Here is a 42,741-nt window from a genome sequence, read left to right as displayed (position 1 = left end):
TACTGGAAACACTAACACGTTCTGTAATGTTTAAAAGCAGGTCACGCACAAAAACATCAGAAACACCATTAGTATCTCCTGTAACTAAATTAGTAGCATAGGATGTAAAAGCCACATAACGTCCATCAGCACTAATAGAAGGCTGACTACTATCACCATTACCCTGTTCACCCGTACTGGAAACACTAACCAGTGTTGTAGTGTTTAAAAGCCTGTCACGGACAAACACATCTTTATGACCATTAATATCACCCGCCACAAGATTACTTGCATAAGAGCTAAAAGCTATATAACGACCATCAATGCTAATAGAAGGTTCATAGCTATAACCATTAGACTCACTTCCATTAATAGCCACTAACACAGATCGTGGTGTTATTGGCCGCTGCAACACTTCCACAAAAAGCCAATAAAAAAATAAATGCAAATGATAGTAATATGACTTTTTTCAAGATTTCCACACCCTTATACAAAATATCAGTGAAATTTTAAATTTATTTTCACATAGTTAGGAAATTATGATTATTATAGAAATTTTAAACATTTATTTACACTCTAATTTACTATACATGATTTTATTATATTACTATAATACAAAAGTCTAATTATCAATCTATATAAACATTACTATTTTAACCTAACAATCTAAAATCATGTAAACAATGTCGTTTTTCCAGTGATTTAATGAATACATATTCTCCAAAGTTTAAAAACTTTAGGGTATTTCTGGCTGTACTTTTAAACAGAATCAGGTTTTAAGAGTTAATCATTTGCCTAAATGGTACTGCATCGGTGATGGATCTGGTGTTTCCACATGGAAAATTATATTCCAACTTAGCAAAAGATTAAAAAAGACTCTGAAAAACAATAAAATCACTGAAATTAATAGACAGTCCCAAAAAATAAGTATCTTATTTCACAATATATCTGATTAGGGACAGCATCATTTATATAATTTATACAAATAATTCCGGGAGTTAGTACATATGAATGTCTTAATTATCGATATGACTCATGGAGGCGTGGCAATTGCCTCTGAATTTTCAAAAATAGATGGTTATAAAGTCTATGCACTGGATATCTATAAAACATTAACTCCTGGAAGAAAATCACTTCTCAGTGCAAAAGGCATTGAATTTGTTGAGGAAGAATTTTTAGATAATAAAATAGACTTAAATGATGAATTCCTGGTGGTGGCTCCAGTACACTGCAGCATCAAGTCTAAAGTTGATATGACTCACCATGAAGCAGTGAAAACGTTATTAGAAAACAGAATTAACATTCCTGTAATTGAAGTAACTGGAGTTAAAGGAAAAACAAGTGTTGTATGGATGTTGAAAGAAATATTTAAAGATTTAAATCCGCTTATTTTAAGTAGTTTAGGTGTAGAGATTATAGAAAATGGAAAAAACACAGTTTTTAATCGAAATATAAGTATAACTCCTGCAAGCATCCTGGAAGCATGGAATCTTGCAGATGGCCATGATACAGGGATATGCATATTTGAAACATCCCTTGGTGGAACTGGACTTGCTGATGTGGGCGTGATTACTAATATTGCCGAAGATTATTCCATAGCGCGTGGAGAAAAATCTGCAAGCAAGGCCAAGGCACAGATGTTTAAAAGTGGCCTGGGAGTATGTGATTTTGATGATTATAATAAATATTATTCCCATATTAAAGCCTGTGTAAATACCTTTGGAATTAACTCCGGTGCAGCAGTCAGTGCTTTTGATATCAATTACAAACTGGATAAAACAACTTTTAAGATAAATGTAAATGATCTTAAAACCAGAAACGGTAATGTTTTAAATACTTCATTTGAAGTTGAAACATTTGCTCCAGCAGAGCATCACCTGATGAATGCACTTTGTGCAATATGCGCATCATTATCACTTAATACTCCAGTAGAACAAATCATAGAAGGATTAAAACGTTTTAAGGGTGTTGAAGGCCGTACTTCTATTAAAAATTATGAAGATATAAAGATCATAGAAGAAATAAATCCTGGAATCAATGTAACTGCAATTAAAAAATCAGTAAAGATGATTGAAAACAAAGGGTCTCCTGCAGTAATTTTTGGAGGTAAATACGGAGTAACATGTGAAGAAATAGATGAAGAAGCTGCAGCAGAATTTTTAAATTCAATGGATGAAAAAATTAAACTTCTATTAATTGATGAACTTGGTAAAAATATCAGTACACTCCTAAAACGAAAATATAAATATACTGACTTTAATAATGCTATTACAGAGGCCATAAAAATGAATTCTAAAATGATTCTTTTAATTTACAGATCCAACTTTTCTGATATTTCCAGAAGATGAATATTTAGATGCTGTCATAAAATTCAAAATCTGAACGTAAAAAGCCCTTATATGGCATTCAAAAATATTGGGTTATGGGACAGCCTCATTTAATCTAAAAAACCAATACATATACACATCTTTTAAAGATAGATGTTTTGACTGAAAAATCAGTGTTTAGCTACCTGGAGAGGATTCTTTGAAAGTAGGTACCCGTGGAAGCAATTTAGCAATGACTCAGACGAAAAATATAATCGATCAGCTGTCTAAAATAATAAATAAAAAAATTGATCTGAAAGTAATAAAAACTACAGGAGATAAAATCACCGATTCCCAGCTTTACACCATCGATGTTAAAGGCATATTCACAAAAGAACTTGATAAAGCTGTTTTAGATGAAGAGGTTGATTTTGCAGTTCACAGTCTAAAAGACCTTCCAACAGAGCTTGCAGATGATTTAAAGATAATAGCTGTCCCTTTCAGGGAATCTCCTAATGAAGTACTCGTATCATCATACATGTGGGAAGAACTTCCAGAAGGAGCATCCATGGGGACAAGCAGCCTTAGAAGGGAAGCTTTCTGTAATTATCATAAAAAAAACTTAAATATAAAACCAATAAGAGGAAATATAGATACAAGAATTAAGAAAGTAAGCGACAGGCAATATGATGCCACTATAATGGCTGAAGCAGGTATAAACAGGCTTGGCCTTACAAGGTTTATTAAACAGGTTTTTCCTGTAGAATACTTTACTCCTCCTGCAGGGCAGGGTGCACTGGCAGTGGTTGCAAGAAGTGACAGTAAAGTACGAGAAGATTTGGAAAAGTTGAATCATTTCAAATCGTCACAGGAAGTAATTGCCGAAAAAACAGTGCTTAGAGAACTGGGAGTGGGTTGTCAATGGCCCCTTGGTGTTTCTGCAAGGGCGGGAAAGAATGAACTAAAACTTTACAGTATTTTACTGGATAAAAGCGGCAGAGTACTTTCTAAAGCTGAAGTAAGTGGAACAATTAATAATGCAGAAAATGTAGGCATGGAAGCTGCAAAAATCATGGAGGATTATTTGTGAATAAAATAAATGTAGGTGTAATTGGTGTTGGGGCAATGGGCTATAACCATGCCAGGGTATATTCTGAACTTGAAAATGCTAACCTTATGGCAGTATCAGATTTATTAAGGGAGAAATCAGAAGAAGTTTCAAAAAAATATAATACTGAAGGATATGTAGATTACAATGATATACTTAAGATACCAGAAATAGAGGCTGTAAGTGTATGCGTTCCAACTACACACCATTTTAATGTGGTTATGGATGCAATAGAACATGGTAAACATGTGCTTGTAGAAAAACCCATAGCTTTTACTTTAAGAGAAGCAAAAACAATGGTAAAGGCTGCAAAGGATGAAGGAGTTAAGCTTGCAACAGGCCATGTTGAAAGATTTAATCCTGCAGTTGAAAAATCAAAAGAACTTATCAAAAAAGGGGTTATTGGAGAAGTTGTTTCTGCATCAGCAAAAAGAGTAGGGCCATTTCCACCAAGAATAAAGGATGTGGGGGTGACCATAGATCTGGCCATACATGAAGTGGACGTCATGTTCTACCTCTTTGAAAGCCCTGTATCCAGAATATATGCAAATATGGGGAGCAGACTTGAAAAATGTGAATATGAAGACCATGCAGAGATAATGAGCAAGTTTAAAAACGGTATAATTGGCATGCTTGAAGTAAACTGGCTTACACCCTACAAAAAGAGGAAGCTTGAAATTACTGGCGTAGATGGGATTATTTCAATTGATTACATTGACCAGACCGTTAATGTTTACGGTAAATCCACGCAAAACGTAGATATACCTTACCGAGAACCATTAAAGGAAGAATTAAGTTCTTTTTTATATGCAGTTAAAAATGATGAGGACCCCAAGATTACAGGTGAAGACGGGATATATGCCCTTAAAATTGTTACTGCAGCTATAAAATCCGCTGAAAATAATTTTCCTGTGGATATAAATGGTTATTAACTTTTTAAGTTATAATATCTTAATTAAGGATGTGTGTTTATGAATGAAGAGCTTATACAGAAGGCTTATGAGTTAAGAAGTAGAGGTTTTACCACCGGAGAAATAGCAGACGAACTTAATGTCTCCAAAGACACTGCAAGGTGGCTTATTCTCCAGGTGAGCGGTAAAAAAATAGAAACTGAAGTTCAAAAAGCACCTGTTGACTTTGCAATAGACTGGAAAAATCTTGGAAGCAGTTCAGCAAGAATGATGTATGTGTCTGCAGCAATGGCAGATTTAGCCCTTGAATACGGCAGTGTTGAAGTTGTAGTAGGTATAAGTGTAAGTGGAGTACCATTTGCAACCATGATGGCAGAAACAATTGGGGCAGACATTGCTGTATTCCACCCAATCAAGCATAGAAAAGAGAAAGATGCTGGAGGAGCAATAAGCAGCAATTTTGCATCTGTTGAAGGTAAAAAAGTTGTTATTGTAGATGACGTTATTACAAGCGGAAGAACAATCACCGATGCAATCAATGTTTTAAATAACCTTGGAGCAGATCCATCAGGTGTTGTAGTTCTTATTGACAAAAAAGGAATTTCAGAAATTGGAAATGTTCCGGTGAAATCTCTGGTCTGTGTGAGTAGGTTAGGGTAGTCAGGGATTTGTTAGGCGTCAGTCCACTTCATTTTACACGATACCTTAAAATAGCAGCAATACCACCAAACGCCCGCAATAGCTGCATTCCCTCTTCAGTTTCAGCTGAAATAATTTCCACTTCAGAACCTACTTCTTCAGCTATATCTACAAAGTCATCAATTATATCTCTGGCCTCAGATAAAAGAAGCACCTCCACAGCACCCATTTCAAGGTTTTTCCTGACTTCAGCCTCACCATAGGATGCAAGTCCATCCTCATTTATCAATTCCCTTAAAAATCTTTGAACAAGCTTTTTTTCTCTCATTATGTCTATTTCAGTTAAAACATCCATGGACTTATCAATTACTTCCCTTATACCAAATTCACCAGTATATGAAGTATCAACAGTAGTGATTACTTTATTTTTGAGTTCATAATGTAAATAATCTCCTTTATAGAAATCTTCCTTTGTATGTCCCGGGCCACCAAGTATTATGCCTTTTAAATCTTCTATCTGTAAAAAAGCATCGTTCATGTGCTCTCCTATCCTTTTTAAAAATTCATGAGCTGCAAGCTCTATTAAACGGTCAAACCTTCGCTGAGATTGTCCACCTGCCTTGTGCTTACCTGGAACACCACTGGTTAATGTTTTTACAATATCTATACGCTTACCACGCAAAGTTGCAATGGTAGCTTCCTTCCTGTCTAAAACTGCAAGTCCATATGTTTCTTTTACTTCAATCATGTCCTGAAGAGGTTCCAGATAAAATTCTGAATTACAGTGGTAAGTGTAGGTTTGTATTGGTTCTGGAGGTTCAAAAACAAATGTTTCCATTTTTTCTGTTCCCGGACCTCCTTTTGGGATCATCCCTACAAAAAGTAGAAGTCCATTTTCTGGAGGTTTTGGGAAAAGCTTTAACCTCTGCATGATTACCTCAATAGCTGATTGAACGTTCTTTTTTGTCTGTTTACTCTTAATATTTGCACTCTGACTTAATTCTTCCCGCATGTGTTTTACAACATCACTTATCTGTTTATCTGGCGGGATGTACACAGATACAAGTTCTGTTCCTCTTCCTTTTTTATCTGCGAGTTCTTCGATAGTTTTTTTAAACTCGTATAACTCTTTTGATGATACTTCAGCCAAAAAAATCACTCCTTAAGTATATTAATATTTAATCAATAATAATTCAAAATTGTGAGATTAACCAAATTTTAAAAGACATTTAAAAGACAGTTATTTATTTATCTCTAATATATAATTAGATTAAGTTAATTCATGTTTTTATATTTATTCAAGAAATTATATTTATCTGTAAAACTGAAATAATGGAAATGGATAAAATTAGAATAAATTTAATTCAGATTTAGATAATTAATCTCTGAATTTCTTTATCGGTGATAAAATGAAAATTGTGATTACAGTAGGTGGATCTATAATAATAAAAGATGGGGAACCTAAAATATTTAAAGATTATGCAGACGTTTTAATTGAAATGAAAAATAAAAACGAACTATTTTTAGTAGTTGGAGGCGGAAAGCCTGCTCGCCAATATATAGGAATTGCAAGAGGTCTTGGTGCCTCTGAAGCAGCCTGTGATGATATGGGGATTGAAGTCACGCGTTTAAATGCAAAGCTTTTGATCATGGCACTTGGAGATGTTGCTTATCCTGAGGTTGCAAAGAACTTCCATGAAGCAATGGAATTTGCAACATCAGGCAGAATCGTTATTATGGGAGGGACAGAACCTGCACACAGTACAGATGCTGTTGGAAGTATCCTTGCCGAGTTTATAGGTGCTGATCTTTTAATTAATGCCACATCTGTTGATGGATTATATAATAAAGACCCTAACAAGTTTGAAGATGCAAAAATGTATGAAAAAATTACTCCTACAGAAATGATGTCCATTTTAAGCAGTAAAGAAATGAAAGCAGGGACTTATGAATTCTTTGATATGACTGCAGTTCAAATAATCAAGCGTTCTAATATAAAAACAAGAATTGTTAATGGTGAAAATCCTGAAAACATCTTGAAGGCTTTAAATAGCAAAATAGGAACAACAATAGTTCCTGATGATTAGAAAAATTTAACTATATTTCAATTAAAGTCAAAAAGAGGTGTAAAATATGACAAAACCACATAAGCACTGTCCAACCTGCGGAACACCAATTCCAATGGATGAAAGATTCTGTTCTCCTAAATGTGAACAGGCGATTGCAGAAAGACAGCGAAAAATAATGCGTACAAGAAAAATAATGTATGTAGCATTTGCATTGCTAATTATAATTTACCTTGTGTATGTTTTAAGGGGAAAGTTGATTTAAACATAAAATGTTTAATGTCGTGGGTTTTCTAAACCCCTGATCATAAATTAATCAGACTGGAATTTTCTAAAAAATTCATCGAATTCTTCTATATCCATTGGCTTAGGAACAGCAAAATCTTCATTGGAGTATACTGCTTTTGCAAGTTTTCTGTATAAATCTGCCTGTTTTGATTCCCCAAACTTTTCAATAACAGTTTTTGCATCTATTTCACTTTTTTGAACCATCCCACTTCGAGGTATAACTCCAATAACCTTACTTCCAACCATACTTGCAAATTCACTTACAATTTGAAGTTCATTTTCAATTCCTCTGCAGTTGCAGATAATTCCACCAAGGTTTCCTTTAAGCTTTTTAATACCTTTACAAATATTATTAGCAGCATATAATGCCATGTATTCCCCAGAAGTCACAATATAAACTTCATCAGCGAAATCTTCCCTAAGTGGAACTGCAAATCCTCCGCAAACAACATCTCCAAGTACATCATAAATAATAATGTTTATATCATCAGAAAATGTCCCGAGCTTATCTAAAAGACCCATTGCAACAATGACACCTCTTCCAGCGCATCCCACACCTGGTTCAGGGCCTCCGCTTTCTACACATTGAACTTCTCCATATCCTTCAAAAAGAACATCTTCAACAGACACGTCTTTTTTTTCTTTTAGAATATCAAGAATTGTGGGAATTCTTCTTCCTACAAGAGTTCGTGTTGTGTCTGATTTAGGGTCACAACCAATAACAAGAACGTTATAATCTTCAGAATATGCTGCAGCTATGTTGGAGACAATGGTGGATTTTCCAATTCCTCCCTTACCATATATGGCGATTCGTTTGGTTTTACTCATTCCTTTTTCACCAGAGCACCTATAATATCTCCCCTTGTTACTATACCTACTAATTTATTGTTTTCATCAACCACAGGGAGTCTGTTTATCTTATGTGAATCCATTAATGTTGCTGCATCATTAATTGAGACTTCTTTTTCCACTGTTATTACGTTCTTTGTCATTATTTCACCTACTAAAACAGATGCAGCTTTTCTTACGTCATTTGCAATTTGCTCATAGCTGTATTCCATTCTAACAGGAAGTTCAATTAAATCAAATGGAGCAGGTAAAAGCAGGTTAAGATTAGGAGAATGAATCTCAATAAGTTTCATTATGTCGTCTTCGCTAATGATTCCAATTACTTTGCTGTCAGCATCAACTATTGGAGCTCCACTTATCTTTTTTTCCCTTAAAACTTCTGCAACATAAGCTATCGTGTCTACATCTTTAAATTTAATTACATTTTTTTCCATAGCATCTTCTACGGTTATCATATTAATCACTCCGAAGTAACATGAAATTTTAAATATTTTATATTCTATTATTTTGTTTTATTTACTATATAATCAATATAATCTCTATTTTACCTATAACACTAAAACATATAAAATTTAAGAAAATTTTATCATTTACTGATAAAAGCTTAAAATTAGGAACATATCATTATAATTCCATTAAAAATAAATCTAATACATATCCCTCTTTTTAATTCATCTTTTATTTAAAAGATACTGTTTATTTATATTGATTTGAATTATATATCCAAAAATACAACTATATCTCATCTCAGGTGGTTCCATGAGCAAAGAAAATAAATATAAATATAGAGTTTTTATTAGCTATTCAAGAAAGGATAGAGAAAAAGTCGACGTTCTTGCAAACATCTTGAAGGAAGAAGGATTAAAACCAATGTATGATAAGCATTTTTCCGGCGGTTTTGGCTTTCATAAACAAATTAAAAACTTTATAGCTCATTCACATGTATTTTTACCATTTATTACAAGTTCATCAAGTAAAATGGGCTGGGTACACCATGAAAAAAGGCTGTAGTTGATAATAAGTCTTTATCTGGAAGTAATTTAAGATAAAAATTCCACCGTGTCCGGATATTATAAAATCGGTAGTATTTTTTATCTTTTCAACACTTTCCATGCCTGCCTCTTTACTAAAGAAGTCCTGATTATAATCCCGGATTCTTATTCTATAATCATATTCTGTATAGAATAAATAAATTTCCAGAGAATAAAGCTGATTTAAAGGGATAATAACCAACAATTTTAAAAAATAGAAAAAATTAAATCTCTCTAACTTCTCCAGATTCGAGAATTATTCTATCTTTGGTTAGGATTCCAGATCTTTTAAATCTGGAGGGTATGAATCAATTAAATATCCTCCGTTTCCCTGAACAGCTCTTTTTTGGCCTTTTCAATCATTTCATCGCTGATATCTTCTCCTTTAACACTACCAAAAAGTGAAGCTTTCTTTGCACTCTTCTCTTCTATATGTATCAAATCCCTTTTCATATACTCAAGTTCTCTTTGTATTTCCCCAAGTTTTTTTAGAAAGTTCTTGAAATCAGAATCCATTCAATCACCTTCTTAAATACATCATGATTACTTCTCATACTTATATCAATTATTACCGAATAATAAACATTTATCTTATGTTCGATCATGAACCCCACAAAAGAGGATAAAAACATTAATAGGATATCATACGAAATATTTATATTGAATTTTGGAAAAATTTGAAAAATTACATATTGTTTATTCAAAATAGTGATACATAAAGTACAATCTCATTTTAAAGCAACGATCAAAGTCTGTGCAATGCCCTCATATTCAGGAAATAACTCCTATGGCTTAATTTTTATATCTAATGGTTATTTTCTTAATTTTAGTATTTCCTTTAATTCATCGTTGTTCATTTCTGTTATGAAGTTTTCTCCAGCTCCAACTGTGATGTCTGCTAATTCTTTTTTGCTTTCTATCATTTTGTTTATTTTTTCTTCGAATGTTCCTGTTGTTATTAGTCTGTAGACCATCACATTTTCTTTTTGTCCGATTCTATAAGCTCTATCTGTTGCCTGGTTTTCAACTGCAGGGTTCCACCATAAGTCATAATGTATAACGTTTTGTGCTGCTGTTAAATTTAAACCGGTTCCTCCTGCCTTCAATGAGATAATGAATATTTTATGCTGGGATCTTTCTTGAAAATCATTGATCATTTTATCTCTTTTTCCTCTTGTAAGTGATCCATGCAGGAATAATGATTCTGTATTGAATTTTTCATCCACCAGTTTTTTCATTATATTTCCCATTTGAACATACTGAGTAAAAATTAAAACGTTTTCCCCATTTTCAGTTATATTTTCTAAAATATTCATCAAAACTTCCATCTTACCAGAATCATGGATATTTATCGATTTTGTCCTGGAAAACTGGGCTGGATGATTACAGATCTGTTTTAAACCATTGATCAATTTAAAAATTAGTCCTTTTCTATCTATACCTTCACTTTCATCAATTTCTTCCAGTAATGAGTCTACCATTTCCTTGTATAGTGCAGTTTGTTCAATACTTAGTTTGCAGTAGACATCATTTACTATTTTAAGAGGGAGGTCTTTTATTATTTCTTTATCTGTTTTTAGCCTTCTCAGGATAAAAGGATCAGTGATCTTTCGGAAAGTTTTAAGAACTTTTTCATTCCTTTCTTTTTCAATGGGTATGATAAATTTTTCTGTAAATTTCCTTATGGATCCTAAATAATGCTTGTTTGTAAGGTCAAATATACTCCAGTAATCTGCAAGTCTATTTTCTACCGGCGTTCCAGTTAATGCAATTTTATTATCTGATTTAATGGCTTTTATTGCTTTTGTTTGTTTTGTAGTGGGGTTTTTAATGTTTTGAGCTTCATCAACAACCAGTAGATACCATTTAATCCTTTTAAATTTTTTCACGTCACGTCTTATGGTTCCATAAGAGCTTATAACCACATCAAAATCATCTTTTTTTGGAAATTTCCTGTTAGTTCCATGATATATGAAAGGTTTAAGTGTTGGGGTGAATTTTTTCATCTCATTTTGCCAGTTAAATAGTAAGCCTGTTGGGGCGATTACTAAAACCTTTTTTTCATCTAAACATCCTTTATTTTTCAGGTGTAAAATTGAACTTAGAACCTGTAATGTCTTTCCAAGTCCCATATCATCAGCAAGAACACTACCAAAACCAAGATTAATGTTTTGAAGTAGCCATGAGAATCCTATTTCTTGATAGGGTCTAAGTTCAGCATTTAAATTACCTGGAACCTCTATATTTTCATATTTTTTAATCCTTTCAAAAAGAGACTTAATATCATAATCAATATTAACTTCACTTTCCTCAAATTCCCCACTAATTATGGCCTGTATTAAATCCGTTTGACTTAAAGTTTCTGGTAGTTTATCTAACCTTTTTATGAAGGATTTTATTTCCTTTTTATCTAAAATAACATAATTATCCCTTATTTTAACAATTTTTTCAGATTTTTCTAAAAGCATTTTAAATTCTTCTTTACTGATATCATTTTCGCCGATTGCAATTTTCCAATCGAATTTCACAAGTTCCTCCAGTGAAAGATAAGTTTTTCTCTCCAGACTAAGCTCTTTAGTGCTTTTTAAATCAAGTACAAGTTTAGGTTTTACTATTTTCTCTAAACTTTTTGGAAGGATTACTGAAATTCCCATTACTTCCAGTAAGGGAAGTATATCCATAAAAAATCCAGAAAATTCATTCATATCCAGTATAATTGGCTTTTTAAGATCAACCGTTTCTCTAATTTCAGGGAAATACTCCTGTATTAAGTAGAGATCTGATAATAACTGCAGTTTCCTATTGTTTTCTATGTAATCTTTTTTACCGGAAATAAATTCATAAACGGCTTCTGGAGGAGTATTCTCATCTCCTACTTTTAAATGAATACTAAAACTTTCATCAATCACGGTTTCTTCTACAATTAAATAGAGATTATAATCTCTTTTCCTTAAATATAAGTTTGAAAGCCATTGATCAATTAAAAATTCATATCCCTTTGTCTTAAATTCATCAAATTTTAATCTTTCATTAAAGAAAAATAATCTAAAAATAGGGTTATGACTTTGTCTTTCTAACATTTTAGGCATGCCCAATCTGGTGTAATGTTCCATGATTCCAGAAATTATAAGGCTTATTCCTGTTATTACCTGTTGTTTTCTGTTTATTTGGGAATTTTTATAACAGATCAGATTATCAGGACACATAGAATATAATTTTTCACATATTGCATCGATTTTTTTATCAAAAAGACATGGCACCCACCTTATATGATAGGTACTATCCTTTAATTCTATAATTTCAGGAATGATTCCCTGTTTTTCTATGAGTTTTAATGAAAATTGCAGTAGTAAATGTAGAAATTGTATATTATAATTGTATTGCAGTGTATTTGTATGGGATATCTCCACCAGGAACCCCAATAAAATATTTTCTAGATCCTTATTATTTTCGAGAACAAATGGGTTATTATCCTTTGAATTTGTTTTTTCTTTATCTGGAATAATTGTATTTTCATCTTTTATGGATATTTTTGAAATTCTATAATTATCATCTATAACTAATCGGAATTCTTCCCATAATTTAGGATTATTCCATTTAAAGGATAAATATCTCTCTTTCCATTCTTTTAAAGTTTCATCTTCTCTTTTAGATAACTTTGAAATTTCTTTTAACCCTGTTTTTAAGATTATAAAGTCGTTATTATATTCATTGTTATAATGATTGTAATCATAATACTTTTTACAATATCTTGCCATTGATTTGTATACGCTTTCAACAACATTTTTAAAGTCTTTATCATAGAAAAGAGGGAATGATTTTAGGATGGTTAATGTATATTCAGACAAAATAGGAATATCAGAAAAATCAATATCTTCTGTGATTTTTCTATCATATTTTAGTCTTGTTTTGTCTATTTTTTTATCATAAAATAAAATATCACTAACACTGGTGATTTTTCGAACCGTTAAATCTTCAACATTATCTAAATGGTCAATTATACCTAATAAATCACAGTTATGAATTTCAAAGATTTTGAAGGGATTTTTATCAATTTCTATACTTATCATATAAATTAAACTGGCAATATGTTTACATGGAAGTGCATAGTCTGGACAATTACATTCAGCACTAATATCTTCCCACGATTTAGGAAATAACTCAATTCCAGTCTCAGCCAATTTGTAGTACAGTTCTTCTGGAAGTTTTTTATTTAAAAGTCCTGCAAGAATTGATGGATGATTATTTATAACACGAGCAACAAGTTCTTTTTCACTTTGAGTAAATGAGTTTAGCTTCAAAGTAACTTCATAGTATTTTCTGTAGTTACCTTTAACTTTTCCAGTAATTGTATTTCCATTAATGTTAATATCATAGACTTTACCTGTGTTTGCATAAGTTTTTCCTCGGGGCAATCTATTTGTAAAATCAATATTTTTAAGGGCATCAAGCCATTTTTGTCCCCACCATGTTTTTCCATATTGAACTGCCATGAAAATCTTCATGAAATTTAATGGTTATTTATTCTATTCACTGCTTACTTTAAAATCCTTTTATAAACAATATCATTTGGCCTTACTTTATTTTTAACCAGTAAACCTACATTCTGACCTTTTCCAGCAGCTTCAATATCTTTACCATTAATTTGCATTGAATCAACTTTTTGAATTAAAGATCCAGTTTCATTACCCTGAATTATAATTTCATCGCCTATTTTCAGGTTATCCCACAGCCTGATTTCTGCTGCAGAAACGTTTTTATAGTAATTAATCACTGATCCAATATCTTTTTTAATATGGGTGGCCTCATTATAGTGGCTGGTTTTATATGGAGTTTTAAAGTAAAATCCTGTGTCAAAGCCCCTATTAAAGACTTTTTTAAGTTCATCAACCCATTTCTCATTAAATTCCCAATTTCCACTCTCATAACTGTCGACAGCTTCTCTGTAAACCCGGGTCACTGCTGCAACATAATCTGCAGGCCTGGCCCTTCCTTCAATCTTAAATGCGTCAATCCCTGATTCAATAAGCTCAGGTACGTGTTTTATCATGCAAAGGTCTTTGGGACTTAAAATCTGACTTCCATTTTCATTTTGAATTAATTCAAACATTTCACTATCTTCAGATATCAATTTCCAGCTTTTTCTACACGGCTGCAAACATTCACCGCAGTTTGCACTTTTCCCGTAAAGTGAAGAGCTTAAAAAACATCTTCCAGAAACTGCAACACACATTGCTCCATGAACAAATGCTTCTATCTCTAAATCAGTGTTTTCTGCAATCTCTTTAATTTCATTAAGCGATAATTCTCTTGAAAGAACAGCACGCTTAACTCCAAGCTCTTCAAACAAATTCAACGCACTAAAGTTTGAAATATTGGCCTGAATGCTCATATGAATGTCGATGCCTTGGTCTCTTGCAAGTTTAAGAGCGCCAGGGTCTGAAATAATCAATGCATCCACATCGTAAGAATAGATAACCGGTAAAATCTCTTTAAAATAGTTAATATCCTTATTTCTCATTATGGTGTTGGTGCAGACATAAATCTTCTTATCAAAGTCATGGCAATACCTTACAGCATCTTTAAGGGTTCGAAGAGTAAAATTGGAAACATTTGCCCTCATGTTGCATCCAACAATACCCAGATAAACAGAATCTGCACCATTTTTAATTGCAGCACTTAATGCCGCAAAATCACGTGCTGGGGCAAGTAATTCAACCAATTCTTAATCACCAGTTTTGATTTTAGGGACATGTACAGCGCTCTGCTTCATATTCTTCAATATTTTCAGGTAAATCTGTTGGATATTCCCCTGTAAGGCATCCTATGCAAAGTTCATCCTTTGGTATACCTATGCATTTAACAAGTGATTCAACACTCAAATATCCAAGTGAATCAACACCTAAATATTCTCTGATTTCTTCTATTTCTTTATTAGATGCTATAAGTTCTTTTTTTGTTGCCATTGCTATTCCATAGTAGCATGGGGAAATTATAGGAGGGCACCCTATCCTTAAATGGATTTCTTTAACTCCAGCTTCCTTAAGAACATCAACTGTAGCCTTGGAGGTTGTTCCACGCACAATACTATCATCTATTAAAACTATTTTTTTAGATTCAAGTTCTGATTTAACAGGATTCATTTTAAGCCGGACTGAGTTTTCACGTTCTTCCTGGGTGGGCATGATAAATGTTCTACCCACATAACGATTTTTTATAAGTCCTTCTCCATAAGGAAGTCCTGATTCTCTTGAATAGCCTATTGAAGCAGTTATCGCCGAGTCAGGCACAGGCATTACCACTTCTGCATCTGCAGAATATTCCCTTGAAAGCGATCTTCCAATATTTAAACGCACCTCATAAACACTTCTATCATCCAGTATGCTGTCTGGACGTGCAAAATAAACATATTCAAAAATACAATGAGCTCTTTTAGTTTTTACATTATTTTCCATCTTAAAGCTCTTTATTTCATCATTTATAATTAATATTTCCCCCGGTTCTACAGAACGAATGTATTCGCCACCTAAAACATCGAAAGCAACGCTTTCAGAACCAATAAGTGTAATATCGTCTTTTTTACCCAGAGAAAGTGGCTTTATTCCCATAGGATCCCTGACTGCAATCAAATCATTATTTATTAAAATAACCAGTGCATAAGAACCAGTAAGCCTTTTTGAAACTTTCTGAATTGTTTTTACAATATCTCCTGTCCTGATGTATTCCTTTGTAATTAAACGACAGATAACCTCAGAATCAGTTGATGATTTAAATTCATAGCCCTGCTGCTCTAATTCTTCCCTTAATTCCATGGAATTTATTATATCTCCATTGTGAGCAACAGCAATTGTTCCATGATCAAATTCTTCAAAAAATGGTTGTGAATTTTCTATTTTTGATTTTCCTGTAGTTGAGTACCTCACGTGACCTATTCCCACGTAGCCATCAAGCCCTTTAATATTCCCATTGTTAAATACGTCGCAAACAAGGCCCATACCTCGATATGTGCTCATTTCGTTTCCATCGTGAACTGATATACCTGCAGATTCCTGTCCTCTATGCTGCAAGGCGTAAAGCCCATAATATATGGCTCTTGAAACTTTATTAGACTTGTTATGAGAGTATGCACCTGCAATTCCACACTTATCCTGCAATTTGAATTCTCCTTTCTCTAATGCTTATTGAATAAAAATGAATTATATAGGGTGTTAAGTTTAATATGCAGTGAATTTTATGTTATTTATAATTATCATCTTTTAGAGTGCTCTAAATATAAATTTTCAAGCAGAGATGGTCTTTAAGTTTTTCGAATATTAAATTGAGCATGTTACCTGCTGCACTTAATTAAATATTTTCTCTGTCAAACTCTTCCTTTAAATCATCAATTTTAGAATCATAAAAAATTAATACTGTTCTTATTATTTTAAGCCAGTCTACAGCATCTTTTCTGGAGGATGCCGCAATTTTGTCCTGGCCAACCACAATATTTTCTGGTTTAAACTCATTGCTTATAAAATAAATCTGTTCTTTATCTTTTAATTTTTCATCAAAAGATTCTTCCCATAGTTCATCAACATGAAACACTTCAAAAAAGTTTTTATTTTGAATTTCTTCATATTTAGATTTTATTGAACTAAATTCGCCTTTTAAGGATTTATAGTTACTATTTACAGCTTCTAATTGCTCTTTGCAGTTATCATTTGATCTTTTAACTTCTTCATTTTCAAATTTAAGAGCTTCGTTCAAATTTTCTAAATCCTTATTTTTCCGGGTTAAATCTTTGATATCATCATTACATTCTTTTATATTTACTTCAAGTTCTCTAAAACGCTTTATATTAGCTATAGATATTAACCCTGACCTTATTATGGCATTTTTAATTTCATTCTGTATTAAATAAGGATCTATGTATTCTACATCATGACCGAACGGCAGTTTCATTCGCTCTATGTGACCAACTTTGTCTTTTAACACCTTGCGGAACTTTTCTGCAAGTTCACGCCCCGGAGCATCAACATCAGTTGCAATTAAAACAATATCTGCGCCACTTACAGCCCTTTTTGCTATTTCAGAGCTTGTGGTGGGAATTATAGAGGATATGGTAATGTGGTATTCAGCGCCTAAAGCCATATTGCGCATAGCCTTAGAAATGCTTTCCACATCTGATGCACCTTCTACAATTATTCGTACATCAATTGGATTTTTAACATCCATCTATTTCAACCTGTATCCATTAAGTTTTTTGTTTTGCCAGCTATAGGTCCTGATCTTAGCTGATCTACCAAACCCACATGCTGCACAGTACTTTTTCCTTGCATGATAGGAATTTTTACCACATCTCCTACATCTAATATGGGTCTTTTTATTACGCTTACCAAATGATGGTGTTCCCTTCATCTATTAATCCTCCTTAAAATTTTGGCCATATTTAATCAAAATTGGTTTTATAAAGAACATCAAAATTAACTTATCAGGTTTAATTTATCCTGGAGATATATAAACAATGTTATCTCCTCTTATAAGTACAATACCCAATCTTCGGGATGATTCCCCTTCTTCAAGCTCTTCAGCATCATTCAATACTAAATTCATGTGCATGTCAAAACTTTTTAGAACTCCTCTAAATTCTCTTCCGCCTTTAAGCTTAATTAGTACCTGAGAGTTTAATGATTTACCTAATGCGTCCAGTGGTCTTGAAACATTCACATTCTTCTGTTGAGTCACATTATCACCTGTCCTTAATATCATTTTGGTGGATTTATATTTAAATGTATCCTTCATTTAAAATATACCATGTCTTATGTTAATTAAATCATTTAAATCATTGTAATTTAATTGAAATAGTTCAATTTTTTAGAGATTTCCATATTTATTCTTTTCATATTTAAAAGTTTAGTAAAGTACTTCCGGCCATGTAAAATTATAATTATAAGTAAAATTTAGATTATTAGTCAAGAAGTTTCAATCAGGTGTGACATTGAAAATAAAAAAAAGGTATTACCTTCAAAAAAAGAAATTAAAAGAGCTCAAAGCCCATTTGGGGAATTATTCAAGCTTAATCAGCCCTAAAAGCAGGGTTGAAACACTGGAAATTGATCCTTATGACACATTCGAAAACTCTGTTTTCGATGCCCCAAAATCAGGGATTTTGAGGATAATACTTATAGATGGACAACCAGTGGTCATGAACATTGAAGGTACCTATTTTCCAACAGTAAAGGGTGCTCTGGAGCTCGATATTACAGAAAAATATGTTGTGGTTGATAGAGGTGCTGTAAAATTTGTGGTCAAGGGTGCAGATATAATGAGTCCCGGGATAATAGAAGCAGATTCAAAGATTCAGGAAGGAGATCTGGTTATAATTATTGAAGAAACCCATAGAAAACCTCTTGCAACTGGAAGAGCACTTATTTCAGGGCCTGAAATGGTAGAAAACAGGGAAGGAAAAGCTGTAAAAACCGTTCATCATATTGGAGATAAAGTATGGAATTTGGAAATATAAAACTAAAAGTTGTGGGTTCATGAAACTTAACTACCCCTCAGGAAATGTTATTTCCCCAAAAGTGCATGAAATTGGGATACTTGCAGTTGGATCTCACCTTGAAAATCACGGTGCTGCACTACCCATAGATACAGATTCTAAAATTGCCTCACACATCGCACTTCAAGCAGCTTTAAGAAGTGGTGCAAAATTCTTAGGAATATTATATGCAGCAACTGAATACGATTACATATCTCATGGCATTCATATAGGTGCTGAAGAATTAGCCAAAAAAAGACTGTTTCCAGCAGTAGAGAGTGCAAAAGAATGCTTAAAGATTAAGAAAGTTGTTCTTGTAAACGGTCATGGAGGCAATTTACCCCTTGTTAACTACATTAAAGAAATTGGAAACGAATTGGACATTACAATAATTTTTAACAATCGAATTGTAGAAATAGAAGGTCCGCATGCGGGAACAGGCGAACTTTCAATTGGAAGTATTTTAGGAATTTTAGATAAATCAAAACTTAGAGATCACTGTAATTTTCAAAAATATCCTGAAGTGGGAATGGTAGGTTTCGGTGAAGCCCGAGCTATTGATGAAGGAATAAATCAGGGTGCAAAAAGTGTTGAAAATGAAGGTGTTTGCATAGACGAAGAATCAGGTAAATCGCTAATTGAAGCTGCTGTCGAAAGTGTAATTGAAGATGTAAAGCGGCTTCTGGATTAATTTAGATTTTTTTAATTATTAAAAAATTTTTAATTTTCTATAGCTCTTATGAGTCTTATACACTCCTTAGCTATTTTCCGTTCTTTAAATGCATTGGCTATTCTTTTAATTGCTTCAACAGTCCTTATTAATGCATCAAGCCATGAAAATATGTCGCCGGCATAAACATGAATCTGGTAATCTCTTAAAAGCTTTTTACTGATATCAACAGGATCCTTTTTCAGCATACGCATTTTTAATATTTTTCTTGAAAGTTCCATCTGGAAGCATTTACAGAAGGGCCGATCCTTGCATTTACATGAAAAAAAATCAATCTGCATGTTAATTAAGGGCTCTTTAAGGTTTTCTTCAAGCTTGGAAATAGTATCAGAAGATGATAATATATCCAGAGTTGAATCAGCGAATAAACGAGAAGACAAATTGATTTTAAGTATCTTACTTAACCTTCTATTAACTCTATTTGACATATAGGCACTTTCAAATGGTTCCAGAGACAATGCAATGTCTACTGGTTTTCGGGACTTTAAATTTTTCCTTATATATTCAGCATCACTGTAATTAAGAAATGAAACAGAAACTGCTTTTCCAAAAGGTGTTACAGATAAATCTCCATTTTTATCAATTATGAATCCATAATCCGTCAAAATATTAAATATTTCATTGAAAGTAAGTGCCAGATCCCTATTTTTATAAGCTTCTTTAAGATCCTGTCCACTACAAATTCTTCTGGAAAAAATATCTGCTAAAAACTGCTCAACAGCATCTTCTTCACGGTATTCCACATGAACTGGTTCTACATCACTTTCAAGCAGGTTTACGGCCATAAAATCTTCCGTATCATCGTCAAATTTCCTTCCAACTTCAACTATGAGGTAAATTTTCCCAATATCATGATAAGCAGGTCTTCCAGCCCTGCCAACCATCTGTGAAAATTCATTAGGCCTGAGCCATTTATTACCCATAGTAAGAGACTCAAAAATCACCTGGGATGCAGGAAAATCAACTCCTGCTGCAAGAGCTGCTGTTGTTACCACTGTAGAAATTTTTTGATTACCAAAATCACGCTCTATTCTATTTTTCCGGGCATAAGAAAGGCCTGCGTGGTAAGCTGCGGCATTAACATTTCTTTTAGTTAAATAATCAGCTATGGAATGTGTTTTTCTTCTTGAATTGGTGAATATTATTGTCTGACCATGATATCCTTTTTTTGATATATTTTTATGCTCTGAATGTGATAATCGGGCCATAATGTCTTCTTTATCGTATTCTGACCTTGAAAATATTAGATGGCGCTCTAATGGTACTGGACGTTTATCATACTTCACTAATTTCATTCCAAACTCTTTTGCTATCACTTCCGGGTTTTTCACTGTTGCAGAAAGCCCTAAAATTTGAATATCTTTAAAAAGAGATTTTAATCTATCTAAAAGTCCATTTAACCTTGGACCGCGCTCTTCATCATCGAGCATGTGTATTTCGTCAATAACAACTGTGCCCAATTCTCCCAATTCTCCTGCTTTCCCTGAACGCAGTAAGAAATCAAGGCCTTCATAGGTTCCAACCACAATATCTGCAGTCTTTACATCCCCTTCAGGTAATAAAAGCTCATTTTTAGCATTTATTCTGCTCATCCCCACTCTGATTGCAACTTTTAAACCTAATTTACTGTACCTCTTTTTAAAATCCCTGTATTTCTGGTTTGCAAGCGCCACAAGAGGTGTTAAAAACACGAATTTCTTTCCTTTAAGTGTGTTTGGTATCCCTGAAAGTTCTCCAATCATGGTTTTTCCACTTGCAGTTGCAGAAACAACAAGGAGATTTTCACCTTTAAGAAGCCCATTAGAGATGGCAAGTGCCTGAACAGGAAGCAGGTATTTACCCTGCTTTTTTAATATATTTTTAAGTTCTTCTGGAATTTCCAGTTCGTCCATTTTAATTTTAGATAACTCTTTGTCGTCTCTGATAGTTATCTTATCATACAATGTTAAATCAGGGTTTTTAACAGGGTTAAAATTAGGATTAAAGACACTTAGGACTTTATTCAGGTCACCAGTTTTATCAAGCATCTTTTTGAAGTTTTTAAATGTGCTTAAATCATATGAATGTGATTTTAATTCCCTTTTTATTTCTTCTTCAGCGCATTTTCTGCATATATAATGTTTATGGTATAAATAAGATACATCTGGATTAATAATAGTGATATAACCGCCTATTGTGCAGTGTTTACAAATTCGGGTTCTTTTATAATTAATGTTTAGAGAATCAAGCATTTCCTCTATTTCATCGTCTTTACCGGTTGTATAAACATTCTGCTTCTTTAAAATCTTTAAAGCTTCGCCTGGTGGAAAAAGAGATTCTTTATCCCCTTTTTTTACTGTAAACTTGTATGGCCTTATCTGATTTTTAATTCTTTTAAGTTTTAGATTTCCCTGAAAAATAGGCGTTCTTCTTGAATTTAGTGCCCCTTTAGAACTACCTATTGGAAAAAGCTCTATATTCTTTTTATTTCGCCGTAAAATTATCATGATAACCTACCAGATATCAAAAAATAGTATTATAATTAGAATAAATCATGGAAATACTGGTCATTAATTTAGAAAGCCGTCGAAAATCCCACAAAATCAGAGATTTTGAAAGCTTCAGTTATCTTCCCTTTCTCTCTTAATTGTTCTTGTAGGGTTATTTTCATTTCCTTGTCTATAATTAACTATGGTGTTGTCTTCTGGATTGACTGCTCCTGTAGTATCATTAATGCTGTTGTTTGTAATTGGGGTAGAATTGGTTGAATTTGTTGTATTATTGTAGAAATGTCTCATCACATGAACAGGTTCAAATGAAGGGTTGCCTATAACAGAAATTTGTTCCTGATTATTCCACTCAATATTTGAAGGTATTATGTCCTCTGTAATATTACCTGGATTTAAAGCATTTGCAGATGAACCACAACCAAAAGCGATGAGTGAAATCATTAAAACAGTGAATATTTTGCCTTTTTTTCCTGCATTCATCTATAAAACCTTTGTTTATTTATCATTACAAAGAATATTAACCCTTTAAAATTTAAAGCTTCTAAAAATATTTCTGTCTTCAAACCATTTAAGGTTAACTATACAGCGAGAAATACATTTTTATTTACGAATCATGTAATAAACTCCCACCACCATAAAGGGCATTACTATTAAGAGTACTGTGGCCGGTATGGTTGAATACGAGCTAAAATAAGTTATGCCGACACTTAAAGGAATTATTCCATCTCTCATACTGCTTGTGTACAAAAACCCTATCCCATAATCTTTTTGGGCTCCAAAAAACCTTTTCAAGAAATATCCATAAATAAAGCCTGCTGAAAGAAGGGTTGTTACAATTAAAACAATTATAATAATAGTATATAATTCATTTGCAAGAATTTTGGATGCCATATGTGCTATTGCAACCACTATTATCAGTAGACCTATAAAAGAGGATAGAAGAGTGATTGTATTCCTGGCAGGAATGTGTTTTTCCTCTTCTAACCTTAAAAAAAGCGCAATGACTGCTGGAGCAAATATGGACAATGCAAGAAGCTTGAATATTGCTATTGAAAGATCGTGAGATGCTATTCCCATAAAAAATAGTATAACTGGATATACGATTATGCTGAGAATCATGGAAAATAGTGCAGTGCTTATGGATATGGTACCATTCCCACCTGAAAGTTCAGTCCATAATGCTGCAACCACAGGAGATGGAGCAAAACACAATAAAACCAGTCCTATCATAATATCTGGCTGTAAATGAAGCCAGTGTCCCAGTAAAATCCCTATAAAAGGGTATAATATTAAATTAGAAATGATCAATGCCATTACAATTTCAGGATGTTTTACCACCCCTGTAAAATCGCTGATTCTGTGTTCAATTACCATGGAAAATACAAGAACTGCAAGTAAAAAAGGAATATAAGGAGATAAAATAGAAAATTGTGGGAACATAAAACCAGTAATGACACAGATTAGCGTTAATAATCCATAATATTTTTTTAAATTTCTATGAATATCACTTAATGACATTTTTTTACCTTTTCAATCCAGTTTAACAGGTAAGTGCCTTAACCATCCTATATCACTCTTATATAACATTCGGATATCCTTAATATCCAATCGCATCATGGCCAATCTTTCAATTCCAAGACCAAAAGCTGCAACTGGAGTTTCAACTCCCAGAGGCTCTAAAACTTCGGGCCTGAACATCCCGGCACCGCCCAGTTCTATCCATGCCTCCTTGTCTGGAAGGTAAACTTCACATTCCAGTGATAGATATGTGTAAGGGAAGTATGCAGGTCTGAACCTCACTTCAAAGCCTAATTTATGGTAAAATTCCTTTAAAATACCTAATAAGTTTTTGAATGTGATGTTTTCATCTGCAACGATTCCTTCAACCTGGTGAAACTCAGGAAGATGTTTATAAGTTATTGTTTCCCTTCTAAATACTCTTCCAACAGAAAACATCTTAAGAGGAGGTTTATTTTCAGCCAGATATCTTGCAGAAACACATGTTGTGTGAGTTCTAAGCACAGACTGCTTTGCAACATCAATGTCCCACGAATAACCCCATCCTTCAGAACCTGTTAAACCCCCGGTTTCATGAACTTCTGAAACTTTATTAACAAGCTCTAATGATGGTAAATTAACTTTCTCAGGCTCTTTAATATAAAATGTGTCCTGCATTTCCCGTGCTGCATGATCTTGAGGCTGGAAAAGACAGTCAAAATTCCAGAAAGCTGATTCAAGAATTGAGCCACGTGACTCTGTAAAGCCCATTAAAAGAAATATCTGCCTTATATCATTAATTGTCCTTTGTAAAGGATGTATTTTTCCAGAAAATGTTTCTGGATGTTCTGCATGGATATCATAACTCCTGAATTTTAATTTTTTCCATGATCCTGTCTTTAAATGCTCATGAGTTAGCTGGGTGGCCTCTTCTTTTATGTCTATCCCCATATCCAGAAGTTCCTTACCTTTTCTACAAACCTTTAATTTGAAACTGGGTTCTTTTTTAAGCTCTATTAATCCCTTTCTTTTCTTTAAAAGGTTAAAACCTTCCTTAAGTGATGGAGAAATATGAGAAAGATATAATCTATCTGTTTCAATGAGATTATTTAACAATAACTCGTCTTTATATTTTTCAGTAACTGCAGATCTTCCTTCTTCAGTTATTTTAACGTTACCTTTATCAATAGACGCCCATTTTTTTTTAAGCAGCCAGCCTATAGCTATTTTTACTTCTGAAGGATTCAATCCTGCTTTAAAATCTATATCCTTCATTAAAATGGATTTTTCTTCATTTAAAACTTTTAGTATCCTTCTTTCTGGCAATCCTTCCTCTGCATATTTCTTTCCAGTTTCACTTAAACTGATAAGTTCATCAACATCCTTTTGAACACAGATAATGCCTTTAGATTCTAAAGATCCAGAAGCACTCATTACAGATTTAATATCCATTTCCTGAGATTCAGCAATTTCTTCAGGAGTTGATTCATAGCCTGCTAATTCTAATCCCTTTAAAACCTTTTTTTCGTAAACATGTAATTCATCGATGATATTTTGAAGCATTATATATCCTCCAAATGAATAATTAATTTGATATTAATTTATTTTAAATTGACTGCCCACATTCATCCAGATATGCTACCATTATTGAAGCAGCTGTTATATCTGCAGTTGTCCCGGGATTGAATCTGTTTTTTAGAAGCTGTTTATCAAATTGTCGGATCAAAAGCTCCCCTTGAGAATTTAATATTCCTCCATTTTGTAATATGGAATCAGCATCAGCAGAAATAATCCTTGCTGTATCCATACCATATTTTCTTGAAATCAGAGTATCTGGATTCTGTGCTAAAATTGTGAGAAATGTCTGGACTGTTGCCTTGTTTAATCCATAAGTAGCCTTTGTTTCTTTAAATGTTGGAAAACCAGTTTTGAAAGTTACAGGCATTCCAGTAGTAAGTTCTAAAGACAGTAAATCCCATTTAGCAGACATCTCAAACACTTTAAACATACTTATATCTTCTTTTATGATTCTTCCCCTTGCTTCTGCATCTGCAACATCCAGTTCTTCCTGTTTGCCCATTCCACCAGCATCAGCAATACTGATAGCATCATAAAGGTTAATCGCATCTTTGGATGTAGTTGCTTTCATTATTCTTTTCACATTTTTCCTTAATTCATAAATATCACTGCTCATACCAGCTGCAGCTGATAACGGAGTTAGAAGAATTATAATACCTAAATTAGTGTTATTTCCAATCCATCTGCTGGTTTCAATGACGGCCTCCTTTACCAGCTCTCCAAGTCTTATTTTATGGAGAGAATAATCGTCTTTGTATTTTTTCCCCCTTTGAGCAGCTTTTTTCATAACATCCCCTATAACTATTCCGCTTATAAGGAAATCTTCAAAAATCATATCGTTGAAGTCCTGCGTACGGTGGACATTACCTGGTTTTGGATGACCGCTTACTTCAAGAACTGAGGCAATTTGTGCTATTTTGGCGATTAACTCCGGATCCATGTCCTTTTCTCCAATCATTATTAACCCTATCTCTTAGCTTTTAAATTAGCTTTTAAAAATTCCGGTGCAAAATGAGAAATAATAAGATCTGCACCTGCACGTTTTATTGAAGTCAATGATTCTAATATAACATCTTCAGTAAGATAACCCGCTTCTATGCCTGCAATAATCATAGAATACTCACCACTTACCTGGTAGGCTGCTGTAGGCATGCTGAAAGCATCTTTAATCCTTTTTATAATATCCAGATAGGCAATTGCTGGTTTAACCATTATAATATCTGCCCCTTCAAGTACATCAAGTTCAGCTTCTCTTAATGCTTCTTTTGCATTTGCAGGATTCATCTGGTATGATTTTCTATCACCAGAACAGGGTGCAGAACAGACTGCTTCTCTAAATGGTGCATAATATGCTGACGCAAATTTAGCAGCGTAAGACATTATAAGAGTGTCTTCAAAGTTATTAATGTCAAGTGTTTCTCTTATAGTTCCCACTCTACCATCCATCATGTCAGAAGGAGCTACAATATCAGCACCTGCTTCTGCATGAGACAGGGCAATTTTAGAGAGATGATCAAGGGTTTCATCGTTAAGGATTTTATCTCCTTTAATTATTCCACAGTGCCCATGAGAAGTATACTGGCACATACAAACGTCAGTTATTACAACCAAATCAGTTTCTTCCTTTATTCCATAAACAGTCCTTTGAACAATACCTTCATCATCATAAGCTGATGATCCTGTTTCATCCTTTTTTTCAGGCATTCCAAATAATAGAACAGAAGATAATCCCCTCTTTTCAAGGTTCTTTGCTTCATCTATAGCATCATTGAGAGAATATCTATACTGACCAGGCATGGTATCAATATGTTCCCTCTGGCCATCTTTTAGAGTTTCTTTAATGAACATCGGATAAATGAAATCTTCTGGATTGAGCCTTGTTTCACCTAAAATCCTTCTTATTTGGGAGGTTTTCCTTAATCTTCGCATTCTTGTAATTGGAAACTGCATTTTATCTCCTTATGTAATTATAAAAATGTTTAATAAATATTTTTTATTTATTTACAGATTAGACTTAAAGGAATATAAGAATAATCATTGAATATTTAAAAAATGCATACATCTACAGGTAAAATTCATGATATATCCAGACCATATTAATATAACTTAACATGTGTTTGAAAACTTAAATTTGTCCAGGAGATTTCAGAATGAATGCTGATTCAGTAGATTTTTATTATTTTTCTGGAACAGGAAATACTCTACTAATCGTTGAAAAAATGAGTGAAACATTTGAAAAATGCGGTATGTGCGTTAAACTTTGTCCAGTTGACAATATAAGGATGGAAAAGGGTAAATATCCTGAAAATTTAATGCACTGTCAGTATTGTTTAAGGTGCACATCCTTCTGTCCTAAACAAGCCATACCATGCAAAATAAACTATAAAGGTAAAACGTATCGGGCAGTTAAAGCAAAAGTATTCTGAATTATTCTCAAAAAGAAATGTTGAGCTTATCAAAAATGAAGTTTTTGATCGCCCAAAAAAATATTTTACCCTTTAAAAGGGATTCTTCTATTTTATTACGGTTACTCCCGGTTTACTTTTTGTTGCGTAGTATCTTTTTGCATATCCATTTGCCTTGTAGTTGTAGTCAACCCATGCACCATTTTGATACACCTGAACAGAACGATGTCTGGGTGATAGGCTGGTTCCATACTGGATAATTCTCGCTTTAGTTCCTGAACCTGTAAGCTGGCTGTAAAGGTGTTCACTGTTATCCCAGCAGTCTCCTATTCCTCTTCCCCTATTGAAACTTACTCTGGAGTATGCTCTGGTACTTGTATAAGTTCTTGGACTGGATCTAACTGATCTATTTGATTTAGAAGTAACTTTTTTAGATGGTCTTGAACTGGATTTAACTGATCTATCTGACCCTGTGGAGGTTAATGTCTGGGAGGAATTACCTGTTGTATTTTTAGCTGTAATTTCTTGAGCGTTGTTTTCCCATTTTTTCATGGTTTGAAGTGTTTGAATTCCGATTTCACCATCTTCTGTTATCTGTGCAGCTTTCTGAAATAATTTAACTGCTTCAATGGTGTAGTTACCCATCTCGCCGTCAATTTCTCCAATGTAAAAATTGTGTTCATTGAGCCATTTTTGAAGCTGTGCAATATTTTCACTGGTGGATGTTATGGTCAAATTTCCACTGTCAGTGCTGGCATTGATGTTCTTTTCTTTAAGCCAGTTTTGTAAAATAGTTATTTGTTCTGCACTTAGTTCATTAAGACTTTGATTGGTAATTGTATCCTTACTAATCAAAGATTTGAGCTTTTCTTCGTCTATACTGTTGTTTATTAAACCCGTATTCTCTGCGGCTGCTGCAACTGGCATAAGGCCGAATACCACGCAAAGAGCAATGACTTTCAAAAACAAAGTTTTTGATCGCCCGAACACCTTGTGTTCAACGGCTATTGCTCCTGTTTTTTTATGTATTTTCTCCGTAATTTTACCGCCTCCGTGTCCATTACCCTTAATTCACCTACTAAATCAGGGCTTTTCAGGACAAAGTTACTATTTCCATAGGTACTATATAAATATTTCGATTTATTTATGTAAACTAAACTTAATTAGAGCTTATTTTAGGAAAAACGACCCTTTAAAAAGGTTTTATTTCAACTGATCTATAATTTACTATATTTATGCTTATTTTAGCCTAAGGCTTTCTAATTAAAACTTAATTTGAAAAATTAAATTAGATTAAGTCTATTTTAAAAGATAATGATTACCCCCATATAAAATTAGAGATTACTCCAACATTTATCCATTAAGTGGATATAAAAACGCCTTTTATATTTAAACTCACTAAAATAACATGGTTTGAATTATAAATCATAAAATGTATATTTTTTTAAAATCAATATAGAAAGAAAAACTGGTTTTATCAGTTATTTTAAACACTGAAAAATTATTTAGATTTATTTTAGATAATGGATTGAGTAAATCTATGAAAAAAGGAATATATGCCGGAAAAATCTAAACATCCTTCAAAAAGATAATTTAAATGGAATCAATGATGAAGAGCTTAAAGCAGAGCACAAAGTGTTCGGGGCATTCAAACATGAAATGTTTGATGTTTGCGAAACTGAAAGTTTCGTAAAGCGAAAAATGAAATTTTTCGCATGCATTGAAGATCTTTAATTGCTTTCCTGAGACCTTTTTTCACGAACTTTTCACTGGTTTATAAGCTTAAGTCCTGTTATCGCTACAGTATCAGTGTCCAGAGCCCTTAAGTCCTCTGCTGAGAATTTTCTTATATCATTATGTCCTGCAAGCTGCGCAAGCATCTTTGTTTCTTCAGTCATGGATTTAATATAATTACCAACCCTTTCAGTAGCTAAATCAACATCTAATCGATTTCTTAGTACTGGATCTTGAGTTGCAACTCCAACAGGACATTTCCCAGTGTAACACATATGACATGCACGACATCCTGCAGCTATCATTGCTCCAGTTCCTATGTATGCAGCATCAGCCCCCATGGCCATTGCTTTAGCTACATCCGCACCGCTCCTTATTCCTCCAGTAATTATAATGTCTATTTCATCTTTCATCCCTATTTCCTCAAGTCCATTAACTGCCTGGACAAGTGAAGCAAGTGTTGGAATTCCAGTGTGTTCAATAACCACTTCAGGAGCTGCTCCAGTCCCCCCTTCCATTCCATCAACTGAAATTATATCTGCTCCTGCTTCAGCAACTATTTTAACATCTTCATTTACTCTACCGGGCCCTAATTTAACTATTATTGGAACGCGCCAGTCTGTTACTTCTCTTAGTAGTTCAATGTGTTTTGCCAGATCCTCCTCTTTTGTGGCATCTAAAAACCTTGCAGGACTTAAAGCATCTGTTCCAACAGGTATTCCTCTTATATGGGCAACTTCAGGACTCACTTTCTCTGCAAGGAGATGCCCTCCCATTCCAGGTTTTGCTCCTTGCCCTATTTTTACTTCTATAGCATCTGAAACATTTAAATAATCAACTGATACTCCAAATCTGCCGGATGAGTATTGAACAATTAGTTTATCTGCATATTCCCTTTCTTCTGGAAGCATTCCTCCTTCTCCAGTGTTTGCACATGATCCCACAAGTGATGTACCTCTAGCAAGAGCTATTTTACATTCCTTACTTAATGCCCCGAATGACATTCCTGCAATTAACACAGGAGTATCTAATTTCAGAGGTTCTTCTGCATATCGAGTTCCAAGAACAACTCCAGTGTTGCAGGATTCCCTATATTTATCTACTGGAGAAACCGATGCCTGTGCCGGTAGAATAACAATGCTATCAAAGTTAGGCAGACGTCTTTCAGTTCCAAAACCTCTAAGGACATATTTTCCTGCTTTTGAGGTGTATCTTATATTTGCAATAGTTCTTGGATCCCAGATACTCCCAGCTCCGCTTGGTATTAAAACAGGGCAAGCTGCAAAGCAGGATCCACACATTATACACCGGGATTTATCTATTTCTGCATGATTATCCACTATTTCAATTGCATCTGTTGGACAGACTATTTCACATGTTCCGCAGAAAACACAAAGTCCCTGCGTTGCATTTGCAAGATCTGAAGATGCATGGGGAGCTGAAGATCGTCCAGAAAATGCCCCATTCATCTTAATTCCTTGCTGCAGTCCTGCGGCTACATCTTTAACATCTATCTCCTTTAAACATTTAGATTCACATGCATCAATACATGCTGGTCTTCCGCCATTGGAATCAGTGCACTGCCGCTCGCATTTAAGCATTTTATCTTCAGTATAGGTTATACTTCCAATAGGACACATCAATACGCATAATCTGCACCCGATACAGATGTCATGATTAATTTTCACAATTCCGTTTTCTCGATAAATTGCATTTCTGAAGCATCCTTTAATACATGAAGGATTAATACACTGCTGGCAGACAATTACCTGGTATCCTTTGGTCATTTCATGCAAAAATAATCCATTTCCACCATTTATTTTGCTGCAAGCTTCTACACAATCATTACATCCGTCACAGTCTTCAGGATTTGTTAAAAGAATCTGTTTCATCTAATCACCCATAAAATGGCCTTATTTTTTTAGGTTCTATTTTGATAAATTTTTCAATATCTGCATCTATTTTATAGATACCAAAAATTTCCTGGAGTTTCTGCTTATCTTCAGCATCTAATTGATGAACTTTTGCATTTGTCCCTGTTTTAAAGGTTCCTCCAATATAAATAGTGCCTCCAATCATCCAGTCTCCAGTATCAATACCGGCATTACCGGTTACTATGATATCTCCACTTAACATGTAAAGACCTGCTAAATTTCCAATATTTCCATTAATAAGGATTAATCCGCCTTTATTAAGCTGCCCTATTCCATTTCCTGCATTTCCATGTACAACGATGGTACCTTCGTAAGTTCCAAAACCAACACCATCTTCTGCTGAGCCTTTAACAATTATTTCCCCACTGGTCATGTTGTTACCCACGTAACGTCCAGCATTACCTTCAATTTCTATATTTGCACCATTGTTCAAAGCTCCGACAAAATCCCCCACATCCCCTTTTAAAGTAATGTTTATGCCATTTCCAAGTCCTACAGCTATAGAATCCAGCTTTTGTGTGACTTCCACATTTAGATAATTATTTTCACTGGTTTTATTTTTTATATCAATATTTACCTGACGTGTAGATAGCTCTTCCTTTGATTTTATTCCATCAGCCATTCCATATCCTCCGCTTCTAAATTTCTACTTTTAGATAAAATGAAGCATATAAATAAATTTTGTTCTCTGTCCAATATTTATAGTTGGACCATCAACAGTTAAGTGAGACTCAAAAATTATTTATTACATATTTAGGTGATAGGATGAGAACCCTGATTACAAACCTGAAGGGACAGTGCTTATTTAATGCTTCAATGAAAACACAGGCTGAAGGATTAATTATTTTACATGGTAAAAGCCATAGAAAAACAGAATTAGATAAATTCATAAAGGGTGGAGAAATTAGTATAGAAACTGAAGATCCAATAGAAATCTGTGTAAGGATATCAGAAATTATAAATGGTGCAAAAAAACATGGAGAAGTCTTTATTGCATTTGGTGGTGAAGATTTAGGTCCTTTACTTAATTTTGTAGCCAATAAATATGGTGTAGATGCTATTTTCAGCTGTTATAATGATAAAATTATAAGAATTCCAGTGATGAATCTGAATTTGTCAGAAAAAAAGTTAGAAATACTGGAATTTTTAGCTGCTTCTGATTTAAGTGCTGCTGAAATTGGGAAAAAAGCAAATATATCTCGGTCAATGGTTTATAAACATTTAGCAGGACTCATAGATTGTGGACTGGTTGAAAAATCCAGATTTTTTGAAAAATATACCATAACTGATGCTGGAAGAATTACAATAATATAAAGATTTAAAATAGAATTATGAGGATATAAATGAAGTTATTTGAATTTATAAAATTTATCATTCCACAGGGTATTCGATACGTAATTTATACCCTGCATTTTCACTTAATAAAACAGTTCCCGGTATAAATTGATTTTCATATTCTTCAACGATCTTTGACATGCTCTTACAGGTTCTATATTTATTTTCCACAAGTCCCTTTCTTACAAGGATCCTATATCTCATTTTTATTATTTCATATTTTAGTTTTTCCATCATATAACCCCTACTGTATGTCCTTGAACTACCATGACCTGAAGAGGTCAATGGATTCCTAATCCACCAACTGATTGTTGGTTTTACCAAAGGCAAGCCCCGTGGTTCCCACGGTTAGAAAAAACCTTGAATGACGTTGTTTGTCATTCAAGGTTTTCATATTGCGTGCAGCGTTTATGTCCCTATCATGTTCTATATTGCATTTGGGGCATATCCATCTGCGAATATTCAAATCCAAAACTTCTGTAACATATCCACAATTACTGCAAGTTTTAGAAGTGTATTTTTCATTAACAACTCTAAAATGTTTATCATACCAATCAGACTTATATTGTAGTTGTCGCTTGAACTCAAACCAATGCTGATCTGCTGTAGCTCTTGCTAAATGTTTATTTTTCAGTCCCAACTGGTTATTTACATTTCCAATATAGATTTTATCAAATTCTTGTACTATTTGTGTTGTTGTTTTATGTAAAAAATCATTTATAATATTTTTTTTCTTCTGGTATAACTGGTTAAGCTTGGTTTTCGCCTTTAACCAATTACACCCATCTTTAACCTTTTTACTTATGATTTGATTATATCTCCTTATTTTGTTGTCAACCTCTTTTAAATGTATTTTACCTGTTTTAAAGCCGTTACTAAATGTTGCCAGATTTTTTAATCCAAGATCAATACCTACTTTTTGATTAGTTTTTTTCAAAGCCTTAACAGGACTGTTTTTAACATTGAAACTTACGAAGTACTGGTTAGAGTTGTTCCTGCTGATAGTTGCAGTTAATATATCTCCACGAACTTTTCGACTGTACTTCATAGATATTAGGCTCTTAATTTTGGGTAATTTCAATTTCCCCTCCACTATTTTAGCGTTTAAAGTTCTGAACGATTGCACAGGATTTTTACGGGATTTAAATTTCACCCACCCATGATTAGCTTTACCCACCATTTTATAAGCAGAAATAAGGTCATCATATGCTTTTTGAAGAACTGTGCTGTTAACTTCTTTTAAAAATGGATGATGCTTCTTTAAATCATTTAATATGTTATTAAACAGTTTCCTGTTTGCATATACTGGTTTTAAACCATATTCTATGGCCTGTTTTCTATATAGTTCATACATGACTTTAACATGGTTGAAAACAAAGCGTGCACTACCCATATTAAATTCTAATATATCCTGTTGCTCTTTATTTGGATATATTCTATATTTATATGATTTAGTCACGGTTTTCATAGTTTTTGATGCTTTTCAAAAACCTACGGTTTTTGAATGCCGTAGGAAATTATATTTCCCGGCCACAAATCAAAGATTTGTAGGCCCGAAAAATCAAAGCCCTCGAAAACAAAGTTTTCGGGGCATCAAAATTCGAAGAATTTTGAGGGATTTTTCGACGGCTTTTCAATCTAATTCTGGTTTCATTATTTAATAAATATTACACTATATTCTAATCATATTATGATTACTGGTATATAAATGTTTTCAATATATACGATAAAAATACATTGATTGTTGTATTAAAATTCAAATTATTTAAACATTGTTTAAAAAAAAGATTCATTTACGATATTTTGTAAATATTTACGAAAATTTAAGAAAAATTTGAATAATGTACATAAAATAACTTCTTTATTATAAATAATCATATATAATTGTAACATATATGTAAATAATAGGGTAATATCCAAATATTTATATACAATGTTTATTAATATAATTTATAGGAAACTTTAATTCAAAGTTTGAATTTGCTTAAGGGATTTTTATGTGTATCAAAAATAATTGTATGAAAACTAAAATTCAAGAAAATCTGACCACCTCCATCGTTAAAACATTGAAAAAAAACGGTTATTATGTAGAAAAGGATCTTAAATATCCGGGTAGCATTTATAGAGGAACCAGAACAAAATATAATAAGTATGTTCTGGATATATTTGCATACAGGGGAAGCAATGACATCGTTGTAATTGAATTTGAAAACTGTGAAAGTATATTATCCCACGATAACAAAAATAAATGGAAATACCTGATTTCTAAACCAGGTATAGATCTCCACATAATAGTCCCCTTAGGCTGTAGGGAAAAGGTATACTTAACACGTAAAATAAAAAATATTCCTGTTAGAATTCATGATTACAGTAACTGGAGAAATATATTTGATTTGAAACTTGAAACATTATCAAAATAATCTTTTGCTTAAAAAAATAATATTCAAAAAAAATTGTAAAAATTTTTTTTAACTATTTATTAAGCTGTATCTCAATTGCTGAAACGTTACTATTGGATCCTTCCATGCTGGATACTTCTTCGGTGCTGATATCTATAGATCCAAGTTCTGCTTCTGGAATGAATCTATTTCTGACTATCTCGGCAACGTCAACAGCCCTACTAATGGCCCTTCCACGTGCCTTTAAAATTACTTCAGATGTTCCACCATTCATCTGGGTTACGACAGCTAATACATAGTTCATTACTGGTTTATTTCCAATGTATACAACATTATCCTGTGACATCAATTTAACCTCCGAGAAATACATCAGATCTAATTTTGGATGACATATTATATACATTTTTGTATTATGTGGGACTGTAAAGTTAATGTGTGCTGGTCGTGCTTTACAACCCCTTTTAATTACCTCTTTTTTTGGTTTATTATTTCATGCCAGACCTCTAAGTGACATATAAACATTTAACAATGATTCTTTTATGATCCCGATGAAAAATTTGATTTCCCCGGTTCTAATTCCTTTAAGAAGCCATAAAACTAAAATATATAAACCAAGCGAGACTGACCCTGTCACAATGATATTTAAAGCCCCAAATGGATATATAATGTAGAGAAATACTGCCATTACTGCTGCTGCAATTATAACTTTAGTTAAGAATCCAAAATAGAAATTACATCTTATATACATGAAAGAATAGTAAGAAGTAACTAAAAATGCTGCCAGATAGATAATCAGGGTTGTAATTGCAATTCCAATAATTCCAAAAAGATATCCGAAGGTTATGTCCAGAATAATATTTAGTAGTGTTGAAACTATCCAGATATAACCAGTAATCTTTGTTCTTCTCTCCATAACTATTATTTGTGTTATAATACAGTAAAGGCCAAATACTAACCCTCCTACAGCAAGAATGGGAGTTATTATATACCCTATATCCGCTAAAGCTGGGGTGGACAGAATATAAAGCAATGGTTTTGCAAGGACAGATAATCCAACCACCGTTGGCACAGCTATAACCAGATAAAGCTTTATAGAATAGTTTAAAAGGAATCTTGTTTCTCTTATTTTTCTTTCAGCGTAATACTGAGATAGGATGGGTAATAACACAGTATATAATGGAGATGTAAGAAGAGCCATTAAAGCACTGATTGTGTAACCTACAGAATAAAAACCAACTGCACTTATTCCAATGGTTAATCCAATTACATAACGATCTGTAGCATCTAAAATCCAGAATGAAGCATTACTTGGGATAGTTGGCAGTCCAAAATTTAGATATTCCCTTAAGTTTCTAAATTTTGGAATTTTAAACCCAATCTGCCTCAATACAAATATAAACATTATCAGAGAAATTAACACCTGAGTAATTAAAATCCCTGTAACTGCACCTATTACACCAAAACCTCCAAGAACAAGAATTGCAACAAAAATAACAATCATATATGCCTGCAAAGTAGTTAAAATTGCATATTTTGTCATCTGGTTAAATGCCCTGAAAAAGTCAAAGAAAAGAAGCATTAATGCAGTTATTAGTGCAGTTACAGGTAAAATAATTCCTACTGCTAAATTCCCATTAAATAATGCATTAGAAATAGGTTCTGCAAGAATAAATAGCACCAGTGCTGCTATTAAACCTGCAATCATCACTGAAAACAGAAATGAATAAAAAGATTCCTGTATTTCTTCAATGCTTTTCGACGCTGCCATAAATCTAACCATGGTATAAGGTAATCCCAGTATTGCAATGGAAGGAATCAGTGTGATGGTAATTTGAAACTGAACCCAAACCCCATAATCTGCAATAGAAAGGTTTTGTGTTAAAATTGGAAGAAGTATGATGGGTGTTATGGTCACCAGAAAGTTAGACACTCCTATTAATCCCATTCTCTGTAAAAACAGCCTGTACTGATCCAATGTTTCACCTCAAAAATCACAGGTTTTTAGGTTGCAAAACTTGTTTCGCAGACATCGAAAATTTATAATTTTCGATAGTTCAAAAATGAATACAAGCAAAATTCTTTGAATTTTGCTATATTAAAATCTCCGATTTTGATAACATTTCTTCAAATCCCACTATATTATTATTTATATAAAAATTATTATTAAATCATTTGCATTGAAACATTTAATTTCTTAAAGGAATTTAAATTTTAAAAAATAAATCAACTGAAATTTAAACTGCAAAAACCCCGAAATAATCAATTTAAACATTTTATTAAATATTACAAATATTTGTAGAAATATTTGTTATTGTATTTTTCCAACTAAAAATATCAGATATTCTATTTTATGTTTTAAGTTGGTGTTAATGTGGATGAAATTGAGAAAAAACCTGAATTATGGAATAAAGACACGGAAGTTCTATTCTTTCAAGAGGCTAAAACTTTTGCAACTCCAGAACAATTATTTTACACTACAGATGATGGACGACATTTAGCTTACTGGCCAAAGGGTTATAATGGCAAGAAGACAACTTTACAGTCCAGAAATTCATTAATTGGTAATTTCACTGAAAAATGGACTACTGACTTGCTTCAACAGGCTGTAGAAGATAAAGGACTTTATGCTATTCAAGGGGCTATTTGTGATGAAATAGGCTTATCAAATAAATCTCCTGCAGATGCGATAATATCTACAGAAAAAGGGATTGAGCAAACTCCAGAGAACATTCAATTAATCGTTGAAGTTAAAATGTCTATTGTATGGAACTGGGAATTGATAATCAACGAATCAAGTGAAAAATTAGTTTGTATTGGCGATTACAGGAGTCATCAAGGTAATCCTGGCCTTTTACGTTCTGATTCTATGTTAAAAGCCATTGGTAAAAGTATCAATATCAGAGTTTCAAGTTTCAAAGCTTCATCAATACCTATAATTATTATGGGAAACACACCTATAACTGATAGTTATTATTCAAAGGTTGACCACCTTAAAAGAGCAGGTATTGTTCAAGGATTTTGGTCTGTAAATTCATGCCCTCTGGATAATGATGTGAAATGTATCACGGAAACAGATTATAAAGGTTTTGAAACTTTAACATCATTTGATAACCTTAAAAAATCATTAGATTCATTATTAAAGCAGGAATTAAACTTCTTTTCAGGTATGAAAACTAAAACTGAACTTGGAAAATTCATTGGAATATCTAATAAAGAAAAGACTTATGAAAGGAAAGCAGAAGTATTTTTGGAGTTAATAAGGAGGTAATACTATTTCTGTTAAGCGAACAGGGACAAAAACAAGCTCATTTGGAACATCAAGTAGGGAAAATCATGATTCATCAATTTTCTATGATAGTAAACTCTATTTAGAAATAAAAATTCCTAATAAAATTAAATACATAGAAAATAAAATTCCTAAGAAGAACCTCAATAAAATATATTGCAAATCCAGCGAAAAAATGGATGAACTTCCAGATAACAGCGTCCATTTAATGGTTACATCACCACCTTACAACGTTAAAAAGGAATATGACGATGATTTAACTCTTGCTGACTATATGGAGCTTTTAGGTTCTGTACTACAAGAAACATATAATAAGTTAGTTACTGGTGGAAGGGCATGTATAAATATTGCTAATATTGGTAGAAAGCCTTACATACCTCTTCATGCCCATATAATTGAAATAATGCTTGAAATTGGATTTTTTATGCGTGGTGAAATTATATGGAATAAATCTGCAAGTGCAGGTTCTTCTTGTGCTTGGGGAAGCTGGCAATCTGCTTCAAATCCAGTTTTAAGAGACGTGCATGAATATATTTTAATATTCTCAAAGGATACATTTGCAAGGAAAGGAGATGAAAAGGAAAATACTATAAGTAAAGATGAATTTCTGGAATTTACAAAAAGTATCTGGAGTTTTCCAACGGTATCAGCCAGACGTATAGGTCATCCAGCGCCATTCCCAGAGGAACTACCATACAGGCTTATCCAATTGTATACCTTTAAGAATGAAGTTGTTTTAGACCCTTTTGTTGGTAGTGGTTCAACCTGTTTAGCAGCGTTAAAATCAGATAGGAATTATATTGGCTACGATATTAAAGAGGAATATGTAAAGTTGTCTAATAAAAGAATTGATGATTACAAACATCAAAAAACATTGATTTAGGTTAAAATAAAGCTCATTATAGCAGTAAGTGGAACAAAAATTGGTAAATATGAGTTTTAAGCGTATTTTTTGAAATTGAATTCCAGAGCAAAATAATCTTTTGTTTTTGATCTAAAAAATACGCCCTGAACTCTTCCACTTGTTTTACTGGAAAATTCCCTGCAATTTTCCCACCACCAATATCACCCTTTTTTCCAAGTTGTTGCAACCCTTGTTTTGCTGGAAAACTCTCTGCAATACTGGAACAACAATGCATGGCCCACAGCTGTAGTCGTCGCAATCCTTGTTTTTGTGGAAAATCTGCAACAATATCTACAACGCCAGTATGGCTAAAACTAGTCGAGTTAGCCCCTCAAAGCTAACTATAAATTAAAATTTTAACACATTTACATTAAATTGTGTTGATCTAAGTCTACAATACTTGATACTGCTTAGCCAGATATTTTCTTAGTTCGGTTTAATTCTTGAGCCAATGACCCCTGCTAGTACTCCAAATAAGGGCGGGATAATACCTCCACCAACATAGAGCATTATTACTGAAAGCACAATCAGGATCAAACCTCCATTTTTCCTTCCAATAAATGCTGCTGCCCATATTGTGACTATGATTCCCATAATAATAGCAAGTATTCCGGTTAAGAGGAAGTTGGGAACTAAGGTCATTGCAGGCTCTCCTAAAGTTGCTTGCATTGCAGGCCAGGCCTCTATCACTATTTCATTTGTAGCTACATTACCTTGAAGCACCGCTCCAATGCCATGAAACACGCCACCCCCAAGTCCGGCAATAATACCAAGAAGTGAGGCTGCAACTCTCGTTTTATTCATAATGCACCTCCATTTGAAATTCCTTTAACCAAAATTCTGTGATAATTTCCATTTTCATTAATTTTCCTCCTTTTGTCCAGCAATATCATTTACTGTCGCATAAGGATGAGGATACCTTCTATTTTCTCTGGTATATAATTTAATACGTCGTAACCCTTGTTTTATTAGACAATCCTTAATATGAAATAAAAAGAGGAACATTAAACTGCTATTTCTATTTTATCGTAGTTCATCACTGGAATCTTCTTATTTTTAGGACCATCTTTTAATTTAATAAGCCCTTCTTTCTCTAATTCCTTTACTTTAGGATGCACGGTCCTTATATCTTTATGAATCATTCTTGCAAGTTCCCTTATTGACTGTGGCTTTTCATTTTTTATGAAATTGAGTAATTCCATTTCTAATTTACCTAATGTTAATTTTTCAGTGATTATGGTTTTCCCATCTTCTATAATCTCATCTGGATGGTCTAAATAGTATTTCCAATCATCCAAATCCATGTATATTTTCATGTTTTCTGGATTTCTTTCATGGAGCTTTTCCAGCCTTTTAAGTGACCCATAAGTTTTTTCAAACTCCTTAATTAATTCGTTGCCTTTTATTTCTCTTATTAGTGTAATTTTCATTTTAAAAGCTCCAACCTTAATTTTTTCTTATTTAGCCCCTTATTTCTTCCAATATGATCAATTACAACGTTAATTACAGTTTCAAAGGAATCACATTTTATTGGTTCATGTTTTCCCTGGATTTCCATGTGCATATGCGAAAATCCATGAAAATTATCAATCCTCACATTATCTGGCATTATAACGATTGTCCATCCTCTTTTACTCTTTCTATGATATATGGTTTTATCATGGAGTTGCAATTGACCAGAATTATGGTCTTTCATACGTTGATATGTTTTTGATGTTTTATATATATTTGTTGATCTATTCTCATCATACTAAAAGTCGTCAAGGGAGATTATGTTTGCAAAGTCGCGACCCTTGTTTTACTGGAAAACCTTCTGCAACGGCATAAAGTATGAAAAAAATGATAGCAGTTCTGGTTGCAATCCTTGTTTTACTGGATATTCTTTTGCAATATACAAAGGATTTAAATTTCAATAACGTTTATATCATCACAATCCTTGTTTTACTGGAAGATTCTCTGCAACGACGACGGCAGCGTTTGCTGTACACTAAATCAAACTGTCACGGTCCTTGTTTTGCTGGATATTCCTCTGCAATACAAAACGAAAGATTAATACTATATATTTAAGTGTCTTTACTGTTTAGATATTTTTTAACTTTTTTATCAAAATCCGAAACATAAAGTTTATCTTGCTTTATCCTGTATTTTTTATATTCTTTCGTTGCTTTTTCATCTGCTAATTCCTTGGAGATTCTGCCAGGATTATTTAAGGTATCATATTCATTAAATTGTAAGAATGAGTCTAATCTCTGCACCCAGTCTTTCATGGACATTAATTTACGTCTCCTTGCCTGATTTTCAGCATAATCTAAGTACATATTCACGATATTATTCAATTCTGAAAGCTCTTCTTTTGATAAATAGTTTTTAGCAGTTCTAATATCAGAACTTAAAATTTTACCTCCTGGCGCATTTTTCCAGGTAGTTAATCCCATATTTTCCTTATTACTGTCAGCCCGTAAGTGAATTATTTCTGCAGCCGTATGTTTAGTTATGGCCCAATGGAGTTTGTTTTGTACTGTGGCATAGAATGTTCTTGTTATCTTTGAGTTCTTATTATAATCATAGCTGCATTCAGCATATAAATCAGTTATTTTTTGATAGAACCTTCGCTTTGAAGCTCTTATCTCTTTTATTCTTTCCAGTAATTCATCGAAGTAATCTTTACCAAAACGGGTCCCATTTTTTAGAAGTTCATCGTCCAGGACAAAACCCTTAGTGATATATTCTTTTAATGTTTTTGTAGCCCATATCCTGAATTGTGTTGCTTGTTTGGAGTTTACACGGTATCCTACTGCAATAATAGCATCCAGGTTATAAAAATTAGTATTATACTTTTTACCATCTGCAGCAGTTATCCGGAATTTCCGGATAACTGAAGATTCTTCTAATTCCCCACTTTTAAAGATATTTACTAAATGTTCACTTATGGTCCTTATATTAACATCAAACAAATTAGCCATTGTTTTTTGTGTTAACCACATTGTTTCATCTTTAAAAAGAACTTCGACAGTTGCAGCGCCTTCCTCCCCAGTGTAAAGTATTATCTCATTCTTTTCTAATTCTACACTCATAATAGATTATATGTCCTTAGACATATTTATACGAGTTATAATTCAATATTCATGAAAGTATTACTTTTCAAATGCCCTCTAACCAGTCATATTAATAGAATGAAAATTAATCGTTATATGGAAATCTGTCACATTCACTACACTAAGTCGCAATCCTTGTTTTAATAGAAAATTCTCTGCAATAATTAAAAACATGTAGGTAGCATTCAGAAGGAAGTGTCGCAATCCTTGTTTTTTTGGAAAACCTTCGGCAACAGTTTTTAAAAGCTATGGAAGGATATATAGTGGCTGAAGGTCAATTAATGGAAAAATATAGCTAAAAAATTTATTAAACCACTTATCATCGTCTGATGATTTAAAGAAAATTTGGCTCTGTAGAAACCTTCATTCTTACTTTGCTATATATCTTAAAATTCTTCCAATAAAATCCCTTATATCATCTACATCCATCTTCATTATCTTAAAAAGCTTTTCTTTTTCAGTTTCAGCATATCTATGGACCAGAAGATTCCTGAATTTTGCCATCTCCTGCAATTTTTCTGAAAGATTTCTTTCCAATTTAAATTTTTCATATCCCTCATCCACAATTTTCTTAATCTCCTCTAAATTTCTCTCTATTATATCAATTCTAAGTTGGATTAACTCTTTATCTAATTCCATATCTCTCCAACCTTTTCTT

General features: G+C 33.1%; 44 protein-coding genes. 14 read left to right on the top strand and 30 right to left on the bottom strand.

The features are described from left to right. The coding region (locus tag PQ963_10665; protein MEN4030122.1) for a hypothetical protein at positions 1-391 on the bottom strand (391 nt) is incomplete at its 3' end. A 595-nt stretch (positions 392-986) separates the two neighbouring features. Between PQ963_10665 and cfbE the strand changes: the two genes are divergently transcribed. The 4 genes from cfbE (at position 987) to PQ963_10645 (ending at position 4,964) form a co-directional block, all read left to right on the top strand. After that, positions 987-2,327, top strand: a complete 1,341-nt coding sequence (cfbE, locus tag PQ963_10660) for a coenzyme F430 synthase (GenBank protein MEN4030121.1) — start codon at positions 987-989, stop codon at positions 2,325-2,327. Positions 2,328-2,505: 178 nt separating this feature from the next. Further along, a complete protein-coding gene (gene hemC, locus PQ963_10655) occupies positions 2,506-3,375 on the top strand; it encodes a hydroxymethylbilane synthase (GenBank protein MEN4030120.1) in 870 nt (289 codons plus the stop codon). After that, positions 3,372-4,325: a Gfo/Idh/MocA family oxidoreductase gene (locus PQ963_10650; protein MEN4030119.1), complete on the top strand. Its 954-nt coding sequence runs from the start codon at positions 3,372-3,374 to the stop codon at positions 4,323-4,325. Before hemC ends, PQ963_10650 begins: the two co-directional genes overlap by 4 nt. Before the next feature lie 39 nt (positions 4,326-4,364). Continuing rightward, positions 4,365-4,964 (top strand): orotate phosphoribosyltransferase-like protein, encoded by a 600-nt coding sequence (locus tag PQ963_10645; GenBank protein ID MEN4030118.1) that lies wholly within the window; start codon positions 4,365-4,367, stop codon positions 4,962-4,964. 28 nt (positions 4,965-4,992) lie between these two features. Here PQ963_10645 and prf1 read toward each other — a convergent pair whose 3' ends face one another. Next, on the bottom strand, positions 4,993-6,093 hold the full coding sequence (gene prf1 / locus PQ963_10640; protein MEN4030117.1) for a peptide chain release factor aRF-1: 1,101 nt from the start codon (positions 6,091-6,093) through the stop codon (positions 4,993-4,995). A 259-nt stretch (positions 6,094-6,352) separates the two neighbouring features. On the opposite strand from prf1, the gene pyrH reads away from it, so the two are divergent. Beyond that, positions 6,353-7,030 carry a UMP kinase gene (gene pyrH, locus PQ963_10635; GenBank protein MEN4030116.1) on the top strand — a complete coding sequence of 226 codons (678 nt, stop codon included), beginning with the start codon at positions 6,353-6,355 and terminating at the stop codon, positions 7,028-7,030. Positions 7,031-7,076: 46 nt separating this feature from the next. Continuing rightward, entirely contained in the window at positions 7,077-7,274 is a 198-nt protein-coding gene (locus PQ963_10630) for a DUF2116 family Zn-ribbon domain-containing protein (protein ID MEN4030115.1), read from the top strand. Between the two features lie 47 nt (positions 7,275-7,321). On the opposite strand, the gene cfbC is transcribed toward PQ963_10630, so the two are convergent. After that, positions 7,322-8,125, bottom strand: a complete 804-nt coding sequence (gene cfbC, locus PQ963_10625; protein ID MEN4030114.1) for a Ni-sirohydrochlorin a,c-diamide reductive cyclase ATP-dependent reductase subunit — start codon at positions 8,123-8,125, stop codon at positions 7,322-7,324. Beyond that, positions 8,122-8,601, bottom strand: a complete 480-nt coding sequence (locus PQ963_10620) for a CBS domain-containing protein (GenBank protein MEN4030113.1) — start codon at positions 8,599-8,601, stop codon at positions 8,122-8,124. Before PQ963_10620 ends, cfbC begins: the two co-directional genes overlap by 4 nt. Before the next feature lie 304 nt (positions 8,602-8,905). On the opposite strand from PQ963_10620, the gene PQ963_10615 reads away from it, so the two are divergent. Next, on the top strand, positions 8,906-9,157 hold the full coding sequence (locus tag PQ963_10615) for a toll/interleukin-1 receptor domain-containing protein (GenBank protein MEN4030112.1): 252 nt from the start codon (positions 8,906-8,908) through the stop codon (positions 9,155-9,157). A gap of 332 nt (positions 9,158-9,489) precedes the next feature. On the opposite strand, the gene PQ963_10610 is transcribed toward PQ963_10615, so the two are convergent. From PQ963_10610 to PQ963_10580, 7 genes are all read right to left on the bottom strand, one after another. Next, positions 9,490-9,693: a hypothetical protein gene (locus PQ963_10610; protein ID MEN4030111.1), complete on the bottom strand. Its 204-nt coding sequence runs from the start codon at positions 9,691-9,693 to the stop codon at positions 9,490-9,492. Between the two features lie 296 nt (positions 9,694-9,989). Next, positions 9,990-13,670, bottom strand: a complete 3,681-nt coding sequence (locus tag PQ963_10605) for a DEAD/DEAH box helicase (protein ID MEN4030110.1) — start codon at positions 13,668-13,670, stop codon at positions 9,990-9,992. A 44-nt stretch (positions 13,671-13,714) separates the two neighbouring features. Continuing rightward, the gene (locus tag PQ963_10600) at positions 13,715-14,899 is read right to left on the bottom strand and encodes a U32 family peptidase (GenBank protein ID MEN4030109.1); all 1,185 of its coding nucleotides are present in this window, start codon (positions 14,897-14,899) and stop codon (positions 13,715-13,717) included. Between the two features lie 22 nt (positions 14,900-14,921). Then, positions 14,922-16,331: an amidophosphoribosyltransferase gene (gene purF / locus PQ963_10595; protein MEN4030108.1), complete on the bottom strand. Its 1,410-nt coding sequence runs from the start codon at positions 16,329-16,331 to the stop codon at positions 14,922-14,924. Between the two features lie 190 nt (positions 16,332-16,521). After that, complete coding sequence (locus PQ963_10590) at positions 16,522-17,391, bottom strand: toprim domain-containing protein (GenBank protein ID MEN4030107.1); 870 nt, start codon at positions 17,389-17,391, stop codon at positions 16,522-16,524. Continuing rightward, positions 17,392-17,574, bottom strand: a complete 183-nt coding sequence (locus tag PQ963_10585) for a 50S ribosomal protein L37e (protein MEN4030106.1) — start codon at positions 17,572-17,574, stop codon at positions 17,392-17,394. A gap of 84 nt (positions 17,575-17,658) precedes the next feature. Then, entirely contained in the window at positions 17,659-17,925 is a 267-nt protein-coding gene (locus PQ963_10580) for an LSm family protein (protein MEN4030105.1), read from the bottom strand. A gap of 223 nt (positions 17,926-18,148) precedes the next feature. On the opposite strand from PQ963_10580, the gene PQ963_10575 reads away from it, so the two are divergent. Together PQ963_10575 and arfB are read left to right on the top strand one after the other, a co-directional pair. Then, complete coding sequence (locus tag PQ963_10575) at positions 18,149-18,679, top strand: RNA-binding protein (protein MEN4030104.1); 531 nt, start codon at positions 18,149-18,151, stop codon at positions 18,677-18,679. A gap of 19 nt (positions 18,680-18,698) precedes the next feature. Further along, positions 18,699-19,388, top strand: coding sequence for a 2-amino-5-formylamino-6-ribosylaminopyrimidin-4(3H)-one 5'-monophosphate deformylase (arfB, locus tag PQ963_10570; GenBank protein ID MEN4030103.1), 690 nt, complete (start codon positions 18,699-18,701; stop codon positions 19,386-19,388). Between the two features lie 29 nt (positions 19,389-19,417). Here arfB and PQ963_10565 read toward each other — a convergent pair whose 3' ends face one another. From PQ963_10565 to hemB, 6 genes are all read right to left on the bottom strand, one after another. Continuing rightward, positions 19,418-21,913, bottom strand: coding sequence for a DUF5814 domain-containing protein (locus tag PQ963_10565; protein ID MEN4030102.1), 2,496 nt, complete (start codon positions 21,911-21,913; stop codon positions 19,418-19,420). A gap of 114 nt (positions 21,914-22,027) precedes the next feature. Next, positions 22,028-22,396: a hypothetical protein gene (locus tag PQ963_10560; protein MEN4030101.1), complete on the bottom strand. Its 369-nt coding sequence runs from the start codon at positions 22,394-22,396 to the stop codon at positions 22,028-22,030. A gap of 120 nt (positions 22,397-22,516) precedes the next feature. Further along, positions 22,517-23,434, bottom strand: coding sequence for a hypothetical protein (locus PQ963_10555; protein MEN4030100.1), 918 nt, complete (start codon positions 23,432-23,434; stop codon positions 22,517-22,519). A 12-nt stretch (positions 23,435-23,446) separates the two neighbouring features. Further along, the gene (locus PQ963_10550; GenBank protein ID MEN4030099.1) at positions 23,447-24,976 is read right to left on the bottom strand and encodes a phenylalanine--tRNA ligase subunit alpha; all 1,530 of its coding nucleotides are present in this window, start codon (positions 24,974-24,976) and stop codon (positions 23,447-23,449) included. Between the two features lie 43 nt (positions 24,977-25,019). After that, entirely contained in the window at positions 25,020-25,931 is a 912-nt protein-coding gene (locus PQ963_10545) for a triphosphoribosyl-dephospho-CoA synthase (protein MEN4030098.1), read from the bottom strand. A gap of 26 nt (positions 25,932-25,957) precedes the next feature. Beyond that, positions 25,958-26,941 (bottom strand): porphobilinogen synthase, encoded by a 984-nt coding sequence (hemB, locus tag PQ963_10540; protein ID MEN4030097.1) that lies wholly within the window; start codon positions 26,939-26,941, stop codon positions 25,958-25,960. A gap of 200 nt (positions 26,942-27,141) precedes the next feature. On the opposite strand from hemB, the gene PQ963_10535 reads away from it, so the two are divergent. Beyond that, positions 27,142-27,417: a hypothetical protein gene (locus PQ963_10535; GenBank protein ID MEN4030096.1), complete on the top strand. Its 276-nt coding sequence runs from the start codon at positions 27,142-27,144 to the stop codon at positions 27,415-27,417. An 87-nt stretch (positions 27,418-27,504) separates the two neighbouring features. Here the strand turns inward: PQ963_10535 and PQ963_10530 are convergent, their stop codons facing one another. The 3 genes from PQ963_10530 to PQ963_10520 form a co-directional block, all read right to left on the bottom strand. Next, positions 27,505-28,365 (bottom strand): peptidoglycan-binding domain-containing protein, encoded by an 861-nt coding sequence (locus PQ963_10530; protein ID MEN4030095.1) that lies wholly within the window; start codon positions 28,363-28,365, stop codon positions 27,505-27,507. A 797-nt stretch (positions 28,366-29,162) separates the two neighbouring features. Continuing rightward, positions 29,163-31,022: a glutamate synthase-related protein gene (locus tag PQ963_10525; GenBank protein MEN4030094.1), complete on the bottom strand. Its 1,860-nt coding sequence runs from the start codon at positions 31,020-31,022 to the stop codon at positions 29,163-29,165. A gap of 4 nt (positions 31,023-31,026) precedes the next feature. After that, positions 31,027-31,686 carry a tributyrin esterase gene (locus PQ963_10520; GenBank protein MEN4030093.1) on the bottom strand — a complete coding sequence of 220 codons (660 nt, stop codon included), beginning with the start codon at positions 31,684-31,686 and terminating at the stop codon, positions 31,027-31,029. A gap of 143 nt (positions 31,687-31,829) precedes the next feature. Between PQ963_10520 and PQ963_10515 the strand changes: the two genes are divergently transcribed. Continuing rightward, positions 31,830-32,378: an ArsR family transcriptional regulator gene (locus PQ963_10515; GenBank protein MEN4030092.1), complete on the top strand. Its 549-nt coding sequence runs from the start codon at positions 31,830-31,832 to the stop codon at positions 32,376-32,378. 57 nt (positions 32,379-32,435) lie between these two features. Here PQ963_10515 and PQ963_10510 read toward each other — a convergent pair whose 3' ends face one another. Further along, positions 32,436-32,723 carry a hypothetical protein gene (locus tag PQ963_10510; protein MEN4030091.1) on the bottom strand — a complete coding sequence of 96 codons (288 nt, stop codon included), beginning with the start codon at positions 32,721-32,723 and terminating at the stop codon, positions 32,436-32,438. Then, positions 32,692-33,867, bottom strand: a complete 1,176-nt coding sequence (locus tag PQ963_10505) for an RNA-guided endonuclease TnpB family protein (protein ID MEN4030090.1) — start codon at positions 33,865-33,867, stop codon at positions 32,692-32,694. Before PQ963_10505 ends, PQ963_10510 begins: the two co-directional genes overlap by 32 nt. A gap of 550 nt (positions 33,868-34,417) precedes the next feature. Here PQ963_10505 and PQ963_10500 point away from each other — a divergent pair. Then, entirely contained in the window at positions 34,418-34,819 is a 402-nt protein-coding gene (locus tag PQ963_10500; protein ID MEN4030089.1) for a hypothetical protein, read from the top strand. 52 nt (positions 34,820-34,871) lie between these two features. Here PQ963_10500 and albA read toward each other — a convergent pair whose 3' ends face one another. Both albA and PQ963_10490 read right to left on the bottom strand, forming a co-directional pair. Beyond that, positions 34,872-35,144 (bottom strand): DNA-binding protein Alba, encoded by a 273-nt coding sequence (albA, locus tag PQ963_10495; GenBank protein ID MEN4030088.1) that lies wholly within the window; start codon positions 35,142-35,144, stop codon positions 34,872-34,874. A gap of 144 nt (positions 35,145-35,288) precedes the next feature. Beyond that, positions 35,289-36,773 (bottom strand): oligosaccharide flippase family protein, encoded by a 1,485-nt coding sequence (locus PQ963_10490; GenBank protein MEN4030087.1) that lies wholly within the window; start codon positions 36,771-36,773, stop codon positions 35,289-35,291. A gap of 396 nt (positions 36,774-37,169) precedes the next feature. Here PQ963_10490 and PQ963_10485 point away from each other — a divergent pair, with 396 nt between their 5' ends. Further along, on the top strand, positions 37,170-38,066 hold the full coding sequence (locus tag PQ963_10485) for a hypothetical protein (protein ID MEN4030086.1): 897 nt from the start codon (positions 37,170-37,172) through the stop codon (positions 38,064-38,066). 193 nt (positions 38,067-38,259) lie between these two features. Then, on the top strand, positions 38,260-38,967 hold the full coding sequence (locus PQ963_10480) for a site-specific DNA-methyltransferase (protein ID MEN4030085.1): 708 nt from the start codon (positions 38,260-38,262) through the stop codon (positions 38,965-38,967). Between the two features lie 16 nt (positions 38,968-38,983). On the opposite strand, the gene PQ963_10475 is transcribed toward PQ963_10480, so the two are convergent. The 6 genes from PQ963_10475 to PQ963_10450 form a co-directional block, all read right to left on the bottom strand. Then, positions 38,984-39,223 (bottom strand): hypothetical protein, encoded by a 240-nt coding sequence (locus PQ963_10475; GenBank protein MEN4030084.1) that lies wholly within the window; start codon positions 39,221-39,223, stop codon positions 38,984-38,986. A 191-nt stretch (positions 39,224-39,414) separates the two neighbouring features. Continuing rightward, a complete protein-coding gene (locus tag PQ963_10470) occupies positions 39,415-39,792 on the bottom strand; it encodes a hypothetical protein (GenBank protein ID MEN4030083.1) in 378 nt (125 codons plus the stop codon). Between the two features lie 200 nt (positions 39,793-39,992). Continuing rightward, positions 39,993-40,418, bottom strand: a complete 426-nt coding sequence (locus PQ963_10465; GenBank protein MEN4030082.1) for a MarR family transcriptional regulator — start codon at positions 40,416-40,418, stop codon at positions 39,993-39,995. Then, complete coding sequence (locus PQ963_10460; GenBank protein ID MEN4030081.1) at positions 40,415-40,597, bottom strand: hypothetical protein; 183 nt, start codon at positions 40,595-40,597, stop codon at positions 40,415-40,417. Before PQ963_10460 ends, PQ963_10465 begins: the two co-directional genes overlap by 4 nt. A 454-nt stretch (positions 40,598-41,051) precedes the next feature. After that, on the bottom strand, positions 41,052-42,062 hold the full coding sequence (locus tag PQ963_10455; GenBank protein ID MEN4030080.1) for a virulence RhuM family protein: 1,011 nt from the start codon (positions 42,060-42,062) through the stop codon (positions 41,052-41,054). A gap of 390 nt (positions 42,063-42,452) precedes the next feature. Next, a partial coding sequence (locus PQ963_10450; protein MEN4030079.1) for a DUF86 domain-containing protein occupies positions 42,453-42,741 on the bottom strand: 289 nt, incomplete at its 5' end.

Source organism: Methanobacterium sp., from assembly GCA_039666455.1.
Classification (GTDB): Archaea; Methanobacteriota; Methanobacteria; order Methanobacteriales; family Methanobacteriaceae; genus Methanobacterium_D.
This window is presented reverse-complemented; position numbering and strand designations above follow the sequence as displayed.

What these genes read in the sequence shown, in the direction of transcription:
- cfbE (MEN4030121.1), top strand. Translation starts at nt 987, where the DNA reads ATGAATGTCTTAATTATCGATATGACTCATGGAGGCGTGGCAATTGCC.
- PQ963_10645 (MEN4030118.1), top strand. Translation starts at nt 4,365, where the DNA reads ATGAATGAAGAGCTTATACAGAAGGCTTATGAGTTAAGAAGTAGAGGT.
- pyrH (MEN4030116.1), top strand. Translation starts at nt 6,353, where the DNA reads ATGAAAATTGTGATTACAGTAGGTGGATCTATAATAATAAAAGATGGG.
- PQ963_10630 (MEN4030115.1), top strand. Translation starts at nt 7,077, where the DNA reads ATGACAAAACCACATAAGCACTGTCCAACCTGCGGAACACCAATTCCA.
- cfbC (MEN4030114.1), bottom strand. Translation starts at nt 8,125, where the DNA reads ATGAGTAAAACCAAACGAATCGCCATATATGGTAAGGGAGGAATTGGA.
- PQ963_10620 (MEN4030113.1), bottom strand. Translation starts at nt 8,601, where the DNA reads ATGATAACCGTAGAAGATGCTATGGAAAAAAATGTAATTAAATTTAAA.
- PQ963_10615 (MEN4030112.1), top strand. Translation starts at nt 8,906, where the DNA reads ATGAGCAAAGAAAATAAATATAAATATAGAGTTTTTATTAGCTATTCA.
- PQ963_10610 (MEN4030111.1), bottom strand. Translation starts at nt 9,693, where the DNA reads ATGGATTCTGATTTCAAGAACTTTCTAAAAAAACTTGGGGAAATACAA.
- PQ963_10605 (MEN4030110.1), bottom strand. Translation starts at nt 13,670, where the DNA reads ATGGCAGTTCAATATGGAAAAACATGGTGGGGACAAAAATGGCTTGAT.
- PQ963_10590 (MEN4030107.1), bottom strand. Translation starts at nt 17,391, where the DNA reads ATGGATGTTAAAAATCCAATTGATGTACGAATAATTGTAGAAGGTGCA.
- PQ963_10585 (MEN4030106.1), bottom strand. Translation starts at nt 17,574, where the DNA reads ATGAAGGGAACACCATCATTTGGTAAGCGTAATAAAAAGACCCATATT.
- PQ963_10580 (MEN4030105.1), bottom strand. Translation starts at nt 17,925, where the DNA reads ATGATATTAAGGACAGGTGATAATGTGACTCAACAGAAGAATGTGAAT.
- arfB (MEN4030103.1), top strand. Translation starts at nt 18,699, where the DNA reads ATGAAACTTAACTACCCCTCAGGAAATGTTATTTCCCCAAAAGTGCAT.
- PQ963_10565 (MEN4030102.1), bottom strand. Translation starts at nt 21,913, where the DNA reads ATGATAATTTTACGGCGAAATAAAAAGAATATAGAGCTTTTTCCAATA.
- PQ963_10560 (MEN4030101.1), bottom strand. Translation starts at nt 22,396, where the DNA reads ATGAATGCAGGAAAAAAAGGCAAAATATTCACTGTTTTAATGATTTCA.
- PQ963_10555 (MEN4030100.1), bottom strand. Translation starts at nt 23,434, where the DNA reads ATGTCATTAAGTGATATTCATAGAAATTTAAAAAAATATTATGGATTA.
- PQ963_10550 (MEN4030099.1), bottom strand. Translation starts at nt 24,976, where the DNA reads ATGCTTCAAAATATCATCGATGAATTACATGTTTACGAAAAAAAGGTT.
- PQ963_10545 (MEN4030098.1), bottom strand. Translation starts at nt 25,931, where the DNA reads ATGGATCCGGAGTTAATCGCCAAAATAGCACAAATTGCCTCAGTTCTT.
- hemB (MEN4030097.1), bottom strand. Translation starts at nt 26,941, where the DNA reads ATGCAGTTTCCAATTACAAGAATGCGAAGATTAAGGAAAACCTCCCAA.
- PQ963_10535 (MEN4030096.1), top strand. Translation starts at nt 27,142, where the DNA reads ATGAATGCTGATTCAGTAGATTTTTATTATTTTTCTGGAACAGGAAAT.
- PQ963_10525 (MEN4030094.1), bottom strand. Translation starts at nt 31,022, where the DNA reads ATGAAACAGATTCTTTTAACAAATCCTGAAGACTGTGACGGATGTAAT.
- PQ963_10520 (MEN4030093.1), bottom strand. Translation starts at nt 31,686, where the DNA reads ATGGCTGATGGAATAAAATCAAAGGAAGAGCTATCTACACGTCAGGTA.
- PQ963_10515 (MEN4030092.1), top strand. Translation starts at nt 31,830, where the DNA reads ATGAGAACCCTGATTACAAACCTGAAGGGACAGTGCTTATTTAATGCT.
- PQ963_10505 (MEN4030090.1), bottom strand. Translation starts at nt 33,867, where the DNA reads ATGAAAACCGTGACTAAATCATATAAATATAGAATATATCCAAATAAA.
- PQ963_10500 (MEN4030089.1), top strand. Translation starts at nt 34,418, where the DNA reads ATGAAAACTAAAATTCAAGAAAATCTGACCACCTCCATCGTTAAAACA.
- albA (MEN4030088.1), bottom strand. Translation starts at nt 35,144, where the DNA reads ATGTCACAGGATAATGTTGTATACATTGGAAATAAACCAGTAATGAAC.
- PQ963_10480 (MEN4030085.1), top strand. Translation starts at nt 38,260, where the DNA reads ATGGATGAACTTCCAGATAACAGCGTCCATTTAATGGTTACATCACCA.
- PQ963_10475 (MEN4030084.1), bottom strand. Translation starts at nt 39,223, where the DNA reads ATGCATTGTTGTTCCAGTATTGCAGAGAGTTTTCCAGCAAAACAAGGG.
- PQ963_10470 (MEN4030083.1), bottom strand. Translation starts at nt 39,792, where the DNA reads ATGAATAAAACGAGAGTTGCAGCCTCACTTCTTGGTATTATTGCCGGA.
- PQ963_10465 (MEN4030082.1), bottom strand. Translation starts at nt 40,418, where the DNA reads ATGAAAATTACACTAATAAGAGAAATAAAAGGCAACGAATTAATTAAG.
- PQ963_10460 (MEN4030081.1), bottom strand. Translation starts at nt 40,597, where the DNA reads ATGCCAGATAATGTGAGGATTGATAATTTTCATGGATTTTCGCATATG.
- PQ963_10455 (MEN4030080.1), bottom strand. Translation starts at nt 42,062, where the DNA reads ATGAGTGTAGAATTAGAAAAGAATGAGATAATACTTTACACTGGGGAG.